54 protein-coding genes (1 of these 54 only partly in view) are annotated in these 56,122 nt (G+C 72.8%); 25 read left to right on the top strand and 29 right to left on the bottom strand.

The features are described from left to right. Positions 1–749 carry the start of an ATP-dependent DNA helicase gene (locus AMK18_RS13025; RefSeq protein WP_073862906.1) on the bottom strand. 2,530 nt of this gene lie to the left of the window's left edge, so only the first 749 of its 3,279 coding nucleotides appear in the window; its start codon is at positions 747–749; the stop codon falls past the left edge of the window. Positions 750–891: 142 nt separating this feature from the next. On the opposite strand from AMK18_RS13025, the gene AMK18_RS13020 reads away from it, so the two are divergent. Next, a complete protein-coding gene (locus AMK18_RS13020) occupies positions 892–1,797 on the top strand; it encodes an SAM-dependent methyltransferase (protein WP_073862905.1) in 906 nt (301 codons plus the stop codon). On the opposite strand, the gene AMK18_RS13015 is transcribed toward AMK18_RS13020, so the two are convergent. Together AMK18_RS13015 and AMK18_RS13010 are read right to left on the bottom strand one after the other, a co-directional pair. Continuing rightward, complete coding sequence (locus AMK18_RS13015) at positions 1,798–5,115, bottom strand: ATP-dependent helicase (RefSeq protein WP_073862904.1); 3,318 nt, start codon at positions 5,113–5,115, stop codon at positions 1,798–1,800. Positions 5,116–5,352: 237 nt separating this feature from the next. Then, positions 5,353–5,739: an MGMT family protein gene (locus AMK18_RS13010; RefSeq protein ID WP_073862903.1), complete on the bottom strand. Its 387-nt coding sequence runs from the start codon at positions 5,737–5,739 to the stop codon at positions 5,353–5,355. Positions 5,740–5,960: 221 nt separating this feature from the next. Here AMK18_RS13010 and AMK18_RS13005 point away from each other — a divergent pair, with 221 nt between their 5' ends. The 3 genes from AMK18_RS13005 to AMK18_RS12995 all read left to right on the top strand — a co-directional run bounded on the left by AMK18_RS13005 (position 5,961) and on the right by AMK18_RS12995 (position 11,949). Beyond that, a complete protein-coding gene (locus tag AMK18_RS13005) occupies positions 5,961–8,666 on the top strand; it encodes a lysylphosphatidylglycerol synthase domain-containing protein (protein WP_073862902.1) in 2,706 nt (901 codons plus the stop codon). Positions 8,667–8,756: 90 nt separating this feature from the next. Next, positions 8,757–10,358 (top strand): alpha/beta hydrolase, encoded by a 1,602-nt coding sequence (locus AMK18_RS13000; RefSeq protein WP_073862901.1) that lies wholly within the window; start codon positions 8,757–8,759, stop codon positions 10,356–10,358. Between the two features lie 73 nt (positions 10,359–10,431). After that, on the top strand, positions 10,432–11,949 hold the full coding sequence (locus AMK18_RS12995) for an alpha/beta hydrolase (RefSeq protein ID WP_073862900.1): 1,518 nt from the start codon (positions 10,432–10,434) through the stop codon (positions 11,947–11,949). A 62-nt stretch (positions 11,950–12,011) separates the two neighbouring features. Here AMK18_RS12995 and moeZ read toward each other — a convergent pair whose 3' ends face one another. From moeZ to AMK18_RS12960, 7 genes are all read right to left on the bottom strand, one after another. After that, positions 12,012–13,190 carry an adenylyltransferase/sulfurtransferase MoeZ gene (gene moeZ, locus AMK18_RS12990; protein ID WP_018105519.1) on the bottom strand — a complete coding sequence of 393 codons (1,179 nt, stop codon included), beginning with the start codon at positions 13,188–13,190 and terminating at the stop codon, positions 12,012–12,014. An 85-nt stretch (positions 13,191–13,275) separates the two neighbouring features. Next, the gene (locus AMK18_RS12985) at positions 13,276–14,112 is read right to left on the bottom strand and encodes a spherulation-specific family 4 protein (RefSeq protein ID WP_073862899.1); all 837 of its coding nucleotides are present in this window, start codon (positions 14,110–14,112) and stop codon (positions 13,276–13,278) included. Then, on the bottom strand, positions 14,100–15,065 hold the full coding sequence (locus AMK18_RS12980; protein WP_018105517.1) for an NAD-dependent epimerase/dehydratase family protein: 966 nt from the start codon (positions 15,063–15,065) through the stop codon (positions 14,100–14,102). Before AMK18_RS12980 ends, AMK18_RS12985 begins: the two co-directional genes overlap by 13 nt. 160 nt (positions 15,066–15,225) lie before the next feature. After that, the gene (locus AMK18_RS12975) at positions 15,226–16,428 is read right to left on the bottom strand and encodes a hypothetical protein (RefSeq protein ID WP_073862898.1); all 1,203 of its coding nucleotides are present in this window, start codon (positions 16,426–16,428) and stop codon (positions 15,226–15,228) included. A gap of 52 nt (positions 16,429–16,480) precedes the next feature. Next, a complete protein-coding gene (locus tag AMK18_RS12970) occupies positions 16,481–18,220 on the bottom strand; it encodes a glycosyltransferase (RefSeq protein ID WP_073862897.1) in 1,740 nt (579 codons plus the stop codon). Positions 18,221–18,400: 180 nt separating this feature from the next. Next, positions 18,401–19,726, bottom strand: coding sequence for a DUF3152 domain-containing protein (locus AMK18_RS12965; RefSeq protein ID WP_073862896.1), 1,326 nt, complete (start codon positions 19,724–19,726; stop codon positions 18,401–18,403). Beyond that, positions 19,711–20,676, bottom strand: a complete 966-nt coding sequence (locus tag AMK18_RS12960; RefSeq protein ID WP_073862895.1) for an alpha/beta fold hydrolase — start codon at positions 20,674–20,676, stop codon at positions 19,711–19,713. The genes AMK18_RS12965 and AMK18_RS12960 overlap by 16 nt, the downstream gene beginning before the upstream one ends. Before the next feature lie 110 nt (positions 20,677–20,786). Here AMK18_RS12960 and AMK18_RS12955 point away from each other — a divergent pair, with 110 nt between their 5' ends. The 4 genes from AMK18_RS12955 (at position 20,787) to AMK18_RS12940 (ending at position 22,630) form a co-directional block, all read left to right on the top strand. Then, positions 20,787–21,002 carry a hypothetical protein gene (locus AMK18_RS12955; RefSeq protein WP_018105512.1) on the top strand — a complete coding sequence of 72 codons (216 nt, stop codon included), beginning with the start codon at positions 20,787–20,789 and terminating at the stop codon, positions 21,000–21,002. A 168-nt stretch (positions 21,003–21,170) separates the two neighbouring features. Continuing rightward, entirely contained in the window at positions 21,171–21,812 is a 642-nt protein-coding gene (locus AMK18_RS12950; protein WP_018105511.1) for a TetR/AcrR family transcriptional regulator, read from the top strand. A gap of 131 nt (positions 21,813–21,943) precedes the next feature. Next, the gene (locus AMK18_RS12945) at positions 21,944–22,171 is read left to right on the top strand and encodes a DUF3107 domain-containing protein (protein ID WP_018105510.1); all 228 of its coding nucleotides are present in this window, start codon (positions 21,944–21,946) and stop codon (positions 22,169–22,171) included. 189 nt (positions 22,172–22,360) lie between these two features. Continuing rightward, positions 22,361–22,630 (top strand): hypothetical protein, encoded by a 270-nt coding sequence (locus tag AMK18_RS12940; protein ID WP_018105509.1) that lies wholly within the window; start codon positions 22,361–22,363, stop codon positions 22,628–22,630. Between the two features lie 9 nt (positions 22,631–22,639). Here AMK18_RS12940 and AMK18_RS12935 read toward each other — a convergent pair whose 3' ends face one another. Then, entirely contained in the window at positions 22,640–23,374 is a 735-nt protein-coding gene (locus AMK18_RS12935) for a ferritin-like fold-containing protein (protein ID WP_018105508.1), read from the bottom strand. 471 nt (positions 23,375–23,845) lie between these two features. On the opposite strand from AMK18_RS12935, the gene AMK18_RS12930 reads away from it, so the two are divergent. Continuing rightward, positions 23,846–25,747: a DEAD/DEAH box helicase gene (locus tag AMK18_RS12930; RefSeq protein WP_073862894.1), complete on the top strand. Its 1,902-nt coding sequence runs from the start codon at positions 23,846–23,848 to the stop codon at positions 25,745–25,747. A gap of 116 nt (positions 25,748–25,863) precedes the next feature. Continuing rightward, positions 25,864–26,709 (top strand): alpha/beta fold hydrolase, encoded by an 846-nt coding sequence (locus AMK18_RS12925; RefSeq protein WP_073862893.1) that lies wholly within the window; start codon positions 25,864–25,866, stop codon positions 26,707–26,709. A gap of 22 nt (positions 26,710–26,731) precedes the next feature. Here the strand turns inward: AMK18_RS12925 and AMK18_RS12920 are convergent, their stop codons facing one another. Further along, positions 26,732–27,619: an NYN domain-containing protein gene (locus AMK18_RS12920; protein ID WP_073862892.1), complete on the bottom strand. Its 888-nt coding sequence runs from the start codon at positions 27,617–27,619 to the stop codon at positions 26,732–26,734. Between the two features lie 209 nt (positions 27,620–27,828). Here AMK18_RS12920 and AMK18_RS34880 point away from each other — a divergent pair, with 209 nt between their 5' ends. Further along, positions 27,829–27,981 (top strand): hypothetical protein, encoded by a 153-nt coding sequence (locus AMK18_RS34880; protein WP_018105503.1) that lies wholly within the window; start codon positions 27,829–27,831, stop codon positions 27,979–27,981. Positions 27,982–28,072: 91 nt separating this feature from the next. Here AMK18_RS34880 and AMK18_RS12915 read toward each other — a convergent pair whose 3' ends face one another. The 3 genes from AMK18_RS12915 to AMK18_RS12905 form a co-directional block, all read right to left on the bottom strand. Further along, positions 28,073–28,678, bottom strand: coding sequence for a MarC family protein (locus AMK18_RS12915; protein WP_026171843.1), 606 nt, complete (start codon positions 28,676–28,678; stop codon positions 28,073–28,075). A gap of 133 nt (positions 28,679–28,811) precedes the next feature. Continuing rightward, on the bottom strand, positions 28,812–29,678 hold the full coding sequence (locus AMK18_RS12910; RefSeq protein ID WP_073862891.1) for a PHP domain-containing protein: 867 nt from the start codon (positions 29,676–29,678) through the stop codon (positions 28,812–28,814). A gap of 100 nt (positions 29,679–29,778) precedes the next feature. Further along, the gene (locus AMK18_RS12905) at positions 29,779–30,423 is read right to left on the bottom strand and encodes a DUF6758 family protein (RefSeq protein ID WP_026171842.1); all 645 of its coding nucleotides are present in this window, start codon (positions 30,421–30,423) and stop codon (positions 29,779–29,781) included. 205 nt (positions 30,424–30,628) lie between these two features. On the opposite strand from AMK18_RS12905, the gene AMK18_RS12900 reads away from it, so the two are divergent. Next, the gene (locus AMK18_RS12900; protein WP_073862890.1) at positions 30,629–31,876 is read left to right on the top strand and encodes an MFS transporter; all 1,248 of its coding nucleotides are present in this window, start codon (positions 30,629–30,631) and stop codon (positions 31,874–31,876) included. Positions 31,877–31,881: 5 nt separating this feature from the next. On the opposite strand, the gene AMK18_RS12895 is transcribed toward AMK18_RS12900, so the two are convergent. Continuing rightward, on the bottom strand, positions 31,882–32,466 hold the full coding sequence (locus AMK18_RS12895; RefSeq protein WP_026171841.1) for a suppressor of fused domain protein: 585 nt from the start codon (positions 32,464–32,466) through the stop codon (positions 31,882–31,884). Between the two features lie 404 nt (positions 32,467–32,870). Here AMK18_RS12895 and AMK18_RS12890 point away from each other — a divergent pair, with 404 nt between their 5' ends. Together AMK18_RS12890 and AMK18_RS12885 are read left to right on the top strand one after the other, a co-directional pair. Then, a complete protein-coding gene (locus AMK18_RS12890; RefSeq protein WP_073862889.1) occupies positions 32,871–33,992 on the top strand; it encodes a magnesium and cobalt transport protein CorA in 1,122 nt (373 codons plus the stop codon). Between the two features lie 23 nt (positions 33,993–34,015). Then, on the top strand, positions 34,016–34,531 hold the full coding sequence (locus tag AMK18_RS12885; RefSeq protein WP_073862888.1) for a hypothetical protein: 516 nt from the start codon (positions 34,016–34,018) through the stop codon (positions 34,529–34,531). A gap of 5 nt (positions 34,532–34,536) precedes the next feature. On the opposite strand, the gene AMK18_RS12880 is transcribed toward AMK18_RS12885, so the two are convergent. After that, positions 34,537–35,307: a hypothetical protein gene (locus AMK18_RS12880; protein WP_073862887.1), complete on the bottom strand. Its 771-nt coding sequence runs from the start codon at positions 35,305–35,307 to the stop codon at positions 34,537–34,539. Positions 35,308–35,512: 205 nt separating this feature from the next. Between AMK18_RS12880 and AMK18_RS12875 the strand changes: the two genes are divergently transcribed. Genes AMK18_RS12875 through AMK18_RS12865 form a run of 3 tightly spaced genes read left to right on the top strand, consistent with a single transcriptional unit; the run spans position 35,513 to position 38,509 of the window. Continuing rightward, positions 35,513–36,787 carry a magnesium transporter MgtE N-terminal domain-containing protein gene (locus AMK18_RS12875; RefSeq protein WP_018105494.1) on the top strand — a complete coding sequence of 425 codons (1,275 nt, stop codon included), beginning with the start codon at positions 35,513–35,515 and terminating at the stop codon, positions 36,785–36,787. Beyond that, positions 36,777–37,331: a DUF1003 domain-containing protein gene (locus tag AMK18_RS12870; RefSeq protein WP_018105493.1), complete on the top strand. Its 555-nt coding sequence runs from the start codon at positions 36,777–36,779 to the stop codon at positions 37,329–37,331. Before AMK18_RS12875 ends, AMK18_RS12870 begins: the two co-directional genes overlap by 11 nt. 44 nt (positions 37,332–37,375) lie before the next feature. Beyond that, positions 37,376–38,509, top strand: a complete 1,134-nt coding sequence (locus AMK18_RS12865; RefSeq protein ID WP_177153942.1) for an Mrp/NBP35 family ATP-binding protein — start codon at positions 37,376–37,378, stop codon at positions 38,507–38,509. A gap of 63 nt (positions 38,510–38,572) precedes the next feature. Here AMK18_RS12865 and AMK18_RS12860 read toward each other — a convergent pair whose 3' ends face one another. The 5 genes from AMK18_RS12860 to sigE all read right to left on the bottom strand — a co-directional run bounded on the left by AMK18_RS12860 (position 38,573) and on the right by sigE (position 43,429). Next, positions 38,573–39,229, bottom strand: coding sequence for a hypothetical protein (locus AMK18_RS12860; RefSeq protein WP_026171839.1), 657 nt, complete (start codon positions 39,227–39,229; stop codon positions 38,573–38,575). A 116-nt stretch (positions 39,230–39,345) separates the two neighbouring features. Next, complete coding sequence (locus AMK18_RS12855) at positions 39,346–39,822, bottom strand: sec-independent translocase (protein WP_018105490.1); 477 nt, start codon at positions 39,820–39,822, stop codon at positions 39,346–39,348. A 98-nt stretch (positions 39,823–39,920) separates the two neighbouring features. Next, complete coding sequence (locus AMK18_RS12850; protein WP_073862886.1) at positions 39,921–41,561, bottom strand: S1C family serine protease; 1,641 nt, start codon at positions 41,559–41,561, stop codon at positions 39,921–39,923. Positions 41,562–41,684: 123 nt separating this feature from the next. Continuing rightward, positions 41,685–42,665, bottom strand: coding sequence for a zf-HC2 domain-containing protein (locus AMK18_RS12845; protein WP_073862885.1), 981 nt, complete (start codon positions 42,663–42,665; stop codon positions 41,685–41,687). After that, positions 42,662–43,429 carry an RNA polymerase sigma factor SigE gene (sigE, locus tag AMK18_RS12840; protein WP_198956988.1) on the bottom strand — a complete coding sequence of 256 codons (768 nt, stop codon included), beginning with the start codon at positions 43,427–43,429 and terminating at the stop codon, positions 42,662–42,664. Before sigE ends, AMK18_RS12845 begins: the two co-directional genes overlap by 4 nt. A gap of 177 nt (positions 43,430–43,606) precedes the next feature. Here sigE and AMK18_RS12835 point away from each other — a divergent pair, with 177 nt between their 5' ends. Next, complete coding sequence (locus AMK18_RS12835; protein ID WP_018105486.1) at positions 43,607–44,272, top strand: O-methyltransferase; 666 nt, start codon at positions 43,607–43,609, stop codon at positions 44,270–44,272. Positions 44,273–44,378: 106 nt separating this feature from the next. Here AMK18_RS12835 and AMK18_RS12830 read toward each other — a convergent pair whose 3' ends face one another. Beyond that, complete coding sequence (locus AMK18_RS12830; protein ID WP_018105485.1) at positions 44,379–44,546, bottom strand: DUF3117 domain-containing protein; 168 nt, start codon at positions 44,544–44,546, stop codon at positions 44,379–44,381. Positions 44,547–44,861: 315 nt separating this feature from the next. Here AMK18_RS12830 and AMK18_RS12825 point away from each other — a divergent pair, with 315 nt between their 5' ends. Further along, positions 44,862–45,674: an enoyl-CoA hydratase/isomerase family protein gene (locus AMK18_RS12825; protein WP_073862884.1), complete on the top strand. Its 813-nt coding sequence runs from the start codon at positions 44,862–44,864 to the stop codon at positions 45,672–45,674. A 7-nt stretch (positions 45,675–45,681) separates the two neighbouring features. Here AMK18_RS12825 and AMK18_RS12820 read toward each other — a convergent pair whose 3' ends face one another. Both AMK18_RS12820 and AMK18_RS12815 read right to left on the bottom strand, forming a co-directional pair. Next, positions 45,682–46,269, bottom strand: coding sequence for a DNA-3-methyladenine glycosylase I (locus AMK18_RS12820; RefSeq protein ID WP_073862883.1), 588 nt, complete (start codon positions 46,267–46,269; stop codon positions 45,682–45,684). After that, the gene (locus AMK18_RS12815; protein ID WP_073862882.1) at positions 46,266–46,655 is read right to left on the bottom strand and encodes a DivIVA domain-containing protein; all 390 of its coding nucleotides are present in this window, start codon (positions 46,653–46,655) and stop codon (positions 46,266–46,268) included. Before AMK18_RS12815 ends, AMK18_RS12820 begins: the two co-directional genes overlap by 4 nt. 132 nt (positions 46,656–46,787) lie before the next feature. Between AMK18_RS12815 and folP the strand changes: the two genes are divergently transcribed. Continuing rightward, complete coding sequence (gene folP / locus AMK18_RS12810) at positions 46,788–47,648, top strand: dihydropteroate synthase (protein WP_198957013.1); 861 nt, start codon at positions 46,788–46,790, stop codon at positions 47,646–47,648. A 135-nt stretch (positions 47,649–47,783) separates the two neighbouring features. On the opposite strand, the gene AMK18_RS12805 is transcribed toward folP, so the two are convergent. Both AMK18_RS12805 and dapE read right to left on the bottom strand, forming a co-directional pair. Beyond that, a complete protein-coding gene (locus tag AMK18_RS12805) occupies positions 47,784–48,569 on the bottom strand; it encodes a TIGR00730 family Rossman fold protein (protein WP_018105480.1) in 786 nt (261 codons plus the stop codon). 108 nt (positions 48,570–48,677) lie between these two features. Continuing rightward, positions 48,678–49,757, bottom strand: a complete 1,080-nt coding sequence (dapE, locus tag AMK18_RS12800; RefSeq protein WP_073862880.1) for a succinyl-diaminopimelate desuccinylase — start codon at positions 49,755–49,757, stop codon at positions 48,678–48,680. Positions 49,758–49,793: 36 nt separating this feature from the next. Between dapE and AMK18_RS12795 the strand changes: the two genes are divergently transcribed. After that, positions 49,794–50,717 (top strand): hypothetical protein, encoded by a 924-nt coding sequence (locus AMK18_RS12795; protein ID WP_443333221.1) that lies wholly within the window; start codon positions 49,794–49,796, stop codon positions 50,715–50,717. Positions 50,718–51,031: 314 nt separating this feature from the next. Beyond that, on the top strand, positions 51,032–51,481 hold the full coding sequence (locus AMK18_RS12790) for an ATP-binding protein (protein WP_073862878.1): 450 nt from the start codon (positions 51,032–51,034) through the stop codon (positions 51,479–51,481). 66 nt (positions 51,482–51,547) lie between these two features. Here AMK18_RS12790 and AMK18_RS12785 read toward each other — a convergent pair whose 3' ends face one another. Both AMK18_RS12785 and fdxA read right to left on the bottom strand, forming a co-directional pair. Next, a complete protein-coding gene (locus AMK18_RS12785; protein WP_018105476.1) occupies positions 51,548–52,642 on the bottom strand; it encodes a bifunctional succinyldiaminopimelate transaminase/glutamate-prephenate aminotransferase in 1,095 nt (364 codons plus the stop codon). Positions 52,643–52,759: 117 nt separating this feature from the next. Next, positions 52,760–53,080 carry a ferredoxin gene (gene fdxA, locus AMK18_RS12780; RefSeq protein ID WP_018105475.1) on the bottom strand — a complete coding sequence of 107 codons (321 nt, stop codon included), beginning with the start codon at positions 53,078–53,080 and terminating at the stop codon, positions 52,760–52,762. Positions 53,081–53,197: 117 nt separating this feature from the next. On the opposite strand from fdxA, the gene AMK18_RS12775 reads away from it, so the two are divergent. The 3 genes from AMK18_RS12775 to AMK18_RS12765 all read left to right on the top strand — a co-directional run bounded on the left by AMK18_RS12775 (position 53,198) and on the right by AMK18_RS12765 (position 56,002). Beyond that, the gene (locus tag AMK18_RS12775) at positions 53,198–54,196 is read left to right on the top strand and encodes a GNAT family N-acetyltransferase (protein WP_073862877.1); all 999 of its coding nucleotides are present in this window, start codon (positions 53,198–53,200) and stop codon (positions 54,194–54,196) included. 3 nt (positions 54,197–54,199) lie between these two features. Next, positions 54,200–55,039, top strand: a complete 840-nt coding sequence (locus AMK18_RS12770) for a transglutaminase-like domain-containing protein (protein WP_073862876.1) — start codon at positions 54,200–54,202, stop codon at positions 55,037–55,039. Positions 55,040–55,270: 231 nt separating this feature from the next. Continuing rightward, a complete protein-coding gene (locus AMK18_RS12765) occupies positions 55,271–56,002 on the top strand; it encodes a hypothetical protein (RefSeq protein ID WP_073862875.1) in 732 nt (243 codons plus the stop codon). Positions 56,003–56,122 lie beyond the last annotated feature (120 nt).

The following is a 56,122-nucleotide window of genomic DNA, read 5'->3' as shown; positions in this document are numbered from 1 at the left end:
AGCTCGGCGGAGAGGGCGATCTGGTCGCCGAAGTCGAGGAGGTCGCGGCTCCGCTTCGCCTCGCGGTAGCGCCGGGTCAGCGCGAGCAGTTCGCGGCGGGCCTCGGCGGTCGCGGGGATCTTGCGCAGCTCCTCGTTGCTGAGCTTCGCGGTGGCCAGCGCGTCCAGCAGTTCGGTGTCGTACGCGTCGAGCTGTTCGGGGCGTACGAGGTGTTCGGCCAGTTCGGCGTCGAGGGCCAGGAGGTCGCTGACGAGGGTGGGGAAGGACCGGGTCAGGGCCGGGTAGGGGCCGGGGGCCTCGCGCAGCACGCGGGCGGCGAGCTGGTAGCGGGTGGCGTCGGCGAGGAGGCGGGTGCCCGGTTCGAGCCCGATGCGCAGTCCGTGCTCGGTCAGCAGCCGCCCGGCGAAGGCGTGGTACGTGGAGATGCCGGGCTCGCCCGGGGGGTTGTCCGGGTCGATCACGTCCGGGTCGGTGATCCCGGCGGCGACGAGTGCCTTGCGTACGCGCTCGGCGAGCTCACCGGCGGCCTTGTTGGTGAAGGTGAGCCCGAGGACCTGTTCGGGGGCGACCTGGCCGGTGCCGACCAGCCAGACCACGCGGGCGGCCATCACCGTGGTCTTCCCCGACCCGGCTCCGGCCACGATCACCTGCGGGGCGGGCGGCGCGGTGATGCAGGCCGTCTGCTCCGGGGTGAAGGGGATGCCCAGCAGCTCCTTGAGCTGCTCGGGATCGGTGAGGCGCGGGGACACTCCACAGAGGCTAACCGGCGCCACCGACAACCCACGAAGTCGCGGAGGGAGCTCACATCCCCGCCTCCCGGTGGCGTCCGTCACACCGAAGCGGGTCTAAATTGTCTGCTTGTCGCACCAACAGCCTTACGAGGACGGTCATATGAGCGCCGACGCACCCGCCCCTGACGCCACCGAGCTCAGGAAGCGCATCGACACGACGAAGGCGCACCCCGCGCGGGTCTACGACGTCTTCCTCGGCGGCAAGGACAACTACCCGGCCGACCGCGAGGCCGCGGCCATGGCGCTGGCCGCCAATCCGCGCGGCTACCTCACCGTGCGGCACAACCGGGACTTCATGCGGCGGGCGGTCACCCTCACCGCGAACGAGGGCATCCGGCAGTTCCTGGACGTCGGCACCGGGCTGCCCACGCAAGCGAACGTGCACCAGATCGCGCAGGGCATAGCGCCCGAGTCGCGCGTCGTCTACGTGGACAACGACCCGGTGGTCCTCGTGCACGCGCAGGCCCTGCTGACCAGCGGTCCCGAGGGCCGCACCGACTACATCGAGGCGGATCTGCGGGACCCGGACCGGATCCTGGAGGCCGCCCGCCGCACGCTGGACTTCGACCGCCCGGTCACCCTGGTCCTCGCGGCCGTGACCCACTTCATCGAGGACGAGACGGCCTACCCGGTCGTGAAGCGGCTCGTGGACGCGCTGGCCCCCGGCAGCGTCCTCGTCCTGAGCAACGTCAGCTCGGACCTCAACCAGGAGCAGGTCGGCAGCATCACCAAGGGCTTCAAGGAGCGCGGCTTCGCCATGGTGCGCCGGTCGTACGCCCAGATGGAACGCTTCGTCACCGACAACGGCCTGGAACTCCTGGAACCCGGCATCGTGCCCGTGCACCGCTGGCGCCCGGAGCGTGTGGTGGACCTGCCGGAGGCCGAGAACCCGGACCCCGAGTTCGTGGCGGGCCTGGACGAGCTGGACCGTACGCGCTACCAGGACATCAACGACGTCACCGACGCCGACGTCAGCGTGTACGGCCTGGTGGCCCGCAAGCGCTGATCACTCGATGACGTTCCGCCCCTCCGGCTGCGCGCTGCACGACGCCTTGAAGGAGCAGTGGCCGCAGTGCTGGCCGGTCGTCGGCGTGAACCGTTCGTCCAGGACCCGGCCCGCCGCGGTCGCCAGCAGGTCGGAGACCCACTCGCCGTCCGGCGGCGCCTGCGCCTGCACCTTGGGCGCGGAGTCGCCGCCCTCCTTCTTGGGGGCGGGCTGGCGCAGCTGTACGAGTTCGGCGCCGCCCGGCTCCGGCCGCGTACCGCCGAAGGCGTCGTCGACCGCGCCTTCCCGTACCGCCAGCTGGTAAACGGCGAGCTGGGGGTGACGGTGGACCTCGTCCTTCGTCGGGGACTGCTTGCCGGTCTTGAAGTCGACCACGTAGGCCCGGCCCTCGGCGTCGCGCTCGACGCGGTCCATGGAGCCCCGGATGCGCACCTCGTACTCCCCCGCCTCCAGCGTCACGTCGAAGTCGTGCTCGCTGGCGACGGGGGTGCGTCCGGCCCGGTCCATGACGTGCCAGCGCAGGAAGCGTTCGAGGGCGGCGCGGGCCTGCTCCTTCTCCTGGCGCGACTTCCAGGGGGCGTCGAAGACGAGCCCGTCCCAGACCGAGTCGAGCCGTTCCATGAGGACGGCCAGATCGGCGGGCGTACGGCCGGAGGCCACCTCGTCGGCCAGGACGTGGACGACGTTCCCGAAGCCCTGGGCGGCGGTCGCGGGCGCGTCGGCCTTCACCTCGCGGCCCAGGAACCACTGGAGCGCGCAGGTGTTGGCTAGCTGGTCGAGCGCGCTGCCGGAGAGGGTGACCGGCTGGTCCCGGTCGCGCAGCGGCACAACCGAGCGGGTCGGCTCGTACAGGCCCCACCAGCGGTACGGGTGCGCCGACGGTACGAGCGGCTGGCCGTCGTCGTCGGTGAGCGCCGCGAGCCGGGCGAGGCGGCGGGCGGCCTCCTCGCGCAGCGCGTCCGACGCGGCCGGGTCCACGGTGGTGGCGCGCAGCTCGGCGACGAGCGCGGCGACGGACAGCGGGCGACGCGGGCGGCCGGTGACGTCGCGGGGTTCGACGCCCAGCTCGGTGAGGAAGCGGGAAGGCTGGTCGCCGTCGTCGGCGGGGGCCTTGACCGCCGTGACCACCAGGCGCTCGCGGGCGCGGGTCGCCGCCACGTAGAACAGCCGCCGTTCCTCCGCGAGGAGGGCGCCTGGCGTCAGCGGCTCGGCGAGCCCGTCGCGGCCGATCCGGTCCGCTTCGAGGAGCGAGCCCCGGCGGCGCAGGTCCGGCCACAGCCCTTCCTGGACGCCCGCGACGACGACGAGGCGCCACTCCAGGCCCTTGGAGCGGTGGGCGGTCATCAGCCGGACGGCGTCGGGGCGGACCGCGCGGCGGGAGAGGGTGTCGGCCGCGATGTCCTGGGCGTCGACCTCTTCCAGGAAGTTGAGGGCGCCCCGGCCGCCGGTGCGCTCCTCGGCGCGGGCGGCGGTCTCGAACAGCGCGCACACCGCGTCGAGGTCCCGGTCGGCGTTGCGCCCCGCGGTGCCCCCGCGCAGGGCCGCCCGCTCCAGCCTGCCCGGCCACGGGGTGCCGGACCACAGCGCCCACAGGGCCTCCTCGGCGGTGCCGCCCGCCTCAAGGAGCTCGCGGGCGGTGCGCAGGAGCGCGCCGAGGCGCTGGGCGCCCCGGGCGTACGCCGGATCGTGCGCGACCAGGTGTTCCGGCTCGGCGAGCGCCCGGGCCAGCAGCTCGCCGGAGGGCGCGGGCACCTTGTTCCCGGCGGCGCGCTCGTCGTCCCGCAGGGCGCGGCCGAGGCGGCGCAGGTCGGCGGCGTCCATCGCGCCGAGGGGCGAGGCGAGCAGGGTGAGCGCGGTCTCGGTGTCGAGCCAGGGGGCCTCCCCGTCCGCCCCGCGCACCGCCGCCTCCGCCACCGCGCGCAGGGCCGTCAGGAGCGGGCCCACCGCCGGTTCGTGGCGCAGGGCCAGGTCGTCGCCGTCGACCTCCAGGGGGACGCCCGCCGAGGTCAGGGCCCGGCGCAGGGAGGGCAGCGTGCGGCCTCCGGCGCGGACGAGCACCGCCATCTCGGACCACGGCACCCCGTCCTCCAGGTGCGCCCGGCGCAGCAGGTCCGCGATGTTGTCCAGCTCCGTGGAGGCGGTCGGATAGGTGTACGCCTCGACGCTGCCGCCCTCGCGGACCGCGCCGAGTTCGCGGTGGGCGCGGACCTTCGCCGACGGCAGCCGGGTGAGCGGCATCCGCCGGGTGAGCAGCCGGGTGGCGGCGAGCAGCCGGTCGCCGGAGCGGCGGGAGGTGGTGAGGACGCCGACCGGGGCGGGGGCGCCGTCTGCACGCCGGAACATCTCCGGGAAGTCGAGGATGCCGTTGACGTCGGCGCCCCGGAACGCGTAGATCGACTGGTCCGGGTCACCGAAGGCGATCAGGTCGCGCCCGCCGCCGCCCCCCGGGGTGCTGCCCCGGTTTCCGGCCAGCGCGTGCAGCAGCCGCACCTGGGCGGGGTCCGTGTCCTGGTACTCGTCCACGAAGACCGCGTCGTACGCCCCCGCCAGCTGCGCCGACACCTCGGGGCGCTCCGCGAGGAGCACCGCGCGGTGCACCAGCTCCGCGTAGTCCAGCACGCCCTGGGCGTCCAGCACGTCGAGGTATTCGGCGAGGAAGCGGGCGGCGGCGCCCCAGTCGGGGCGGCCGGTGCGCCGGGCGAAGGCGGCGAGGGCGTCCGGGCCGAGGCCCAGCTCACGGCTGCGGGCGAGGACCGCGCGTACCTCGTCGGCGAAGCCGCGCGTGGTCAGGCAGGCGCGCAGCTCGTCGGGCCAGCTGATGTGCGGGCGCCCCTCCTTCTCCAGTTCGAGCTGTCCGGCCAGGAGGTCGCGGACGGTCACGTCCTGCTCCGGGCCGGAGAGCAGCCGCAGCGGGTCCGCGAAGAGGTTGGCGTCCTGGTGGGCGCGGACGAGGGCGTAACAGAAGGAGTGGAAGGTGGTGGCCTGCGGGCCCCTGGCGGCGCCGAGCCGGGCGGCCATCCGGTCGCGCAGTTCCACGGCGGCCTTGCGGCTGAAGGTGAGGACCAGCAGGCGGGCCGGGTCGGCGCCCCGGGCGATGCGCGCGGCGACGGCTTCCACCAGCGTCGTCGTCTTGCCCGTACCGGGCCCGGCGAGGACCAGGAGCGGGCCGCCCGGGTGGTCAACCACCGCGCGCTGCGCCGCGTCCAGGAGAGGGGGCTCCACCGAACCCGGCAGGGTGCGCACCAGCCGGTACGGGCCCGTGGTCCCCGGCCGTGCGTGACGGTGAGGACTGTGCCGGGTGGTGGAGGAGGTGCTCACGTGGGTTCGCCGGTCCTGGTGGGTGTACGGGTGGTGAGGGCGCGGCGTCCGCCGCGAACTGAAGACGCTACTCCGGCGCGCCCCCCGAATGCGGCGGGACGGCTGCGGGGATCGTCACGTTCTCCCGGCCGCACACCGCAGGACGGCCGGACGCCCCCGGCGGACCGGGTCGCGGACGCCCCGCCCGCACCGCACGGACGCGGATCCGCCCGTTCCGCCGCCCCATGGCCGAAGCTGTCAGGTGTGAGCTCCCCCACCGCCGCCGGCCGCCGCCGGGCCGCCCGTCACGCCGTCCCATCGCGCGCGCCGCATGTCCAGGCGCGGGAGGTGGCCCTCCGCGCTCGCCGGGGCCTCGCGCAGCGGGGTGTTCTCCGCGCGGTAGTGGTCCAGGGCGCGCAGCTCGTGGCCGGGCAGCAGCCTGCCGTCGGAGCGCACCACGCGCCACCACGGCACCGCGCTCCCGTACAGCGCCATGACCCGGCCGACCTGGCGCGGGCCGCCCTCGTCCAGCCACTCCGCCACATCGCCGTACGTCATGACGCGGCCGGGCGGGATCAGGTCGGCGACGTCGAGCACGCGCTCCGCGTACTCCGGCAGCGCGTCGCCCGTCGGGTGTTCGCTCATCCGCCCCATCCTGCCGCACGCCACCGACAACTCCGCTCGTGCCGTGTTCGCGCGCACACGCAGCGTGCGCACGGCGGGAAAGGAGCGTATGTTGCGCATCGCACGCCCCCGCATCGCACCCTGATGCCCCCTTGCGCCCAGCGGCCGTGCCACCATCATGCGGGCGGTGACCGGTGATACGAGAACACGAAGACCAATCAGAGGCGACGAAGGAGCAGGGCGTGCAGCCACCGAAGGCGGCCGACGCCTCCGATGCCGAGCCGCGTCCGGACAGCGACCGGCGGGAGCCGGACTCGGACGCGGAGACCCCGGCCGGATCGACCCTCGCCGGCTCCGAAGCGTCGCAGGCCGAGCGCGTCTCCGGTGACGAACCGCTGCTCCCCGCCCGGGTGCACCGCCCCTCCGACCTGCTGCGCCTGCTCATCGGGGTGCTGGCGGTCGTCGTGCTGTTCTCCGTCGCCGCCTTCGCCCACGGCACGACCACCGGCCTCGAACAGGACATCAACAAGGGCACCGGCCAGGCCCCCGACCTGCTCATCAAGCTCGCCGGGCTGGTCTCCAGCATCGCCGTGCTGCTCGTGCCGGTCGCCTTCGCCATCGAGCGGCTGATCAAACGCGACGGACTGCGGATCGCCGACGGGGTGCTGGCCGCGGTGCTGGCGCACGGGGTGACGCTCGCCACGGACCTGTGGGTGGCCAAGTCCGCCTCCGGCACCATCCAGGACGCGCTGACCCAGCCGCAGCCCGGCGACGCGGTCACCGATCCCGTCCACGGCTACCTCGCGCCCGTGATCGCGTACATGACCGCGGTCGGCATGGCGAGACGGCCGCGCTGGCGCGTCGTGCTGTGGATGGTGCTGCTGCTGGACGCCTTCGCGATGCTGGTCGGCGGCTACACGACCCCCTTCTCCATCGTGCTCACGGTGCTCATCGGCTGGACGGTGGCGTACGGCACGCTGTACGCGGTTGGCTCGCCGAACGTCCGCCCGACCGGCCAGCACCTGATGGCCGGTCTGCGGCACGTCGGCTTCCGGCCGGTCACCGCGATGCGGGCGGACGACGCGCCCGACTCCGGCGACCAGAGCGACCGGGGGCGCCGTTATCTGGTCTCCCTGGAGGACGGGCCACCGCTCGACGTGACCGTCGTGGACCGCGAGCAACAGGCCCAGGGGTTCTTCTACCGGGTGTGGCGCAGGCTCACCCTGCGCGGCATCACCCAGCGCCGGTCCATCCAGTCGCTGCGCCAGGCGCTGGAGCAGGAGGCGCTGCTCGCGTACGCGGCCATCGCCGCCGGGGCCAACGCGCCCAAGCTCATCGCCACCTCCGAGCTCGGCCCGGACGCCGTGATGCTGGTCTACGAGCACATCGGCGGCCGGTCCCTGGACGCCCTGGAGGACACCGAGATCACCGACGATCTGGTGCGCGGGGCGTGGGAGCAGGTGAAGGCCCTCCAGTCGCGCCGGATCGCGCACCGCAGGCTCACCGGCGACGCCATACTGGTGGATCGTTTCGGCACGGTGTTCGTCACCGACCTGCGCGGCGGCGAGATCGCGGCCGGTGACCTGGTCCTGCGGATGGACGTCGCGCAGCTGCTCACCACCACCGGTCTGCGGGTGGGCCCCGAGCGGGCCGTGGCCGCCGCGCTCGCCGTGCTCGGCCCCGACGCGGTCGCCGACTGCCTGCCCCTCCTCCAGCCGATCGCGCTCAGCCGCTCCACCCGGGCGCAGCTGCGCAGGCTCGCCCGGGAACGCTCGCAGCGCGAACGCGAGGCGGTCCTCGAAGCGTCGGACGCGGCCAAGCGCGCCCGGGCCGAGGACGCGGAGCTGTCCAGGAACGGTGACCGCAAGTCCGCCCGCAAGTCGGTGCGCGCCGAGAAGCGGGCCATGGACGACGCCCTCGAAGAGGCGCGCGAGGAGGACCTGCTCTCCCAGATCCGCCGGGAGGTCCTGCTGATCCGGCCGCAGGCGCCGGTCGAGCCGGTCCGCCTGGAACGCATCAAGCCGCGCACCCTGTTCAGCTTCATCGCCGGTGCCATCGCCGCGTACTTCCTGATCTCACAGGTCACCGAGGCCGACTTCGGGGCGGTCGTGGAGCAGGCGGAGTGGGGCTGGGTGGCCGCCGCGCTCGGCTTCTCGGCACTGAGTTACGTGGCCGCCGCGATGAGCCTGCTGGGCTTCGTGCCCGAGCGGGTGTCGTTCGGCCGGACCGTCCTGGCGCAGGTCGCCGGGTCGTTCGTGAAGATCGTGGCCCCGGCGGCGGTCGGCGGGGTCGCGCTGAACACCCGGTTCCTCCAGCGCTCCGGGGTCCGCCCCGGTCTCGCGGTGGCCAGCGTGGGCGCGTCCCAGCTGTTCGGTCTGGGCTGCCACATCCTGCTGCTGGGCGCCTTCGGCTATCTGACCGGCACCGAGAAGACGCCGTCCTCGCTCACCCCGTCCAGGACCGTCATCGCCGGGCTGCTGACGGTCGCCGTGCTGGTGCTGGTGGTCACCGCGATCCCGTTCCTGCGGAAGTTCGTGGTGACCCGGGTGCGGTCGCTGTTCGCCGGGGTGGTGCCCCGCATGCTCGACGTGGTGCAGCGCCCGCAGAAGCTGCTCACCGGGATCGGCGGGATGCTGCTGCTGACCGGCGTCTTCGTGATGTGCCTGGACGCCTCGGTGCGGGCGTTCAGCGGTCCGGACACCCCGCACCTCAGCTACGCGAGCATCGCGGTGGTCTTCCTCGCCGGCAACGCGCTCGGCTCGGCCGCGCCGACGCCGGGCGGCATGGGCGCCGTCGAGGGCGCGCTGACGCTGGGTCTGATCGCGGTCGGGCTGCCGAAGGAGGTCGCCGCCCCGGCGGTGCTGCTGTTCCGGCTCATGACCCTGTGGCTGCCGGTCCTTCCCGGCTGGCTGTGCTTCAACCACCTCACGCGCAAGGGGCAGCTGTAGGTCCGGGCGCCCGGACGACCTGCGTGCACGGGCCACCCACTTGGACCGGCACCCCGTGCGCGCGCCCCGGCGCCACCGCAGCATGGAGCGATGAGGACCTCCCCTGCCCTGCGCGCCGCGGCCCTCGCCGCCACCGTGACCGTGCTGCTCCCCCTCTCCGGCTGTGCGGACGGCGGTGACAAGGAAGCCGCCGAACCGACGAGCCAGGCCCGCGCGGCGAACGCCACCACCGGCAGCCCGTCGTCCGGCCTCGCCTCCCAGAAGCTGACGTGGAAGAAGTGCCCCGCGCCTTCCCAGGCCCAGGGGGGCGGCAAACCACCGTCCCCGCTGCCCGGCGGGGCGAACTGGGAGTGCGCCTCCATGAAGGCCCCCCTCGACTACGCGAAGCCGGACGGCGCCACCATCGAGCTGGCACTCATCCGCGCGAAGGCGATCAGCCCGAAGAAGCGGATCGGCTCGCTCATCTTCAACTTCGGCGGCCCCGGCGGCTCGGGCGTCGCCACCCTGCCCGCATTCGGTACGGCGTACGACAAACTGCGCGCCCGGTACGACCTGGTGAGCTTCGACCCGCGCGGAGTGGGGAACAGCGACGGCGTCGAGTGCGAGACCGACAAGCAGCTGGACGCCCGCTACCAGGAGGACGGCACCCCGGACGACGCAGCGGAGGAGAAGGCGTTCGTCCAGGACACCAAGCGGTTCGCCGCCGCCTGCGAGAAGCGGTCCGGCGAGCAGCTTCCGCACGTCGGCACCACCAACGCCGCCCGCGACATGGACCTGATGCGCCAGGTGCTCGGCGACGACAAGCTGTACTACTTCGGCATCTCGTACGGCACCGAGCTGGGCGGCGTCTACGCGCACCTCTTCCCGAAGAAGGTCGGCCGGGCGGTCCTGGACGCGGTGGTCGACCCCACCGAGGACGCCGAGCAGTCCTCGCTGAGCCAGGCCAAGGGCTTCCAGCTCGCCCTGGAGAACTTCACCAAGGACTGCGCGGACCGGGGCGACGCCTGCAAGCTGCCCGGCTCCGACGCGAAGGAGATCGAGAAGGGCATCGCCTCCCTGCTGGACCAGCTGGAGAAGAAGCCCATGAAGGGCATCGGCGCCCGCAAGCTGACCGAGACCCAGGCCACCACCGGCATCGCGGCGGCCCTCTACTCCAAGGAGACCTGGCCGCTGCTGGAACAGGGCGTGGACGAGGCCGACGGCGGGAACGGCTCCCTGCTCCTGGCGCTCGCCGACTCCCTCAACGGCCGCTCCGACGACGGGCGCTACGACAACTCCGCCGCCGCCTACTCCGCGATCAGCTGCGCCGACTCGCGCGAGCGGTTCACCCTGGAGCAGACGAAGGCGAAGCTCCCCGAATTCCGCGACGCCTCGGCGGTCTTCGGGAACTACCTGGGCTGGGGCCTGATGGGCTGCACCGACTGGCCGGTCAAGGGCACCTGGAAGACCCCCGACGTCAGCGCCCCCGGCTCCGCCCCCATCCTCGTCATCGGCAACACCGGCGACCCGGCGACTCCGTACGCGGGCGCCAAGGCGATGGCCGACGAGCTGGGCGAGGACGTCGGCGTGCAGATGACGTACAAGGGCCAGGGCCACGGCGCGTACAACAGCGGCGACGCCTGCGTGCAGAAGGCGGTCGGCGGCTACCTGCTCGACGGCAGGACCCCGGAGGCCGGCACCGTCTGCGGCTGAGCCCCCGCGAGGCACCCCCCTACGATGGGCGAACTGCCGTACGGGCAGCGCACGACGGGGAGGGAACGCACACGTGGTCGCACACGCACGGGCCGGGGCACTGGCCACCGCCGCACTGCTGCTGACGGGGGTGCTCGCGGGCTGCGAGGACGGTACGGACGACGAGCCGGGCAAGCGGGCGGACGGCGGCGCCGCCTCGTCGCCCGCCTCGCAGCGCCTGGACTGGACCCGGTGCGAGGCCCCCGAGGGCGGTGAGGAGCCGGGCTCCGAGTGGCGCTGCGCGACGGTGAAGGTGCCGCTGGACTACGCGAAGCCCAAGGGCGAAACGATCGGCATCGCCCTGATCCGCAAGGAGGCCACGGACCAGTCCAAGCGCCTGGGCTCGATGCTCTTCAACTTCGGCGGGCCCGGCGGCTCCGGCGTCTCGATCCTGCCGCGCGCCGCCGCCGGGTACGCCACCCTCAACACCCGGTACGACCTGGTGGGCTTCGACCCGCGCGGGGTGGCGCAGAGCGCCGGGGTGCGGTGCCGCGACGACAAGGCGCAGGAGAAGGCGTACCAGAATGTGGACATGACGCCGGACACCGCGGCCGAGGAGGCGGCGTTCATGAAGGACGGCGCCGACTTCGGGGCCGGCTGCGCACGCCTGTCCGGCAAGGTCCTCCCGTACGTCGGCACGACGAACGCCGCCCGCGACATGGACGTGATCCGCCGGGCGCTCGGGGACGGGAAGCTGACGTACTTCGGGATGTCGTACGGCACCGAGCTGGGCGGCACGTACGCCCACCTCTTCCCGGAGAACGTGGGGCGTACGGTCCTCGACGCGGTCGTCGACCCGACCGCGGACAGCACCGGGCACGCGCGCAACCAGGCGACCGGCTTCCAGCGGGCCCTGGAGAACTACCTCGAGGACCGCGGCCAGGACCCGGAGGCGGGCACCCGGCGGATCGCGGCGCTGCTGAAGCGGATCGACGCCGAGCCGCTGCCGACCGGCACGGACCGCGCGCTCAACGAGTCGCTGGCGATCACCGGCATCGTGACCCCCCTCTACTCCCAGGACAGCTGGCCCACCCTCACCCGCGCCCTGGACGCGGCGGAGGACGGCGACGGCGCCCTGCTGCTCCAGCTCGCCGACTCGTACAACGGCCGGGACGAGAACGGCCACTACGACACCCAGAACCACTCGCAGCGGGCCATCTCCTGCGCGGACGGCAAGGCGCGGCCCATGGCGGCCGAGGCGAAGGCGCTGCTGCCCGAGTTCGAGAAGCTGTCCCCGGTCTTCGGGCCGTTCCTGGCCTGGGACACGGCGGGCTGGTGCTCCGGCTGGCCGGTGGAGGGCGAGCACGACCACCCGGAGGCGAGCGCTCCGGGCGCCGGTCCGATCCTGGTCGTGGGCACGACGGGCGATCCGGCCACGCCGTACGAGGGTGCCCGCCGGATGGCGGACGAGCTGGGCGAGGGCGTCGGTGTGCTGCTCTCCAACAAGGGCGAGGGGCACGGCGCGTACGGCGGCAGCAGCTGTGTGACGTCGACCGTGGACTCGTACTTCCTGGACGGGAAGGTCCCGGCGGACGGCACGACCTGCTCGTAGCGGCGCCTGCGAACGCCGAAGGGGCCGGTCCGCGCGCTGCGGACCGGCCCCTTCGGGGTCGTCTAGTAGACCGGCTTCTCGGGCTCGATCTGGTTGACCCAGCCGATCACGCCGCCGCCCACGTGGACCGCGTCGGCGAAGCCCGCCGACTTGAGGACCGCGAGGACTTCCGCACTGCGGACACCCGTCTTGCAGTTCAGGACGATGCGCCTGTCCTGCGGGAGGTCCTGGAGGGCGTTGCCCATCAGGAACTCGTTCTTCGGGATCAGCCGGGAGCCCGGGATCGCGACGATCTCGTACTCGTTCGGCTCGCGGACGTCGATGATCTCGATCTTCTCGTCGGCGTCGATCCACTCCTTGAGCTGCTTCGGAGTGATGGTCGAACCGGCCGCCGCCTCCTGGGCCTCCTCCGACACGACGCCGCAGAACGCCTCGTAGTCGATGAGCTCGGTGACGGTGGGGTTCTCGCCGCAGACCGCGCAGTCGGGGTCCTTGCGCACCTTGACCTGGCGGTACTGCATCTCCAGGGCGTCGTAGATCATCAGCCGACCGACCAGCGGGTCGCCGATGCCGGCGAGCAGCTTGATGGCCTCGTTGACCTGGATCGAGCCGATGGAGGCGCAGAGCACACCGAGGACGCCGCCCTCGGCGCAGGACGGAACCATGCCCGGCGGGGGCGGCTCCGGGTAGAGGCAGCGGTAGCAGGGGCCGTGCTCGGACCAGAACACGGACGCCTGGCCGTCGAAGCGGTAGATCGAGCCCCAGACGTAGGGCTTGTTCAGCAGGACCGCGGCGTCGTTGACGAGATAGCGGGTGGCGAAGTTGTCCGTGCCGTCCACGATCAGGTCGTACTGGGAGAAGATGTCCATCACGTTCTCGGCTTCGAGCCGCTCTTCGTGAAGGACCACGTTGACCAGGGGGTTGATGCCCTGGACGGTCTCCTTGGCCGACTGGGCCTTGGACTTGCCGATGTCGCCCTGGCTGTGGATGACCTGGCGCTGCAGGTTCGACTCGTCGACCTCGTCGAACTCCACGATGCCGAGCGTGCCGACACCGGCGGCGGCCATGTACATCAGGGCCGGCGAACCGAGGCCGCCGGCGCCGACACAGAGCACCTTCGCGTTCTTCAGCCGCTTCTGCCCGTCCATCCCGACATCCGGGATGATCAGGTGGCGGGAGTACCTGCGGACCTCGTCGACGGTGAGCTCAGCAGCTGGCTCGACCAGGGGTGGCAGCGACACAGGAACCTCAACAATGCAGGTGGTCGGTTTCTACGTACTTCGACTACGTACGGTTGTTCTTCCGGTAACACTGCCACGCCCCCTCTCATTCCGAGATACCGGGTCCGATCCGCGAGACGATTTCGTCCCAGTACCTGGGCAGTGCCGCGAATGGATCGCTTTGTCCGTGACCATTCCGGCCGTTGCCCGGACCGGACCGTCCGCCGCGGTCGGTGAAGAAGATCGTCCCGGCGCCCTGCCAGCGGGCGATGCGCATCGCCTCCTCCAGATGCGTGCGCGGAACGCCGTGCACGAAGTGTGCGAAGCGGCCGGGCGGGTAGGCCGCGGTCCACTCCGCCACCTGCGACCAGCGGTAGTCGCTCCAGGCCCCCCGGAAGGTGACGAGCTGGTCCCCCGTCTCCGCGTATCCGGGGTACGGGTGGGTGTCGTGGCCCAGCACGAGGTGCCCGTCGTCCTTCCCCAGGAAGGCCCGCAGGGTGCCGGTGAGCCGTCGGACGGCCGGCAGCTCGGCGCGTCCGGCCGGGCAGCGGTCCAGGTAGAAACCGTCCACCCGGTACCAGTCCAGGTACGACCGGGCGTCGGCGAGCAGTTCCCCGAACGGCCGGGTGCCGTGGGCGAGATCGAGCTGCCCGAGCAGCCTGCCGCCGGACGCGCGCACGGCGTCGAGCGGGTCCCCGTCGCGCAGCGCGCGGGTGCGAGCGTTGCGGATCCGGCCGGCCGCCTCCAGGCAGTGCGGGTCAGGCCGGCTGCCAGGACCGTTGTCGATGTTGAGGACGGCCCAGTGCAGCGGGGTGCCGGGGCGGCTCAGCTCGGCCCACTCGGCGGGGGCGAGCAGCGGGTGGGCGTAGCCGGGGACGCCGAAGCCGAGCCGGTCGGCGCCGCTGGTGCGCCGGGCGGTGCCGGTGCTGGTCAGATACGGCACGCCGCCTCCATCCAGATGTCGGCGAGCGACTCCTCCAGATTGATCCGGGGGCGCCAGCCGAGCCGGTCCCGCGCGGTGCGCACATCGGCCTGCTGCCAGGCGCCGCAGCCGTCCGGGTACGGGGACGGGGTGGCCGAGAGGTGTTCGATGACCGACTCGGTGGAGGTGCGGGGCGCGCCGATGGGGAGGCGGGCGGGGGGCGAGTCCAGCTCGTGGAGCGCGCCCGCGTATCCGGCGACCTTGGCGAGGACGGCCGCCGCGTCGCGCAGCCGGACGGCCCGGCCGGTGCCGATGTTGACGACGCCCTGGGCGGCGGAGAGCGAGGCGGCGTGGACGGCCCGCGCCACATCGCGTACGTCCACGAAGTCCCGCTGCACGCCGAGGCCGCTGAGCTTCAGCTCGCCGTCGCCTGCCTGCATGGTGCGGCGCATCGCCTCGGCGAGCCGGCCGAGCGGGGAACCGGCCGGGGTGCCGGGGCCGACCGGCGAGAAGACCCGCAGCACGACCGCGTCGAGCCCGGAGCCGAGGACCAGCTCGGTGGCGGCGAGCTTGCTGACGCCGTACGGACCGCCGGGGCGCGGGATGGCGTCCTCGGCGGTGGAGGACCCGGGCTGCGAGGGCCCGTACTCCGAGGCGCAGCCGACCTGGACCAGGCGGGCGGTGCAGCGGCTGCGCCGCATCGCCTCGCAGACGGTGGCGACGGCGACGGTGTTGTGCCGGGTGAGGTCGCGCGCGCCGCCCCGGGTCGCGCCCGCGCAGTTGACGACGACCCCGGGGTGGACGGCGTCCAGGAAGCGGGTGAGCGCTCCGGGGCTGCCGGTCGCGAGGTCGAACCGGACGTCGGCGTCGTCGCCGCGGCCGAGGGCCGTGAGGTGGACGGCGGGGTCGGCGAGCAGCCGGTCGGCCACGAACCGGCCGATGAATCCGTTGGCTCCGAGCAGCAGCACCCTCATCGCGCACCGCCCCGGCCTGAGGGCCGACGGCGGGCTGCCGGTGCGGGGGATTGGCGGGTCATGTGGGTGTCTCCTTGAGGGCTGTCCCGTACGCGTCGGTGCGTGCGGTTCGGGTGGTGACGGCCCGCGGCGTCGGCTCCGCGGGGGATCGGGGGCCGCCTCAGGGGGCGGCGTGGGCGGAGGCCCGGGAGAGGGCGAGGACGGCGGTGATCAGCAGGCCGAACGCGGCGGTGCCGCAGGCCAGCACGGGCACGACCCCGGGGCCCGCCGCCTCGATGAGGGCGTGGACGGGTCGGGCGACCGCGTGGAGCCCGGGCAGCCGTCCGGCCAGGATCAGGGCGGGGGCCGCGGCCTCCATGGCGCAGGCGGCGGCGAGTCCGGTGGCGGCGGGTTCGGGGAAGCCGTGGACGGTCAGCAGGCGGGCCAGCAGAAGCAGCATCCCGAGGGCGGCGGCCCCGGCCGGTGAGCCGCCGGGGCCGAAGCCGAGCCGGGCCAGGTACAGCAGGGCGGCGAGGGCGCAGGCGAAGAGCGCGACGACGCCGAAGAGCAGGGGGCGCACGCCCGCCCCGAACTCCTCCAGCGCATGGCTGCCGTGCAGGCGGCGGTGCGCGGCCAGGGCGAAGAGGTGCGCGCACCAGGCGGCCGGGGCCACCGCGACGGCGAGCCCCAGCAGGGGTGCCGGGGTCAGCGTCCAGGGGCCCTCGGGGCCGCCGCTGAGGACCTGGTGGAGCAGGTCGTCGCCGTACAGGACATAGCCGAGCAGCCAGCAGACGCCGAGCGCGGCGGCGCCGGACGAGCCCGCCCCTTCCCGGACGCCGAGCGGGCCGGTGCGCAGGGTGAGGGCGAGGCCGGTGAGCGCGAGGAGCGCCCCGGCGGAGCCGAGGGCGAGGCGGGCGTCGCCGCCGAGCACCCCGTCGGTGAGCCCGAGCGCGACGAGGGTCACGAGGCAGGCGGCGCCGGGCAGCAGGGCGCGCAGGGACCAGGCGGCGCGCGTGGTGACGTCGCGCGCCGGGGCGGGGCCGGTCGCCGTGGGCTCCCCCGCGACCGCGGGGACCCGGGCGAAGAGCTCCTCGGCGAGCGAGAACACGTCCCGGTGCCGGTAGCGGGCGGCGGTGCGGTCGGTGACCCCGTGGGCCTCCAGGCCTGCGGCGATCTCCAGCGGGTCGACGGCCCGTTCGCACAGCTCCCGGTGACGGTGCATGAGCGCCCGCACCGGGTCGGCGGTCCCCCGCCGACCGACGGCCGTCTTGCGCAGGGCGGACGCGGGGTGGGCGTGCGCCACTTCGGGGGCGCGCGCGGGCGCGTCCCCGGGCGCGAGCTCCCCCGCCGAGGCGGCGTCCCCCTGCTGGCCCTCGCGGCTCATCGTCGTTCCTCCGTGGTGCTGTTCGCCCGGTGCCGGGGCTGCCGTCTCGTGGCTACGCATCGCCGCTCCCGGCGCCCGCCCAGCTGGGGGTGCGGTCGGCGCGCTCCGGTCCGGCCGGCTCCGGCCAGTGGCCCAGGACGTGGGCCTCCGGCGGGGTGGCGAAGGGGCGCGGGCCGTCGTGCGTGACCGGATGCGGCCGCTCGCGTACCGGGGCCCGGGCGATGAGCTCCAGGTAGATGCCGTGGAAGGCGGCGAGATTCTGTTCGACGGTGAAGAGTTCGAGCGCCCGGGCGCGCGCCGCCGCGCCCAGGCGCGCACGGCGCTCGGGGTCGCGCAGGAGCGCGAGGCAGGCGTCCGCGAGCGCCCGGGGGTTGCGCGGCGGGACCACGAGCCCCGTGCCGCCGATGACCTCGACCACCGCGCCGACGTCCGTGGACACCGTGGCCCGGCCGCAGAACATCGCCTCGACCAGGCTGATCGGGAAGCCCTCGACCACGCTGGAGAGCACCACGACGCCGCCCGCCGCGTACGCCTGGGCCAGCTCCGGGACCTCGGGCCCGCCGATCTCCTCGAAGCCGACCGCGTCCTCCTCGGGGAAGAGCTGGGCGGCCAGCGCGCGGCAGCGGGCCAGGTAGGCGGCGCCCGCCGGGCCCGGGGCCGGGGCGCCGATGATCCGCAGCCGGGCGTCCGGCTCGGCGAGGCGCACCTCGGCGAAGGCGTGCAGGAGGCCGATCAGGTCCTTGGCCGGCTCGATGCGGCCGACCCAGACGAGCGTGTCGGGCCCGCCGTCGTCCTCGCTCTCGCCGAGCGCGGCGAACCGGGCCGCCTCCATGCCCGGGTACACGGTCCGCAGCTTCGCGGCGTCGGCCCCGCAGCGCTCCTGCCAGCGGCGGGCGTGGGTGTTGCCGGGGGTGATGAGGTCGGCCTGCCGGTACACCTCGGTGGCGAGCCGTCCGTGCAGGTGGGCGAGGAGGGCGCGCACCGGCGCGCTGACCGGCGCACCGCCCGACGCGAGGTAGTGCGCCCGGACCCGGACGGCGTGCTCGGTGACCAGCAGCGGCACCCCGAAGAAGCGTTTGGCCAGCAGCCCCGGCAGAGCGGCGGCACCGCCCGCCGTCGCGTGGCAGAGGTCCACGGCACCGAGGCCGTCCTCCTCGTACCAGTCGAGGGAGAGGGGGCGCAGCACCCGGTCCAGCTCGGCGGTGAAGGCGAGCAGGTCGGTGACGGTGGCGGTCTGCACGATGCGTCCGGTGCCGGGGGCGCGGCAGGCGGCCTCCAGGATGCGCACGGCCGTCTCGGAGCGCAGGGCGGCGGGCAGTCCGCCGTGTTCCCAGGCGAGTTCGGCGAGGCCGTAGAGCCCGCGGGTGAACCGCTCGTCCGCGAGCCGGGACGCGGCGCCGCCTTCCGGGTGGCCCGCGTCCGTACGGCCGCGCTCCGGGCCCGCGGCGGCGCAGACGGAGGCCGCGAGGTCCGCGAAGTGGGCGGCGAAGCGCCGCCGTTCGCGCCGGGCGTACGTCCGCGCGCCCCCGCCGGTCAGCAGCCGGGCGAGCGGTCCCCGGGGGGCGTGCAGGCCGAGGGTGTCCTCGTCGGCGGTCCACAGGGGCGCGGTGCGCACGCCGGCGACCTGGGGAGGGAGCCGGACCCAGCCGGCCGCCTCCTGTTCGGCGGAACGGCTGAGCGCGAAGAGGTCGAACTCGTGCTGTGCGAGCCCGCGTACGAGCCGGTCGCACCAGAGCCTGGACTCACCGGTCGCGTACGGATAACCACCGTCGGTGAGCAGTCCGATCCGCACGAGCGCACCCCCGATCTCCCTTGTGAGCGGCCGCCGTTCCTTCGGCGACTCGCGGCGGGACGACCGTAAGCGGATACGCCGGTGGCGCGACGGACGGTTGTCCATCGCGCCACCGAAAGGGGTGAACCGGCGTAACTTTCCCAGCGGAATAGCGTTCTGTCGCGCTATAGAAACTGAGGGTTACTCAGCGGTGGGATAGACCCACGGGTTGGGGCGGCATTTGATGCCGTCGAGGTCCAGCGTCTTGGTCTGCTGCTGCATGACCGGCGCGAGCGCGCCCTCCGTCCGGCAGCTCACATGGTTGTGACCGAGCCGGTGGCCGACCTCGTGGTTGATGAGCATCTGCCGGTACGAGTACAGCTTGTCCGGTCCGAAGGTGGCCGAACCCTGCGCCCAGCGATAGGCGTTGATCATCACGCGCTCGGTGGCGGCCGAGTCGCAGGAGACGTTGTCCTCCATGGTGTCCAGGCCGGACTTGGCGCACCACTTGCCGGTGGTGCCGGGGCTGGCCAGCGTGATGACGAAGTCCGGCTTGCCCTCGGAGACCCGTTCGAAGGTCATGTCGCCGTCGTGCGCCCAGCTCCGGTCGTCGTTGAGGGTCTTCTGGACGGCCTGGGCGAACAGCTGGGGGTCGAGCCCGAGCCCCTTCTCCACGTCGATCCGGTACCGGTGGACCGTCCCCTTGCCGGGCGCCTTGGCGGAGCCGGGCACGGTCTCGAACTTCCCCGAGCCCGTCAGCGCCGGCGAGAGCGGATAGGGCTTGGCCATTTTCTGTTCATACGTCAGGGGCTTGACGGCCGCCTCGGGCGAGGGGGTCGTCCGGCTGTCGGAGCGGGAGGCGTTGTCCGCGCCGTCCCGGTCCACCCCCGCGGCCTGCGCGGCGCCGTTGCCCGAGGTGCTGTCGTGGGCGACCTGACCGGCCACGACGACCGCGAGGACGGTGGTCACCGCGGCGGCCGCGATGCCGGTGAACGTACGGCCCTTGCCGCCCTTGGCCTCCTTGGCCGGGGCCGCTTCCTCGTCGTCCCGGGTCTCCGGCTCGCGGGTGTCCCAGTCGGTGACGGAGCGGTACGGGTCCTCGGCCACCGGGCCGCGTCGGCGCGGGGCGGGCGGCGCGGGCGGGCTGTCGAAGGCTTCCACGAACTCGCGCCGCGGACCCGGTATCAGCGGCCGGGTGCCGGTGGCCTGCTGGTGGTGCGGGGGGCGCGGAGCGCCGGGGCGCGCGCCGGGTGCGGGCGCCTGGAGGCCGGGGCGGGAAGGGGCGCGCATGGGGCCCGCGCCCCAGCCGCCGCCCGCCTCACGCTGTTCGGGGTGGCCGCCGCGCACCTCGGGCGCCCCCGCGAAGGGCGCGGATCCCGTCTGCCGTCTGCGCCGTCCGGTGCCGGCGACGGGCCGGGCGGCCTCGCGCCCCGCTTCGTCCGGCTCCGCCTGCCCGGTTGCGGGCGCGCTGGGCGCAGGGCCCTTCCGGCTGTGTCGTCCCACGCCCTGGATCAGCTCCCGCCGCATTCGTCGAGCAATTCCCGGAACGCCTGGGCGACCGCCTCCGGGTACTCCATCATCGCCACGTGCCCGGCGTCGGGCAGTGTCAGCAGGCGCGCGTCGCGGAAGGCCGCGGACGCCCTGCGGGCCATCCGGAACGAGACGAGCCGGTCCCGTCCGCCGTACACCAGCTGGGTCGGCGCGAGCACCCGCTCGGCCTGGCGCCACAGCCCGTGCTGTCCGCCCAGGGTGTACGCGTCGACGATCCCACGGGCGGAACGCGCCATGGCGTCCCAGAAGTACGGCAGTTCCAGCCGGCGCTCCATTTCGGCCACCGCGTCGCGGAAGCCCGCCTCGGAGACCCGTGCCGGATCGCCGTAACAGAGTGCCATGACTCCGCGGGTGCGTTCCTCAGCGGTCCAGTCCCGGGACAGCCGGGCGAACAGGGAGGCGACGCCCGGCAGTGCGAGCAGGGCGGTCGGGGCGGCCGTGCGCTGGACCCGGATCTCCGGGAGCGCGGGCGAGATCAGCGTGAGCGTACGCACGAGGTCGGGGCGGACCGCGGCGACCCGGGTGGCGACCGCGCCGCCCATCGAGTTGCCGAACAGGTGGACGGGGCCGCGTTCCTGGGCGTCCAGGAGGCGGATGACCGCGCGGGCGTGTCCGGTGACCGAGTAGTTGCCGTCGTCCGGGGGCGGCGAGTCGCCGAAGCCGGGCAGGTCGACCGCCTCGCAGTCGGTCAGCTCCTCCACGAGCGGCATCAGGGCCGACCAGTTCTGCGAGGAGCCGCCGAGGCCGTGCACGAAGAGGGCGGACGGCAGCCCGGGCGCCCGGGACGGCCGCGAACGGACGGTGAGTGTCAGCCCGGGCAGCTCGACGGAGCGCAGCCGCTCCCCCTCCGCGACCCGGACGGCGCTCACCGTGGGTGACACCGCCGCGGCGGCGGCGCGGACTCCCGGCAGCTCGGTCGAAGACATGCGGCAATGTTACGAGATGATCACACCGGGGTTCATGTGTTCGCCGTCACACGATCGCATAGCGCCTTTACCGGGTACCTCATAGGCTCGAACCGAGGAAGGGAGTCACCATGACGGTCGACCCGAGGGAGCCGGAGACCTTCGAGGACGTCCAGCCGGACGAGCCCGACCAGGAGACGCCCGAGGCGGACGCCGCCGAGCAGCACACCGACCTCCGTCCGGAGAGCGACGAACCGCTCGCGGACCTCGACCGCAGCGGCGCCAGCGAGGCGGACGCGGCGGACCAGGCCCGCGTGGTTCCCCAGGACGAGGACGATTACCGCTGATACGTCCCGCTCTGCGCACGGGAAGGGGCGCTCTGCGGCTACCGCAGCCGTCCGGTCCGTGAAATTCTGCGTCCGCGCCGCGCATACCGGGGTTACCCAAAAGTACGATGTCGGTATGGCGCGGCACGTACGGAACGGCTGTGTCGGACCACGAATTTGGGAGGCGGCGTGACAGCCATCGAGCAGACCGAGGCGGCGCGCCCGCGGGGCACTCGCCTGCCCCGCCGCGCCCGACGCAACCAGCTGCTGGGAGCCGCGCAGGAGGTCTTCGTCGCGCAGGGCTACCACTCCGCGGCGATGGACGACATCGCGGAGCGCGCGGGAGTCAGCAAGCCGGTGCTCTACCAGCACTTCCCGGGCAAGCTGGAGCTCTACCTGGCCCTTCTCGACCAGCACTGCGAGTCACTGCTCCAGGCGGTGCGTACGGCGCTGGCGTCGACCACGGACAACAAGCTGCGCGTCGCCGCGACGATGGACGCGTACTTCGCGTACGTGGAGGACGAGGGCGGCGCCTTCCGGCTGGTCTTCGAGTCCGACCTGACCAACGAGCCCGCCGTGCGCGAGCGCGTGGACCGGGTCTCGCTCCAGTGCGCCGAAGCGATCTCCGACGTGATCGCGGGCGACACGGGCCTGTCCAAGGACGAGTCCATGCTCCTCGCGGTGGGCCTCGGCGGGGTGTCCCAGGTGGTGGCCCGCTACTGGCTGTCGAGCCGGTCGGCCATTCCGCGCGACACCGCGGTCCAGCTGCTCACCTCGCTGGCCTGGCGCGGCATCGCGGGCTTCCCCCTGCACGGCATCGATCAGCACTGACCGCCCGGCGGCCGCCCGTGTTCGCTGCGGGCGTGGCCGGGGGCGCCCTGACGAGTCCCTTCAGCGGGCTAATGTGTGCTGCGTACGGCGCGGCTCACCGCGCAGGGACTGACCGTCGGAGGGACATAGCCGTGGAGGTCAAGATCGGGGTGCAGCACTCGCCCCGGGAGATCGTTCTGGAGAGCGGGCTTTCCGCCGAAGAGGTCGAGAGCGCGGTGTCCGAGGCTCTCACCGGCAAGGCGCAGCTGCTCAGCCTCACGGACGAGAAGGGCCGCAAGGTCCTGGTGCCGGCCGACCGGATCGCCTACGTGGAGATCGGCGAGCCCAGCACCCGACGGGTGGGGTTCGGCGCGCTGTAGGGCGTACGAACGCGAGGAGCGGCCCGGCGGATTTCCCGCCGGGCCGCTCCTCATTCGGTGCCCGTCTTCAAGGGCAAGCTGTGCGGCGGCTGGGCGAAGCCTGTGCGCGGGAGGGTTGTGAGCGGGCGCTCACGGGTAGTACCAGCAGGACCGAAGCGCCCGTTCCGCATACCTGCGAGGTGATCGTCCGTGATCCTGGAAACCGTGAGCGCCGTCGTGCTCGGAGTGGCCCTTTCCTGGGCGGCGTTGCGCTCGCTCCCCGGCCGGCTCCCGGCCCGCCGGACCGTGTTCGGCACGGGAGCGCTCGGCGGCCTGTTCGGCGCGTCCCTGATGCACTCGGTGCTCGGTCCGCACCACGCGGCGGCCGTCGTGGTCGGCGCCGTACTGATCGCCGCCGTGACGGTGTCCCTGCTGATCCGCCCCCGCAGCCGTCGGCTGCGCCGGTCGGCCGCCGCCTGACCCGGCTCGTTACGCGGCCAGCCCCAGGGCGGCCATGCGCTTGGTGTGCGCCTCGGTGATCCGGGAGAACATCCGGCCCACCTCCGCCAGGTCGAAGCCGTCGGCGACCCCGCCGACCAGCATGGTCGACAGCGCGTCGCGGTCCGCGACCACGCGCTGCGCCTGCGACAGCGCCTCGCCCATCAGCCGCCGGGCCCACAGCGCCAGCCGGCCGCCGACCCTCGGGTCCGCCTCGATCGCGGCGCGCACCTTCTCGACGGCGAAGTTGCCGTGCCCCGTGTCGTCCAGCACGGCCAGGACGAGCGAGCGGGTGTCGGAGTCCAGGCGGGCCGCGACCTCCCGGTAGAAGTCGCTGGCGATCGAGTCGCCGACGTACGCCTTGACCAGGCCCTCCAGCCAGTCCGACGGGGCGGTCTGGCGGTGGAAGTCGTCCAGCGCCCGGGCGAAGGGCTCCATGGCGGCGGTCGGCTCGACCTCGATGGCGGTCAGCCGCTCCGTCAGCTGCTCGAAGTGGTGGAACTCGGCGGACGCCATCTTCGCCAGCTCCGCCTTGTCGGCCAGCGTCGGCGCCAGCTTGGCGTCCTCGGCCAGCCGCTCGAAGGCCGCGAGCTCCCCGTAGGCGAGGGCACCCAGCAGATCCACGACGGCGGCCCGGTACTGCGGCTGCGCGGCCGCGGTGGCCCAGTCCTGGTCGGCGATCCGGGTCGTCGCGGGGGCTTCATTGGCGTTGTCAGGCGTCTCCATGCAGCGCAGAATAGCCCGCCCGGGCAGCGGCGGAAGGGCCCGCCCGACGACCGACGTCACACCGTTCCGACGAATTCGCCCAACACAGATGCGCGGATCCGGGGTACAGTGGTATTGCGCTTACTGAGCACTTTGCATCCGCTCGTGGCGCGAAATTGAATGAGGATGCCCGGTCGGTGGCCCGATCGGCTCCGACCCGACAGCCCTCCACGCGGTGCGTGCACACGTACGACCGCAGATGAGGGGCCCCCTCAGCGGCACGAGCGCTCGAGCGACGGCAGTGGTCCCGCGCCACCCGGCACAGCAGCCGGATGACCAACCCCGGCACGGTACGACCCCCTTCGTTCGCCTCGGACCGCGTCTCACAGAAGAGGCAGCACCCTGACTACGTTCCGAGACCTCGGGATTCTTTCCGAGACGGCCGAGGCCCTTGAGGCCGTCGGCATCACGTCCCCCTTTCCCATCCAGGAGCTGACGCTCCCGGTCGCCCTCTCCGGCTCCGACGTCATCGGCCAGGCCAAGACCGGCACCGGCAAGACGCTCGGCTTCGGCCTTCCGCTCCTCGAGCGCGTGACCGTCCTCGCCGACGTCGAGGCGGGCCGCGCCAAGCCGGAGGAGCTGACCGACTCCCCGCAGGCCCTCATCGTCGTGCCGACCCGCGAGCTGTGCCAGCAGGTCACCAACGACCTGCTCACCGCCGGCAAGGTGCGCAACGTGCGGGTTCTCGCGATCTACGGCGGCCGGGCCTACGAGCCCCAGGTCGAGGCCCTGAAGAAGGGCGTCGACGTGATCGTCGGCACCCCCGGCCGGCTGCTCGACCTCGCGGGCCAGCGCAAGCTGGACCTGTCCAAGGTCCGCGCGCTCGTCCTCGACGAGGCCGACGAGATGCTGGACCTGGGCTTCCTGCCCGACGTCGAGCGCATCATCACGATGCTGCCGGCGAAGCGCCAGACGATGCTGTTCTCGGCCACGATGCCGGGCGCGGTCATCTCGCTCGCCCGCCGCTACATGTCGCAGCCGACGCACATCAACGCCACCTCGCCCGACGACGAGGGCTCGACCGTCAAGAACACGGCGCAGTTCGTCTACCGCGCCCACTCGATGGACAAGCCCGAGATGGTCGCGCGCATCCTGCAGGCCGAGGGCCGCGGGCTCGCGATGATCTTCTGCCGCACCAAGCGCACCGCGGCGGACATCGCCGAGCAGCTTGAGCGGCGCGGCTTCGCCTCCGGCGCGGTCCACGGCGACCTCGGCCAGGGCGCCCGCGAGCAGGCCCTGCGCGCCTTCCGCAACGGCAAGGTCGACGTGCTGGTCTGCACCGACGTCGCCGCCCGCGGTATCGACGTCGAGGGCGTGACGCACGTCATCAACTACCAGTCCCCCGAGGACGAGAAGACCTATCTGCACCGCATCGGCCGCACCGGCCGCGCGGGCGCCAAGGGCATCGCGATCACGCTGGTCGACTGGGACGACATCCCGCGCTGGCAGCTGATCAACAAGGCCCTGGACCTGAAGTTCCCGGACCCGGTCGAGACGTACTCCACCTCCCCGCACCTGTACGAGGAGCTGGACATCCCGGCCGGCACCAAGGGTGTCCTGCCGCGTGCCGAGCGCACCCGCGCCGGTCTCGGGGCCGAGGAGATCGAGGACCTGGGCGAGACGGGCGGCCGCGGCCGCAAGTCCGCCGCGCCGGCCGCCCGCGAGGAGCGCGCCCCGCGCACCCCGCGTCAGCGCCGCCGCACCCGTGGGGGCAGCTCGCCCGACGAGGGCGCCGCGACCGTGCCCGCCCCGGCCGCCGAGGCCGGTGCGGAAGCGGCGGCCGACGCCCCGCGCACCCCGCGCCGCCGCCGTCGCACCCGTGCCGGTGGAGCGGAGGCCATCGCGGCGGAGGCCGTCGCCGCCCAGGCCGCGGTCGCCGTGGCCGAGGCCCCCGCGGCCGCGGTGGCCGAGCCGGAGGCCGAGGCCGCGCCGAAGAAGCGCACCCGGACCCGGACCGCCAAGCCGAAGACGGAGGCCGTCGCCGCCGAGGTCGTCGCGGAGACCGCGACCGCCGAGGACGAGGCCAAGCCGCGTCGCCGCCGGGCCCGTGCGGCCAAGCCGGTGACCGAGGAGGCCGTGGCCCAGGCCGCGCCGGTGGCCGAGCCGGAGGCGCCCGCCGTCACCCGGCCGCGTCGTCGCCGGGTGATCAAGCCCGTCGAGGACGAGGTCGACTTCCAGATCGCGCCGATCTCCGAGCCCGAGCCGGTCCGTCGTCGTACGCGTACGGCGTCCAAGCCGAAGACGGAGGCCGTGGCGGAGACCGCGACCGCCGAGGGCGAGGCCAAGCCGCGCCGTCGCCGGGCACCGCGCGCCACCGCGAAGGCCGAGGGCTGAGCGGACCACGCAGCAGCTGACGGGCGGCCCCGGGGATCTCTCCCCGGGGCCGCCCGTCGTTCGTGGACGGGGCCGCCCGTCGTTCGCGGACGCGTGCGACGAATTAACCTCGTTCCATGAGCAGGCCACCCACCTTCATCCCGCCCTCCTGCGCCCGCGCCCGTGCGCTGCCCACCGCGCGCAGGGACTTCGCCGTGCTGGACGCGGCCCCCGCCGGGACCCCGCGCGGCACCGCCCTGCTGGTGCCCGGGTACACCGGCAGCAAGGAGGACTTCATCGCGCTGCTCGAACCGCTCGCGGAGGCCGGCTACCGGGCCGTCGCCGTCGACGGGCGCGGGCAGTTCGAGAGCCCGGGGACGGACGACCTCCAGGAGTACGCGCAGGAGGAGCTGGCCCGTGACGTGCTCGCGCAGACGGCCGCGCTCGGCCCCGTCGAGGGCGGGGTGCACCTGCTGGGTCACTCGCTCGGCGGACAGCTCTGCCGGGCCGCGGTCCTGATGGACGCGGCGCCCTTCCGCTCGCTGACCCTGATGTCCTCGGGGCCCGCCGAGGTGGTCGAGGCGCAGCAGGTCAAGCTGAAGATCCTCGGCGACGCGCTGGCCACCATGACCATGGACGACGTCTGGGCCGCGATGCGCGCCTTCGACCCGCCGGCCGAGGCGGAGACGGGCGGCGAGGACCTGCGGCGGCGCTGGCTGCTCCACCGTCCGGCCCAGCTGATCGCGACGGGCCGCCAGCTGGCCACCGAGCCGGACCGGGTGGCCGAGCTCGCCGCGACCGGGCTGCCGCTCCACGTCGTCTCCGGCGAGGCGGACGACGTCTGGCCGGTGCCGGTGCTGGACGAGATGGCGGTACGCCTCGGAGCGCGCCGGACCCGGATCGAGGGCGCCGAGCACTCCCCCAACACGGGCCGGCCGGAGGCGACCGCCGCCGCGCTCGCCTCCTTCTGGGACGGCGTGTAGCTCTTCCCCGTACCGGCGGGTCTCAGTACTGGGACTGGAGGTGCTGCCAGAAGCCGTCGCGCAGCGCCCGCCGCAGCGGGGGGTGGCCGCGCAGGGAGCGCTGGAGGATGCGTTCGGCCTCGTGCAGCAGGTCCTGGTCGACCGAGCCCGGCAGGAAGGGATGGCCGGGCAGCAGGTCGGCCAGGGATTCCCGGCCGCGCGCGGCGAGCCAGGCCGCCGCGATCTGGGCGCCGACGAAGTGGACGTCGTCGCGGGAGGGCGCGGGGGCGTCCTCCTCGTAGGTGGTGACGGGGCGTCTGGTCACGTAGGGGCGGCAGAAGTCCAGGTCGAAGGTGCGCTGGCTGTCCACCTCCCAGAGCAGCGGCTCCGCCTGGTTGCGCCCCTCGCCCGCCTCGATGCCCCAGAGGTGGACGCGGGCGCCGTAGCCCTGCGCGGCCTCGACGGCCGAGACGAGGTCCTCGTCGCCGCCGACGAGCGCGGCGTCGCTGATGGCCCGGTGACGGGCGAGCGATTCCAGGTCGGTGCGGATGAGGGAGTCGACGCCCTTCTGCTGGTTGTTGGCGTTGAGGTTGCCGAGTCTGACCTTGACGTCGGGGAGTTCGGCGATGGTCTGCTGCTCGGTGGTGTGGATGCGGCGCCTGGCCCCGTCGTACCAGTACACGCGCAGCAGCCTGCTGTCCGCGAAGATGGTGCGGGCCTTGTCGATGAACGCCTCGATCAGCCCTTCGGCGTCGAGGTCGAAGGAGCGCCGGTCCTCGGTGCCGGTGACGAGCAGCCCGGCGGCGGCGTACACATAGCCCGCGTCCACGAAGATCGCGTGGGTCGAGGGGGTCTTCGAGACCTCGGCGAGCACGCGTTCGAGCAGGGCGTTGGTGCGGTCCAGCCGCTCGCCGATCTCCACGTCGTTCATGCGCGTCCCGTCGCGCCCGCACACGTGATTACCGGCCGGTACTTAGACATCCGAAAAATTTCCTTAGCGTAGGGAATGATTGCAGGAGGCAAGCCGTTGTACCCACCGTGGGGCGCACGACAGGCATGCCTGGCGCTCCTCATCCTTGCGGACGGGACACCGTCCTCCCAGTAGTTCTCCAGCAGGAGGATCAGACGAAGGGAAGCCTTATGCGCTTCGAGATCATGCGACTCGACGATGTCGACGGTACCGCCGTGGACAGCACCGTCGTGGACGCCGCCTCCGTCAAGCGGATCGTGCAGCAGGCCGCGGCTACGGGCCAGCGCATCTATATCCGTCCGGCCGAAAGTCCGGCTTCGTAACACCTTGCCGATGTGAGTTGCCGTCGTAACGAAGACGAAGCGCCCCCGCACGGAACGATCGTGCGGGGGCGCTGTTGCGTCCGGGTCCGGGTCAGCCGCCCCGGATGACCTGGGTGACGCCGTTGATGATCTGCTGCACGGCGATGGCGGACAGCATCATGCCGGCCAGCCTGGTGACGAGCACGACGCCGCCGTCCTTGATGACGCGGATGATCAGCAGCGAGTAGCGCATGGTCAGCCAGAGCACGACGTGCATGGCGAGGATCGCCGTCCAGACGGAGACCTGGCTCGCCACGCTGTCGGCGTGCTGCACGGCGAGGATCACCGAGACGATCGCGCCGGGCCCGGCGAGCAGCGGCATGCCGAGCGGTACGAGGGCGACGTTGACGTCCTTGGTCTGCGTCGGCTCGTCGGTCTTGCCGGTCAGCAGGTCGAGCGCGATGAGCAGCAGGAGCAGCCCGCCGGCGATCATCAGCGCCGGGACGGAGACGTGCAGGTAGTCCAGGATCTGCTGGCCGAGCAGGCCGAAGACGGCGATGACGCCGAAGGCGACGGCGACGGCCTGGAGGGCCATCCGGCGCTGCACCTTGGCGGGGCGGCCCGCAGTGAGGGCGAGAAAGATCGGGGTGATTCCGGGCGGATCCATAATCACAAAAAGGGTGAGAAAAAGGGATCCGAAGACAGCGACGTCGAACACGGGTGAGCCTTGTGGGGAGTGAGCAGGTGTGCGGCGGGTGACCGCGGGGAAGGAACGCGCACCGCACCGCCGCCCGGACATGCCGGACGGCGGCGGGTGTAGGGAAGAACGACCGGGCGGGGCCCGGGTGCCGTTACGCGGAGGCGGGTCCGCCGGCGCCCGGCACCGGGAAGGCTCCCGTGGCGCGCCGGGTGATCTCGCCGTAGATCTCGGGGTCGGTGGTGTACGTGCCGAGCTCCACGGTCTTGCGGCTGCCGTGGTAGTCGCTGGAGCCGGTCGTCAGCAGCCCGAGCTCGCGGGCGAGTGCGCGCAGCCGGGTCCTGGTGGGCTCGTCGTGGTCCATGTGGTCGACCTCGATGCCGTCGAGCCCGGCGGCGGCCAGCTCGGCGATCCGCGCCTCGGGCACCGTACGCCCCCGCTTGACGGCGGCCGGGTGGGCGAAGACGGCGACGCCGCCCGCGGCCTTGACCAGCCGGATCGCGTCGAAGGGGTCCAGCTCGTGCTTGCCCGCGTAGGCGCGCCCGCCGTCGCCGAGCCAGTCGGGCGTGAAGGCGTCGGACACTGTCGGGACGACGCCGAGCTCCACGAGGGCGGTGGCGACGTGCGGCCGGCCGACCGAGCCGTCTCCGGCGATCCGGGCGACCTGCTCCCAGGTGACGGGGACGCCCAGCTCCTGGAGCTTGCGGACCATGGCCTGGGCGCGCGGCACCCGGTCGTCGCGGACCAGCTCGCGCTCGCGGACGAACTCGGGCTCGTCCGGGTCGAAGAGGTACGCCAGCATGTGCAGGCCAACGCCGTCGATGCGGCAGGACAGCTCGGCGCCCGTGACGAGGGTGAGCCCTTCGGGGAGCGCGGCGGCGGCCTCCGCGTGGCCGCGCACGGTGTCGTGGTCGGTGAGGGCGACGACGTCCAGGCCCGCGGCGGCGGCATTGCGCACCAGTTCGGCGGGGGTGTCCGTGCCGTCCGACGCGGTGGAGTGGGTGTGCAGATCGATGCGCACGACTCGTACTCCAGTGCTCGCGGCCGGACGGGGGGACACCCCAGGATAACCGGCGCGCGAGCTTGGTCCGGACGGTGCGGAGGGCGGTGCGAAGGCCCGCTCAGGGGCCCGTCAGCAGGCGGGGGGTGAGGGCGCCGCAGGGCACCAGGTCCACCTCTCCCCCGGCGTCGCGCAGGTCGGTGAGCACCAGCTCGTCGTACATGAGCAGCCCGGACTGCTCGGGCCACACGATGGCCCACAGCCACAGGCCGCACGCCTCGCCCGCGAAGACGGCGCGGTCGGCGGGGGCGTGCCTGACGTGCCAGAGGGGGGTGGGGCGTCCGGCGGCGAGCACCTTGGATTCCGGGGGGCCGTCCACGCCCAGCAGGGGCCCGGGGTCCGGTCCGTCGATGCCCGCGTACCGCGCGCCGAGTCCGACGCCCAGCTCCTCGGCGACGAGCAGCAGCTCGCCCATGCCGCCTAGCGGCCCGGGTCCGGAGCAGGCGACGGCGGTGGCACGTCCGCCGGTGCGGTCGTCGCCGGCACTGGCGACCCCGGTGAACAGCCAGCCGACGGGGAGCGGCCAGGGCATCCACACGGGGACCTGCGCACGGTGCACCACCACGCCGAGCGCCTCGACGCTCGGCGGGACGACCGGCTGGAGCGGGTGCACGCTGCCGTGGTCGTCGCACTGCCAGGTGTCGGCGAAGAGCCCGGGCGCCCTGACCCGGCCTCCGCACTTCGGGCAACTTGGTTCGCCCCTCATACCGTCCCACGGTCCTCTCCGGCCGTCGCCGCGTCAAGGACGATCACCCTTGCGCGCCGTGCACCCAGACCCCTCTACCCCGCGCGATGTCCGGCCACCGGGCCGCCCTCGCGGAATTTAGATGTAACTTGCATTCATTAGCTTCTCTAACTTATTCTGTGCATAACGCATCGATCCAGTGGAGCCAGTGGAGAGGAAGAGGCCCATGCCGTCAGAGGCAGTAACCGGAGAGGATCCGTTCAACCAGGAGCCGGTCAGCATCCTGCGCCAGCCGAAGGCCGTCTGGGCCACGGCGGGCGCGTCCGTCGTCGCGTTCATGGGCATCGGCCTGGTGGACCCGATCCTGCCGTCCATCGCCAAGGGCCTGGAGGCGACGCCGAGCCAGGTGTCGCTGCTCTTCACCTCGTACTTCCTGATCACCGCCGTCGCGATGCTCGTGACCGGCTTCGTCTCCAGCCGCATCGGCGGCCGCAAGACGCTGCTGGCCGGGCTGGCGCTCGTGGTGGTCTTCGCGGCGCTCTCCGGCACCTCGTCGTCCGTCGGCGAGCTGGTCGGCTTCCGGGCCGGCTGGGGCCTGGGCAACGCGCTGTTCGTCTCGACCGCGCTCGCGGTGATCGTCGGCGCGGCGGCCGGCGGCAGCTCGGCGGCGATCCTGCTGTACGAGTCGGCGCTCGGCCTCGGCATGGCGTGCGGGCCGCTGCTCGGCGCCCTGCTCGGGGACGCCAGCTGGCGCTACCCGTTCTTCGGGACGGCCGCGCTGATGGCGATCGGCTTCGTCTGCATCACGGCGTTCCTGAAGGAGCAGCCCAGGCCCGCCCGCAAGACCTCACTGCTCGACCCGGTCAAGGCCCTCGGCCACGGCGGGCTCGCCTCCGTCGCCGCGTCCGCGTTCTTCTACAACTACGCGTTCTTCACGATCCTGGCGTTCACCCCGTTCGTGCTGAACATGACGCCGTACAAGTCCGGTGCCGTCTTCTTCGCCTGGGGCCTGCTGCTCGCGGTGTTCTCGGTGCTCGTCGCGCCCCGGCTCCAGCAGCGGTTCGGCTCGCTGAAGGTGCTCGGCGCCTCGCTGGTGCTGCTCGCCGCCGACCTGGTGGTCCTCGGTTACGGGAGCCACACCACGGCCATCGTCTGCACCATCGTGTCCGGCGCGCTGATCGGCATGAACAACACCGTGTACACGGAGCTGGCGCTCGGTGTCTCGGACGCGCCGCGCCCGGTGGCCAGCGCGGGCTACAACTTCGTCCGCTGGTTCGCCGCCGCGGCGGCGCCCTACCTGGCCCCGAAGATCGAGGAGTGGAGCAACATCCACATCCCGTTCGTGGTCGCCGCCGCCGCCTCGGTGATCGGCGCGATCGTCGTCTGGGTACGGCGCTCCGCGCTGAGCCACGAGGCGGAGGAGCTGGAGCCGAAGCACGCCACGGAGGACGGTGTCACGGTCTTCGCCAACTGACGCCGTCAGTCCAGGGTCACGGAACGTCGCAGGGGATCGCGCAGGTCGGTCCCCTGCGACAGCCATTTCTCCTGGAGCTCCTGCGCACCCCGGACCCGCTTCCAGGCGGCCTCGTTCTGCGTCATCGGCAGCAGCGGCAGGAAGCGCACCGGCTCCAGAGGCTCGTCCAGCTCCAGATCCTCGACCAGCCCCCCGCTCTCCGCGACCAGCACCGAGGTGAACGGCGCGCCCGGCCACAGCGGTTCGCCGACGTCCAGCGAGGCTCCGGGCGCCACGACCAGGCCCTCCACCTGGGGCGAGGCCGCGAGCACCGCGAGCTTGCGCAGCACCTGGTCGGTCTCGGCCAGGCCGCCCCGTACCGACAGGACCAGTTCGGCGCGCGGGCCCTTCAGCGGGTCGGCCACGACCGCCGTCGGGTCGGACATCGGCTGGGCGGACATGCCGAGCGTGGCGTACCGCACGACATCGCCGTCGATGAACCGGAGCACCTCGATCCGGTCAGTCCCGAGAAACGTCACTGCCGCACGTGCGTCCGGTTCACCCAGGGCCGTCCGCAGACGCGCCTCGACCAGAGCAAGAATTTCTGCCATGCCGCGAGCATAGGTCGCGTATGGAACGGGCAAAGTAAGGGATTGGCCCTCTACCGGCTGCTAGCCTGGGGTGTCGGCCCGGGACAGCACGCTGAAGCGTCGCTCTCAAGTCCCGGCGCTACGTCATCCCCCACGGGGGACCGGCAGGAGGAGGTGGGGCTGCGGTGGATCCGAGTCGATCGTGCAGTACCAACCGCTCTTCCACCGGACGCCCCTCCGTGTGATCTGACACCCGGTCGGGCCCTGGCATGTCGCATGACGGAAGAGCACGTCTTTTTGCCTGTCTGTAGCGAACGCCGTCATCGTGCCGCCGCGGTGCCGCCCGCTTTGCGGATGTGAGTCCACGTCCCCATTCCGGGCTGTTCCAGGCCCTCCGACGACGGCCCTCCGTGAAGGAGCCAGCCATGTCGATGATCCGTGACCTGCGCGCCGTCGTGCGCCCCTCCCTGCGCAAGAGCGCACCCCTGCACAACAGCTACGACGCCACCCGCGACCCGTCCGCGTCCAGCGCGGTGGTCGACTGCGCGGTCTACCGCGACGGCCGCCGGCTCGCCGAGACCGACGGCACCTGCCGCACCGCCCGCGAGGCGATGCTCCGGGTCCGGGAGAAGGGCGGCTTCGCCTGGATCGGGCTGCACGAGCCGACCGAGGAGGAATTCGCGGGCATCGCCCGGGAGTTCGGGCTGCACCCGCTGGCCGTGGAGGACGCGGTCCACGCCCACCAGCGACCGAAGCTGGAGCGCTACGACGACACGCTGTTCACCGTCTTCAAGACCATCCACTACGTCGAACACGCCGAACTGACCGCGACCAGCGAGGTCGTGGAGACCGGCGAGGTCATGTGCTTCACCGGCCGGGACTTCGTCATCACCGTCCGGCACGGCGGTCACGGCTCGCTGCGCGCGCTGCGCCACCGCCTGGAGGACGACCCCGAGCTGCTGGCCAAGGGCCCCTCCGCCGTGCTGCACTCCATCGCCGACCATGTGGTCGACGGCTACATCGCGGTGGCGGGCGCCGTGCAGGACGACATCGACGAGGTGGAGATCGAGGTCTTCTCCACCCCGGACAAGGGAAGCGCGCGCGGCTCGGACGCCGGACGGATCTACCAGCTCAAGCGCGAGGTGCTGGAGTTCAAGCGGGCCGTCTCCCCGCTGCTGCGCCCGATGCAGCTGCTGAGCGAACGGCCCATGCGGCTGATCGACCCGGACATCCAGAAGTACTTCCGGGACGTCGCCGACCACCTGGTGCGGGTCCAGGAAGAGGTCATCGGCTTCGACGAGCTGCTGAACTCCATCCTCCAGGCCAACCTGGCGCAGGCGACCGTCGCGCAGAACGAGGACATGCGCAAGATCACGTCCTGGGCGGCCATCATCGCCGTGCCGACGATGATCTGCGGGGTCTACGGCATGAACTTCGACCACATGCCGGAGCTGCGCTGGACGTACGGCTATCCGATGGTGCTGGGCTTCATCGGGGTGGTCTGCTTCTCCATCCACCGCATGCTCAAGCGCAACGGATGGCTCTGAGCGCCCCCGTTAAGCTCTGCTCCATGACTGCTCCTGACACGCTGCTCGGGCCCGCCCTCGTCGAGGAGGCCACGAAGAAGTCCGGCCTCGTCTGGGTGCGCTCCACCGGCGCGGCGCGGGCCCTGTGGCACGTATGGCACGAGGGCGCCGCCCACCTCGTCGGCGACGGCCCCGGCGAGCAGCCGCTCCCGGCCGGGCTCACCGAGAGCGCCACCGCCGAGGTGACCGTCCGCAGCAAGGACAAGGGCGGCCGCCTCGTCGCCTGGTCCGCCTCGGTCACCGTGCTCGCCCCGCACTCCGAGGAGTGGGAGGCCGCCGTCGCCGAGCTGAAGGGCAAGCGGCTGAACGCACCGGACGCGGAGCGGATGACGGACCGCTGGGCGCGCGAGTGCCGCGTCGTCCGGCTGACGCCCCTCGACGCGCGCACCGACCTGCCCGAGACCTCCGGGGCCGCGGCGCCGCTGCCGACGACGGCGACGACCCGGCTGCCGGTCCCGGCGGGCCTGCCGCGCCTGCTGAAGCGCTCCCTGCGCGCGTAGCGGCGCTACGACGACGTCTTCGGAAGCTGCTTGCCGTAGTCGACGGTCTCGTCCTTCGGCGGGGCCTTCAGCGAGAAGTCCTTGCCCCAGTCGGCGAGCGTGATCACACCCCCGCCGCCGCCCCGGGCGAAGCGCAGCGGATACGGCTTGCCCTCCAACGACACGTCGAGCGCGCCGCCCGCGCCCTCGCCGCCCATGATCCGCACGGTGCGCACCCCGCCGACCTTGTCGCGATCGCCCTTGGTGAGCTCGCCGTGCAGCGTGAGCATCCCGTCGAGCAGCACCTTCTTGTCGGTGAAACCGCTCAGCTGCTTGTACGTGGGGTCGCCCTCGGGGACCTTGACGTACTTGCCCTCCAGCTTGCCGGCCGCCGCCGCGCCGTCCTTGCCGGTGTCCGCCTTGCCCTCCTCGTCGTGGCTCCAGAATCCGGCGTCGGCCTTGAGGTACAGCTCGTCACCGATCCGCAGCAGCGTGAAGGTGCTGCTCTTCGAGGTGACGGAGCCCGCGCCGCCCTGGTCCTTGAGCCGCATGTCGATCTTGTACGTGCCGCCCTTGCTGACCAGCGTCCCGGCGAGCCGCACCGCGTCGGCGGAGTCCGTCGCGGTCTGCGCCTTCTTCTCGATCTCCGGCGCGGAGAGCTTGCCGACGCCGTTGGTCCCCTCGTCCGGGTCCTCGCTCCCGCAGGCGGTCAGCGCCGCGGTCAGCCCCGCGCACAGCGCGACGGCGAGGGATGCGTTCCGGCGGCGGGCCCGTACGGCCGGGGCGGAAGAGGTCACAGGCGCACTGCCTCTCGTATCCATGGTGGGGGGTGGCAGACGGCAGCGTACCCGGGTGGCCTACGCCATCGGGCCCGGAACCGTCCGGACGGCCAGCCGGGGCGGTCCGCGTGCGCACGGGCTAGCCTGATCACGTCATCACAGTGCGACAACTGTCGGAAGCGGGCGGCCGGGGGCCGTCCGGAGGCGAGCGAGGAGGTGCGGGATGACACCGGTGACGCCCCGGGTGTTCGTCTCGCACCTGTCCGGTGTGCCGGTCTTCGACCCGAACGGCGACCAGGTGGGGCGCGTCCGCGACCTGGTCGCGATGCTGCGCGTCGGCGGCCGTCCGCCCCGGCTGCTCGGCATGGTGGTCGAGGTGGTGAGCCGGCGGCGGATCTTCCTGCCGATGACCCGGGTGACGGGCGTGGAGTCGGGGCAGGTGATCACCACCGGCGTGGTCAACATGCGGCGCTTCGAACAGCGGCCCACCGAACGCCTGGTGCTCGGCGAGTTCCTCGACCGCCGGGTGCGCCTGGTGGAGACGGACGAGGAGGTCACCATCCTGGACGTGGCCATCCAGCAGCTGCCCGCCCGCCGCGACTGGGAGATCGACAAGTACTTCGTCCGCAAGGGCCGGGGCGGGGCGCTGCGCCGCAAGGGCGAGACGCTGACCGTCGAGTGGTCGGCGGTGAAGGGTTTCTCGCTGGAGGAGCACGGGCAGGGCGCCGAGTCCCTGGTCGCCACCTTCGAGAAGCTGCGCCCCGCCGACGTCGCCAACGCGCTGCACCACCTGACCCCGAAGCGCCGGGCGGAGGTCGCGGCGGCCCTGGACGACGACCGGCTCGCCGACGTCCTGGAGGAGCTGCCCGAGGACGACCAGGTGGAGATCATCGGCAAGCTCCAGGAGGAGCGCGCGGCGGACGTCCTGGAGGCGATGGACCCGGACGACGCGGCCGACCTGCTCTCCGAGCTGCCCGAGGAGGACAAGGAGCGGCTGCTGACGCTGATGCGCCCGGGCGACGCGGCGGACGTGCGGCGGCTGATGTCGTACGAGGAGCGCACCGCGGGCGGCCTCATGACGACGGAGCCGGTCATCCTGCGCCCGGACGCCACGGTGGCCGACGCGCTCGCCCGGGTGCGCCAGTCGGACCTGTCCCCGGCGCTGGCCGCACAGGTGTACGTGTGCCGGTCGCCGGACGAGACGCCGACGGGCAAGTACCTGGGCACGGTGCACTTCCAGCGGCTGCTGCGCGACCCGCCGTTCACCCTGGTCAGCTCGCTCCTGGACAGCGACCTGGTGCCGCTGCAGCCGGACACCCCGCTGTCGGTGGTGACCAGCTATCTGGCGGCGTACAACCTGGTGTCGGTGCCGGTGGTGGACGAGAGCGGTTCGCTGCTGGGCGCGGTGACCGTGGACGACGTGCTGGACCACCTGCTGCCGGAGGACTGGCGGGAGACGGACTTCCACGGCCGCGAGGGGGTGCTCCGTGACCGGTGACGACCGCGCCCGCGCGTCGAACGGCTCGACGGCGCTGACCCGTACGCCCAGGAACCGGCTCGACCAGCCGAAGGCGCCGCGCCGACGACTGCTTCCGGAGTACGACCCCGAGGCGTTCGGCCGGTTCTCGGAGCGCATCGCGCGCTTCCTGGGCACCGGCCGGTTCATCGTCTGGATGACGCTGATCATCATCGTGTGGGTGGCGTGGAACATCTTCGCGCCCGAGCACCTGAGGTTCGACCAGTACCCGTTCATCTTCCTGACCCTGATGCTGTCGCTCCAGGCGTCGTACGCGGCTCCGCTGATCCTGCTCGCGCAGAACAGGCAGGACGACCGGGACCGGGTCACACACGAGCAGGACCGCAAGCAGAACGAGCGCTCCATCGCCGACACCGAGTACCTGACCAGGGAGATCGCGGCGCTGCGGATGGGCCTCGGCGAGGTCGCCACCCGGGACTGGATCCGGTCCGAGCTGGAGGACCTGGTGAAGGACCTGGACGACCGCCGGGCCCTGCTGTCGGCCGAGAGTGACGAAGACCGCTGACAGGGCTACCCGCGCGTACGGCAAGGCGCCGTACCATCGTCCGTATGGCTACGGAAGACGCGGTGCTTGAGGCACTGGCGACAGTGAACGACCCCGAGATCCACCGCCCGATCACCGAGCTGGGCATGGTGAAATCGGTCGACATCGATCCTGACGGTGTGGTCGCTGTCACGGTGTACCTCACCGTCTCCGGCTGTCCCATGCGCGAGACGATCACCCGGAACGTGACCGACGCGGTGGCCCGTGTCGAGGGCGTCTCTCGGGTCGACGTCACCCTCGACGTGATGAGCGACGAGCAGCGCAAGGACCTCGCGGCCTCGCTGCGCGGCGGCACGGCGGAGCGCGAGGTGCCGTTCGCGAAGCCCGGCTCGCTGACCCGGGTGTACGCGGTCGCCTCCGGCAAGGGCGGCGTCGGCAAGTCCTCGGTGACGGTGAACCTGGCCGCGGCGATGGCGGCGGACGGGCTCAAGGTCGGTGTCGTGGACGCGGACATCTACGGGCACAGCGTGCCCCGGATGCTCGGTGTGGACGGCCGTCCGACCCAGGTCGAGAACATGATCATGCCGCCGTCCTCGCACGGCGTGAAGGTCATCTCCATCGGCATGTTCACCCCGGGCAACGCCCCGGTGGTCTGGCGCGGCCCGATGCTGCACCGCGCGCTCCAGCAGTTCCTGGCCGACGTCTTCTGGGGCGACCTGGACGTGCTGCTGCTCGACCTGCCGCCGGGCACCGGTGACATCGCGATCTCGGTCGCGCAGCTCGTGCCGAACGCGGAGATCCTGGTCGTCACGACCCCGCAGCAGGCTGCCGCCGAGGTGGCCGAGCGGGCCGGTTCGATCGCCGTGCAGACCCACCAGAAGATCGTCGGCGTCGTCGAGAACATGTCCGGCATGCCGTGCCCGCACTGCGACGAGATGGTCGACGTCTTCGGCTCGGGCGGCGGCGCCAAGGTCGCCGAGGGGCTGACGAAGACGGTCGGCGCCGAGGTGCCGGTGCTGGGCGCGATCCCGATCGACGTACGGCTGCGCGAGGGCGGCGACGAGGGCAAGCCCGTCGTGCTCTCGGACCCCGACTCCCCCGCCGGCAAGGCGCTGCGCACCATCGCGGGCAAGCTGAGCGGCCGTCAGCGCGGCCTCTCCGGCATGTCGCTGGGCATCACCCCGCGCAACAAGTTCTGACCCGTTCGCGGATACGGGGAAGGCCGGGACCTCGGGTCCCGGCCTTCCCCGTTGTCGCATGCGCTACGCGTACGACTCGATGTCCTTGACCACCGAGAAGCCCAGCCCGTACGCGCTCATCCCGCGCCCGTAGGCGCCGATGTGCACCCCGCCGGGCGCGGAGCCGGCGAGCACCCAGCCGAACTCGGACTCGCGGTAGTGGAAGGGGACCGGGACGCCGTCGACCGGCAGGGACAGCGCCGACCAGGCGGGGCCCTCCAGATCGTCGGCGAGCTCGAACGCGGTCTCCGTCTGCTGGTCCAGCCAGTCGTCGCGCAGGGTGTGGTCGAGCTGCGGGGGCCAGGTGCAGGACAACAGCCCGGAACCGGCCAGCCAGGCCGCGGAGGACACCGTCGTCGCCTCCAGCACCCCGGTGCCGTCACCGCTGCGCCGTACGGGGCTGCTGGCGACGGTCACCACGACCGCGAACCGCTGCTTGTCGGCGCCCGAGTCGGCCCGGACCAGCGGCTCGTCGCCGTGCCCGATGGAGCCGTGCTGCACCTCGCCGTCGGCGGCGGTGCCCAGCGGCATCAGCCGCCGCGGACCGGTGAACGCCTCGTCCAGCGCGTACCAGGGGAACGGGGCCTTCAGATAGCCGTCGACCACCATGAGCCGGGCCGCCGGGACCGCCTCCACCGTGTCCGGCGCGTCCTGTGCGCCCACCCGACTCGTCGTCTCCATCAGCCCGGCCGCCTCCTCGATCCGTAGGTCCGGAGCGGCCCGCCCCCCGCGGGCGTCTCACAACCGGACAGATGGAGAATAGCCATACCGTCCGGACGAGCCGGGATTGGCAGCCCTCAGGTGGCGTCCGCGTCGAACGGCGGCGGGGCGTCCTTCGGCGGCTGCTCGCCCTTCTTGAGCAGGTCCGGAGCGCCCTTCGAGCCGTTCGCGGCCGTCACCGAGGCGCCGCCCGACACGCCGGTCTTCGCCTCGACGGACGCGGTGGAGCGCCCGTTCACCGCGTCGGTGACGTCGGTGATCTCCTTGCGCAGGTCGAAGCTCTCGCGGATCTCCTTCAGCCCCAGGTCGTCGTTGCCGTCCATGAGCTGCTTGCGGACGAACGTCTTGGGGTTGAGGTCCTCGAACTCGAAGTCCTTGAACTCCGGGCCCAGCTCCGTGCGGATGTCCTCCTTGGCGCTCTCCGAGAACTCACGGATCTTGCGGATCATGCGGGAGGCGTCCTGGATGACCTTGGGCAGCTTCTCCGGCCCGAAGACGAGCACGCCGAGAATCGCGAGCGTCAGCAGCTCGAGTCCACCTATGTCGTTGAACACCTTGCGGCTCCTCGTTTCTCCGCGACCAGCTCGGATGAGGTCCGGACATCGAACACGGTACCCGGCCTATCTGTCCGGACGGTAGCTTCCCGTGGCGGTCACGTGCCGGTTGCCGAGCCCAGCGTCAAAGTTATGGACAGGTCTTTACCACCGCGGGTCACGGTCAGTTCGAGATCGTCCCCGGGCCGGTGCGAGCGGATCTTGACGATGAGCTCCTCACCGCTGTGCACCCGCTTCCCGTCGACCTCGGTGATGACGTCGTCCGCCTCGATACCGGCCTTGTCGGCCGGACCGCCCGCCGTGACCGGCGAGGACCCCCGCGTGCTCCCGCCGACCTTGGCGCCGTCGCCGGTGTACTTCATGTCGAGGGTGACGCCGATCACCGGGTGGGTCGCCTTGCCGGTGTTGATCAGCTGCTCGGCGACGAGCTTGCCCTGGTTGATCGGGATGGCGAAGCCGAGGCCGATGGACCCGGCCTGCCCGCCCTCACCGGCCGAGCCGCTGTCGGCGGCGCGGATGGCGCTGTTGATGCCGATGACATGGGCGTCGGTGTCCACCAGCGGGCCGCCGGAGTTGCCCGGGTTGATCGGGGCGTCGGTCTGGAGCGCGTTGACATAGCTGACGTCGCTGCCGTCGCCCTTCTCGCCGCCCGCGGTGATCGGGCGGTCCTTGGCGCTGATGATCCCGGAGGTGACGGTGTTGGACAGGTCGAACGGCGCGCCGATGGCCACGACCGGGTCGCCCACCTGGACGTTGTCGGAGTTGCCCAGCGGGAGCGGCTTCAGCCCGGAGACGCCGCTGACCTTCACGACGGCCAGGTCGTAGCCGCTGTCCTTGCCGACGACCTCGGCGGTCGCGGTCTCGCCGCCGCTGAAGGTGACGGTGATCTCACCGGACGAACCGGCGGGGGCGACCACGTGGTTGTTGGTGAGGATGTGGCCCCGGTCGTCGAGGACGAAGCCGGTGCCGGTGCCGGACTCGGTGGCCCCGGTGACATGCAGGGTGACCACGCTGGGCAGGGCGCTGGCCGCGATACCGGCCACGCTGTCGGGGGCCCGGCCGCCGCCGTCCCGTTCGTCCTGGGGCAGTTCGACGCTGGTGAGACCGCCGTTGCGTTCTATGTACGCGCCTATGCCGCCGCCGATGCCGCCCGCGACCAGGGCGAGGATCAGCGCGCCGACCAGCATCGCGCCGCGCCGGTTCTTCCGCCGGCCGTCCGGGAGCGGGGGGCCCGGCTGGGTGACGAGCGGCTGCCGGGGCGCGCCCCAGGGGTCGTAGCTCTGCCACTGCGGGGCGGGCGGGTGCGGGTCCTGCGGAGCGGGCGGGGGTGCGACGGAGATCCCCGCGCCGTTCGTCCCCGCGTACGGCGGGGGTACGGGGGTGCCGTGCGCGGGCGTCGGCCGCTGTACGGGAGGGGCGGGCGCCCACGGGCCCGGGCCGCCGTAGGGCGGGGTGCCGTACGGGTCCGGCTCGTGCAGCGGCTGGGGCGCGGGGGCCTCGCCGGGTGCGTCATGGGGCGCGTCGAGCACCGCGGGCGCCTCGGGGGCGTCGTGGGCCTCGGGTGCCCCGGGCGTCGCCGGGGGCACGCTCACCGTGGGTGCCTCAGCGGACACGGGCGCGTCAGCCGACCCGGCCGACTGGGCAGGCGCGGGTTCCGGGGCCTCGTCGGTCGTGGCCGGCCCCGCCGTGGGCCGGCTCCACCACTTCGCCCTGGGCTCGGTCGGCTTCCCGTCGTCCATGTTCTCCCCGCAACTGCCGCAACCGGCCCTCCGCACGCCCCCGAAGGGGCGTCCCTCCCGAAAATCCTGCCGGAATTCAACCAGGTTTGGGCCGGGGCCGCGCATCCCGTACGGGGTGCGGGATCAGCGACGGGGCGAGAGGGGCAGTCCGTGGTCGGCGGACGCCGGTTTCGCGGCGGCGGAGGTGGGCGGCAGGGAGGGCTGCGGGGCGGGGGCGGGCTGGACCGGGTCGAGCCTCCCCAGGGTGCGGCCCAGCAGCGAGCCGGCCCCACCGGGGCGTATCGCGGACATGCCGGAGCGCAGGCTCAGCCCGTACGGACTGCCGGAGAGGCGGCCGGTGCCCAGCAGCGTCGGGGCGGCGAACCCGGCCGACACGGTGTTCACCGCGAGGGGGACCGAGCGGTCCGCCTGGCCGGACATGGCGCGCATGCCCTGCCCCGACCCGTTCCGCCGGGCGGCGAGGATGGAGGCGCCGGTCCGGGCGTCGCCGCCCGCCGGGGTCACGCTGTTGCCCGAACCGGAGGCGCGGGTCGGCGTCTCGCCGGTGGTCGTCGGGAGGGCGCCGCCGAGCGCGATGGCGGCCAGCGAGACGGCGCTGGCGGCGGCGAAGGCGAACCTCCGGCCCCGCCACGGCGAGCGGTCGCCCTCGCGCCCCACCTCGTGGATGCGGAAGCCCGTCCCGGCCGGGGGCAGCGCGGTGGCCCCGCCGTGGGCGGCGGGGAGGTAGCCGAAGCCGTCCAGGGGGCCGGGGGCGGTGGTGAGGTCCGCCCGGCCGCCCGGCGGGCGCGTGCCCGGGAAGAGTCCGTCACCGAACCGCCCGGAGGCGCCCTCGGGTCTTCCCTGCCGGTCGTCGTCACCCCCGGGCGGTCCGCCCGGAAGCCCTTGGAGGCGGGCCAGGAAGCCTTCGGAGGGCGAGGGCGGGGCGGCCTGCGCGAACACGTTCTTCAGGCGGCGCTGGGCGGCCGCCTCGGCCGCGCACCTGGCGCAGGTCGCGAGATGGGCGAGCACCCGGTCGCGGGCATCGTGTTTCAGCTCGCCGTCGACGAGCGCGGCGAGGCGGTCCCCCAGGTGTTGTTCCGCAGGGGTCGGATCCGTTTGGCTCACGCCGTGCCGCCCTCCCCGGTCAGAAGGGCACCGGCGCCCGCGAGGGAGCGCTGCTCCGCGCGCGCCTCGGGCGAGCGGTGGCGCAGCGCCTTGCGCAGGTGGGAGCGCCCGCGGTGGATACGGCTGCGCACGGTGCCCAGCTTCACGCCGAGCGTCGCCGCGATCTCCTCGTACGAAAGGCCCTCGATGTCGCACAGGACGACGGCGGCCCGGAATTCGGGCGCGAGGGTGTCCAGCGCCTGCTGGACGTCCGCGTCGAAGTGGGTGTCGTTGAAGACCTGCTGGGGCGAGGGCTCACGGCTGGGCAGCCGCTCGGCGGCGTCGTCCCCGAGGGAGTCGAAGCGGATGCGCTGCTTGCGGCGGACCATGTCCAGGAAGAGGTTGGTCGTAATGCGGTGCAGCCAGCCCTCGAAGGTGCCGGGCGTGTAGGTCGACAGCGAACGGAAGACGCGGACGAAGACCTCCTGCGTGAGGTCTTCCGCGTCGTGCTGGTTTCCCGTCAGCCGGTAGGCGAGGCGGTAGACACGGCCGCTGTGCGTGCTGACGATCTCTTCCCATGTGGGCGGGGTCCACGCCTGGGATTCCGCATCGGAGGCGAAGGTCGCGGTCGGTGCGGAGTCTTTGGAAGAACGGTCAGCAATGTCGGTCACGGATTTCGGCTCACCCGCCGACCTGAGAAAGCGCCGCAGCACTCCTCCCCGATCCACAGGCGCAGCCGCACCTCCCCTATCGGCTCTGGTGGTGTCCAGTGGAGCCCCTACCATAACCACCTCGCCCGTTAGCTCCGGATAAGCCTTTTTCCAGCTGGGGCCGGGGAAATCCCCGGAAGCCGACCCGTGCCACGGACCCGACCGGCGGGCCTCGTCACCGGGCTTCTCCCCACCTTTGGACAACGCCCGGTCCCATCTGCGGGTTCCCGGGTCCAGCGGATACAGTCACCGTTGCGCCAACTAAGGGGACAGGAGAGGGTCATTACCGCCAACCGGCAGACGAGCTGGGCGTTCGCCGACGCCTTTGTCGCCGAGGACGAAGCACTGCGCTGGGCCCGGGACCGGGCCCGCGAGGCAGGGCTCCGCTCGGTCTCGCCAGGCACCGGGGCCGCCCTGCGCCTGCTCGCTGCCACCACGGACGCCAAGGCCGTGGCGGAAATCGGTACCGGCACCGGCGTGTCCGGCATCTACCTGCTGCACGGGATGCGGCCGGACGGGGTGCTGACCACGGTCGATCCGGAGCCCGAGCGCCAGCAGTTCGCCCGGGAGGCGTTCCGGGCGGCGGGCTTCGCGGCCAACCGGTCCCGCTTCATCCCCGGTCGCGCCCTCGATGTGCTCCCCCGGCTCGCGGACGGCGGCTACGACCTCGTGTTCTGCGACGGCGACCGGATGGAGAGCCTCGACTGCCTCGCTGAATCGTTGCGCCTGCTGCGACCTGGGGGTCTTGTCTGCTTCGAGGGCGTCTTCGCGGACGGCCGTACGGTCGACTCGGCCGCCCAGCCGGCGGAGGTGCTGCGCGTACGGGAGCTGCTGCGGGCGGTCCGCGAGAGCCAGGAGCTGATGGCGACGCTGCTGCCGGTGGGCGACGGGCTGCTCTGCGCGGTCCGGCGCGGCTGAGGCGTACGCGCGACCGCCCCGCCGTACGAGGTGTCCCGGCTCCGGACGCACCACTGCCCCGGCACGGAATCCGTGCCGGGGCAGTGGTGAAGTTATGAGCGTCTGCTCAGCCGACGACCTGCTTGAGGGCGTCGCCGAGGGCATCGGCCTCGTCCGGCGTCAGCTCCACGACAAGCCGACCGCCGCCTTCGAGCGGAACTCGCATGACGATGCCCCGCCCCTCCTTTGTCACCTCGAGCGGGCCGTCGCCCGTCCGCGGCTTCATGGCCGCCATGCTCGTTCCCCTTCCTGAAACCAGCTCATCGCAACCGGCGGCCCCATGACAGGCGCTGCCTCACCGGCATCGAACACAATGCTTCCACGCCATTATCCCGCATCACTGACCCCGATGACCAACATCGCTCTGCATCTCTTGGGCAACGCGCTCACTCAAAACCACCCAATTCGGGGACCTCACTGGGATACTCCGGCCCCTTGAGCCCCTCCACAGCGCGGAAATGTTTGACGCAGGTCACATGTCCGCCTTCGGCGAAGTCGGCCATGCTTGCCTGGACACGCAGGTCAACGACACGCAAAGGGGACTCCTCTCATGGCCGATCACGACGACGTGGTGCGCTACGACATCAGCGACGGGCTCGCGACGATCACGATCAACCGCCCGGACGCGATGAACGCCATGAACACCGCCGCCAAGGTCGCTCTCCGTGACACGCTGCGGTCCGCCGCCGCCGACACCGGCGTCCGGGCGGTGCTGCTCACGGCGGCCGGGGAGCGCGCCTTCTGCGTCGGGCAGGACCTCAAGGAGCACCTGGCCAAGCTGGCCGAGACCGAGGCGGCGGGCGAGGGCAACGCTCTGAGCACCGTGCGGGAGCACTACAACCCCATCGTGCGGGCGCTGACCGAGATGCCGAAGCCGGTCGTGGCCGGGATCAACGGCGCGGCCGCGGGGGCGGGCTTCGGTTTCGCGCTGGCCTGCGACTACCGGGTGGCCGCCGACACGGCCTCCTTCAACACCTCGTTCGCCGGGGTCGCCCTCACCGCCGACTCGGGCATGTCCTGGACGCTGCCCCGGCTCATCGGCCAGAGCCGCGCCGCCGACCTGCTGCTCTTCCCGCGCTCGATCTCCGCGCGGGACGCCGCTGAGCTGGGCATCGTCAACAGGCTGGTGCCCGCCGCCGAGCTGGCCGCCGAGGCGGCCGCGGTGGCCCGCGCGCTGGCCGACGGGCCGACCGTCGCCTACGCGGCGCTCAAGGAGTCGCTCGCCTTCGGCGCGGGTCACAGCCTGGCCGAGGCCCTGGAGAAGGAGGACGAGCTCCAGACCAGGGCGGGGGTGTCCGAGGACCACGGGATCGCGGTGCGGGCGTTCCTCGCGAAGGAGAAGCCGAAGTACCTCGGGCGGTAGGCGGGTCCTACGCGGGGGTGGGGCGGGAGACGCAGTCGGCGAGATGGTCGTCCACCAGGCCGCACGCCTGCATCAGGGCGTAGGCCGTGGTCGGTCCGATGAATCGCAGCCCCCGCTTCTTCAGCTCCTTGGCCAGGGCCGTGGACTCGGGGGTGACCGCCGGTACGTCCCCGAGGGTCTTCGGGGCCGGGCGGCTCAGCGGGTCGGGGGCGTACGACCAGATCAGCTCGTCCAGCTCGCCGGTGCCCCAGCCGGCCAGCACCCGGGCGTTGGCCATGGTCGCGTCGACCTTCGCGCGGTTGCGGATGATCCCCTCGTCGGCCAGCAGCCGTTCCCGGTCCACCTCGGTGAACTCGGCGACCGCCGGGATGCTGAATCCGGCGAACGCGCTGCGGAAGCCCTCGCGGCGGCGCAGGATCGTCAGCCAGGACAGGCCCGACTGGAACGCCTCCAGGCACAGCCGCTCGAACAGGGCGTCGTCGCCGTGGACCGGGCGGCCCCACTCCGTGTCGTGGTACCAGAGGTAGTCCTCGGTGGACAGGCCCCAGGGGCAGCGCAGTCCGCCGTCCGCCGCCGCCACGGCTCCGCCGGTCATCGGCCCGGCTCCTCGTCGTCGTGGGGCGGCTGGTCGTGCCCCTCCTTGAACAGGTCGGGCTTGAACAGGTCGGGGCCGCTCGTCCTGGTCGCCTGCGCACCGGCCAGGGCGGACTCCAGCTCCGCGATCCGCGCGTCCCGCTCGGCGAGTTCGGCGCCGAGCCGGCCCAGCGCGTCGTCCACCTCCGCCATCCGGTAGCCCCGGAGGCCGACGGGGAGCCGCAGTGCCTCGACGTCCGCCCGGCCGACCGGGCGCGAGGCGGGCAGCGGGTCCGTCAGCTGCTCGGGCGCCACGTCCTGCAGGACGGCGCTCCTGCCTCCACCGACCACCGCGAGGGTGACCGCGGCAACCACCACCACCATCGCCAGCAGCAAGAACAAGAACACGCGTATCTCCCCGGGAGCGGAATTCGTCCGGGTCCGATCGTGCCATGCGGCACTGACAGTTAGTGTCGGCTGTTGGCCTCGGCGAATGATGCGGGGCCGGATTCACAGGAAGGGACACGGATGGCAAGCGGTGTGCTCCGGCTGGGGCGGCGTGAATTCGGGGCGCACGAGCAGGTGATCATGGCGATCGTGAACCGCACCCCGGACTCCTTCTACGACCGGGGCGCCACCTTCCGGGACGAACCGGCGCTCGCCCGGGTCGAGCGGGCCGTGGCCGACGGCGCGGCGATCATCGACATCGGCGGCGTCAAGGCGGGGCCCGGTGACGAGGTCACCGCCGAGGAGGAGGCCCGTCGCACGGTCGGGTTCGTCGCCGAGGTGCGCCGCCGCCACCCGGACGTGGTCATCAGCGTCGACACCTGGCGCCACGAGGTCGGCGAGGCGGTCTGCGAGGCGGGGGCGGACCTGCTGAACGACGCGTGGGGCGGGGTGGACCCGAAGCTCGCGGAGGTCGCGGCGCGGTACGGGGCGGGGCTGGTGTGCACCCACGCGGGCGGGGCGGAGCCCCGGACCCGGCCGCACCGGGTGGGGTACGAGGACGTGATGGCCGACATCCTGCGGGTGACCGTGGGGCTGGCCGAGCGGGCCGTGTCCCTGGGGGTCCGGCCGGACGGGATCATGATCGACCCCGGGCACGACTTCGGGAAGAACACCCGGCACTCGCTGGAGGCGACGCGCCGGCTCGGCGAGATGGCGGAGACGGGGTGGCCGGTGCTGGTCTCGCTCTCCAACAAGGACTTCGTGGGCGAGACGCTGGACCGGCCGGTGAAGGAACGGCTCCTCGGGACCCTGGCGACGACGGCGGTGTCCGCGTGGCTGGGGGCGCGGGTGTACCGGGTCCACGAGGTGGCCGAGACACGGGATGTCCTGGACATGGTGGCTTCCCTCGCGGGGTGGCGGCCCCCGGCGGTCGCGCGGCGGGGGCTGGCGTAGGGGTTGGGGTTTCCGGGGCTCCGCCCCGGACCCCGCGCCTCAAACGCCGGCGGGGCTGAAAGTGGCCGCGCGGCCAAAATCAAGCCCCTCCGGCGATTGAGGAGCGGGGGTACGGGGGCAGCGCCCCCGTAACGCTCAGCGGCCGACTTCCTTCGTCACCAGCGCCACCGCCTCGTCCACGTCGTCCGTGACGTGGAACAGCAACAGATCCCGCTCGGACGCCTTCCCCTGGGCCACCACCGTGTCGCGGAGCCAGTCCACCAGGCCGCCCCAGTACGCCGTGCCGAAGAGGACGATCGGGAAGCGGGTGACCTTGCCCGTCTGGACCAGGGTCAGCGCCTCGAAGAGTTCGTCCAGGGTGCCCAGGCCGCCGGGCAGGACGACGAAGCCCTGGGCGTACTTGACGAACATCGTCTTGCGGACGAAGAAGTAGCGGAAGTTGACGCCGATGTCGACGTGCGGGTTCAGCCCGGACTCGAAGGGCAGCTCGATGCCGAGGCCGACCGAGATGCCGCTCGCCTCGCGCGCGCCCCGGTTCGCCGCCTCCATCGCGCCCGGCCCGCCCCCGGTGATGACCGCGAAGCCCGCGTCGACCAGCGCCCTGCCGATCCGTACACCCGCCTCGTACTCCGGCGCACCGGCGGGCGTACGGGCCGAGCCGAAGACGCTGATGGCGCTCGGCAGTTCGGCGAGCGCGCCGAAGCCCTCCACGAACTCCGACTGGATGCGCATCACCCGCCACGGGTCGGTGTGCACCCACTCGGAGTCGTCCTCGGAATCCAGCAGCCGCTGATCGGTCGTGCCGGGCTGCACCTGGTCCCTGCGGCGCAGTACGGGTCCGAGGCGCTGCTCCTCGGGCCGTACCGCGCCCTCGGGAATCTCCGCACCCTCGGGAATGCGCGCGTCCTCGCGGTCGCCCATGACCTGCTCCCTCCGCCGACGTCGGGGGCGCCCTGCGACGCCTCCGTCTCCCGCCAGCGTAGATCGCCACGGGTTACGGACAGGGGAAGGCGGAAGGTCGGACGTGGGTCAGGCGGTGAGCCAGGAGCGCAGGCGCTCCTCGCAGTGGGTGATGCGCTCGACCTTGACGTGCTCGTCGCGCTTGTGGGCGAGGACGGGGTCGCCGGGGCCGTAGTTGACCGCGGGGACGCCGAGGGGGCCGAAGCGGGCCACGTCCGTCCAGCCGAACTTGGGCCGGGCGACGCCGCCGACCGCGTCCATGAACGCCTTGGCCGCCGGGTGAGAGAGACCGGGCATCGCCGCGCCGGAGTGGTCGTCCACCGTGAACTCCGCGACGCCGCACTCCGCGAAGACCTCGCGGACGTGGGCCAGGGCCTCCTCCTGACCGAGGTCGGGGGCGTAGCGGTAGTTGACGACGACCGTGCAGGCGTCGGGGATGACGTTGTTGGCGACGCCGCCCTCGATGCGTACGGCGTTCAGGCCCTCGTGGTACTCCAGGCCGTCGATCACCGGCCGCCGGGGCTCGTACGCGGCGAGGCGGGCGAGGACCGGGGCGGCGGCGTGGATGGCGTTGGACCCCATCCAGCTGCGCGCGGAGTGCGCGCGCTCGCCCGTCAGGTGGAGGAAGACGCGCAGGGTGCCCTGGCAGCCGCCCTCGACCTCGCCGTTCGAGCCCTCCAGCAGGATGGCGAAGTCGCCCTTCAGCCAGTCCGGGTGGGCGTCGGCGATGCGGCCGAGGCCGTTGAGGTGGGCGGCGACCTCCTCCTGGTCGTAGAAGACGAAGGTGAGGTCCCGGTTGGGCTCCGGCACGGTGGCGGCGATGCGCAGCTGGACGGCGACGCCGGACTTCATGTCGGAGGTGCCGCAGCCCCAGAGGAGGCCGTCCGCGTCGAGCCGGGAGGGCACGTTGTCGGCGATCGGCACGGTGTCGATGTGCCCGGCCAGGATCACGCGTTCGGAACGGCCGAGATCCGTCCTGGCCACGACGTTGTTCCCGTACCGCTCGACGCTCAGGTGCGGCAGTGCGCGCAGCGCCGTCTCGATCGCGTCGGCAAGGTCCTTCTCGTCCCCGCTGACCGAGGGGAAGTCCACGAGCGCGGCGGTGAGGGCGGGCCCGTCAAGGGTGAGGTCAAGCATGCTTTCGGCCATGGCTACGAGCCTAGTGCCTCGCGTACCGTGGGCCCTGTGACCAGGACCGATTCCGCTGCTCCCCGGCGTCCCGGCCGCAGTCGCCGGCTGCGGATCGTGGCGGCCGTCGGTGTGCTCGCGGCGGTGGCCGGTTATCTGACGGTTCAGTACGTTTCGGGCGGGCGCGGGTCCGATCAGTGCACGGTGCGGTCGGCGGACGGTTCGTACCGGCTCACGCCCGAGCAGGCCGCCAATGCCGCGACGATCTCCGCCGTCGGCACCCGGCGCGGGATGCCGGAGCGCGCGGTCACCATCGCGCTGGCCACGGCGTTGCAGGAGTCCGCGCTGCACAACCTCGACCACGGCGACCGGGACTCGCTCGGGCTGTTCCAGCAGCGGCCCTCGCAGGGCTGGGGAACCGAGCAGCAGATCATGGACCCGGTGTACGCGGCCGGGAAGTTCTACGAGCACCTGGCCAAGGTGCCGGGCTATTCGCGGCTGCCGCTGACCGAGGCCGCGCAGCGCGTCCAGCGCAGCGGTTTCCCGCAGGCGTACGCCAAGCACGAGCCGGACGCGGCGCTGCTGGCCGCCGCGCTGACCGGCCGCACCCCGGCCGCGCTGGACTGCGAGCCGCCGCGGACCACCGCCGGGACGGGCGATGCGACGAAGGTGCGGGCGGCCCTGGTGAACGCGTTCGGCGAGGGCGTCCTTCCGGCCGGCACCGCCGCGGCGGGCCCCGCGGCCTCGGGCGCGCTCACCGTCCCGGTGCGGGCGGACCGCCGCGCCGACCGGGACGGCGTACCGCAGCGCGGCTGGGAGCTGGCGCACTGGGCGGTGGCCCAGTCGGAGGCGCTGGGCATCGATCAGGTCGCGTACGGGGGCCGGGTCTGGGCGGCAGGCTCGGGCTGGCGCACGGAGCGCGAGGCGTCGAAGCGCGAGGCGTCCGACACGGACGAGGTACGGCTCCGCCTGGTGAGCTGAGCACGCTCGAGGCCGCCCGCGCACGCGTGCGGGCCGTCGCCCGGACGGGGGTACCGTCGTGCGCCCCCGGCGCCCCCCTGAAGGTCCATCGGGGGTCGGTCGCGCGCCTCCCGTGAGCCTTGCGGCGCAAGGGGAGTGACGGTTCGCCGGGTGACGGCGGAGCGCACCGTTTGCCCGGGTTCCTCCGCTGAGGATTATCCGACGCATTGCTCAGTCTTTACGTCACCGCACCGCAACCTCACCCGCCCCCACGACGGTTGTCATGGCGTCCGGCTCACGGATAGCCCGAATTCCTCTCCCGTCGAAGGAGCATCATGTCCCTCCCCCTGACCCGTCGGATCGCCCGTACCGCGCTGCTGATCGCGGCGGGTGCGGCCCCCGTGGTCGGTGCGGCCGGTGCCGCGGGTGCCGCGGAGCTCCCGCAGGCCCCGGACCTCGGCGGTCTCACCAGCGTCGAGGGTTCCGGTCTCGGCAAGACGGTCGAAGGCGCCGCCAAGCCGGCCTCGGGTGCGGCGAACGAGACCGGCGGCAAGCTCGTCGGCACCGCGCTGCCGGTGGCGGGCAAGACGCTCACCGATGTCGGCGGCAAGGCCGCCCCCGCCGCGAAGAAGGTCTCCGGCACGGCCAAGAGCGCGACCAAGAGCTCGTCGAAGGGCTCGTCCAAGGGCTCGTCCAAGGGCACCGACGTCGCCGGCGCCCTCACCGGCGCGGCCAAGGGCGGTCTGCCCACCGACGCGCTCACCCAGGGCCTGCCGCTCGGCTGAGGCCCGCCCCACGCATGAGGGCCCCCGGGAGCGCGTGCTCCCGGGGGCCCTCTCGTACGCCGGTGGTCAGCCGAGGCGCTTGACCGCCGCCGCCACGCGCTCGTCCGTGGCCGTGAACGCCACGCGGACGAAGCGGTCGCCGGCCGGTCCGTAGAAGTCGCCGGGCGCGACCAGGATTCCCAGCTCGGCCAGGTACGCCACGGTGTCCCAGCAGGGTTCGTCGCGGGTGGCCCAGAGGTAGAGGCTCGCCTCGCTGTGCTCGATGCGGAAGCCGTGGGCCTCCAGGGCCGTGCGCAGGGCGGCGCGCCGGTCCGCGTACCGGGTGCGCTGCTCGGCGACGTGCGTGTCGTCGCCGAGCGCGGCGACGGTCGCGGCCTGGACGGGTGCGGCCGTCATCATCCCGCCGTGCTTGCGGATCTGCAGCAGCTCGCCCAGTACGGCCGCGTCGCCCGCGATGAACGCGGCGCGATAGCCCGCCAGGTTGGACCGCTTCGAGAGGGAGTGGACGGCGACGACGCCCTCGTACGTACCGCCGCACACGTCCGGGTGGAGCACCGAGACCGGCTCCGCTTCCCAGCCCAGCTCCAGGTAGCACTCGTCGCTGAAGACCAGGACGCCGTGCTCGCGCGCCCAGGCGACGATGCGGATCAGCTCGTCCTTGGCGAGGACGCGGCCGGTCGGGTTGGACGGGGAGTTGAGCCAGAGGAGCTTCAGGCCGGCCGGGTCGAGCTCGGTCGGGTCGTCGTAGACCACCGGCTCCGCGCCGCAGAGCCGGGCGCCGACCTCGTACGTCGGGTAGGCGAGGCGCGGGTAGGCGACCTTGTCGCCGGGGCCCAGGCCCAGCTGGGTCGGCAGCCAGGCCACCAGCTCCTTGGAGCCGACGACGGGCAGCACGTTCTCATGGGCGACCGAGACCGCGCCGAGCCGCCGCTCCACCCAGCCGGTGAGCGCGTCGCGCAGCGCGGCGGTCCCCCACACCGTCGGATAGCCGGGGCTGTCCGCAGCCGCGACGAGCGCCTGCCGGATCAGCTCGGGCACCGGGTCGACGGGGGTCCCGACGGACAGGTCCACGATCCCGTCCGGGTGGGCCTCGGCCGTCGACTTGTAGGGCGCCAGCTTGTCCCAGGGGAAGACCGGGAGGCGGGAGGAGACTGCGGACACGGCTCTCTGCTTTCTCGTACGGAGTTCACGCGGGCGGCCCGGCGGGCGCGGGAAACACCGCGGTCCCGCACGGCGGCGAGCCGTACGGGACCGGGCGGCGCACGTGCCGGGGCGCTGTTACTGGTTCTGCGGCGGCAGCGCGGCGATGAACGCGTGGTCGCGCTCGATCAGACCAAGCTTGGAGGCACCACCCGGCGAACCGAGGTCGTCGAAGAACTCGACGTTCGCCTTGTAGTAGTCCTTCCACTCGTCCGGGGTGTCGTCCTCGTAGAAGATCGCTTCCACCGGGCAGACCGGCTCGCAGGCTCCACAGTCGACGCACTCGTCCGGGTGGATGTACAAGGACCGCTGGCCCTCGTAGATGCAGTCGACGGGGCACTCTTCGATGCAGGCCTTGTCCTTGACGTCGACACAAGGCTGCGCGATGACGTAGGTCACGCTGTCGTTCCTCCTCGGTAGGGCGTTGGCTCTCGCGCGGGAGCGCGGCGTCGTCGATGCCCGCACCTAGTATCTCCGTTCGCGGGCACGATCCGAACAGGAGGGGCGGACAGAGCTGTGGAATTCACCATCGGCGGACGGCTTGAGGTCCGAATTGCACCGGCTGACGTGGGCAAACGGGTATCAGTCCGGCGTCTGGGCGAAGACGGCTCCGACGGGGCGAAATTCACCGACACGGTCGGCGTTCTCACATCATGGAACGACGGTGTGCTGTGCGTCACACCCAAGAACGGCGTGTCGGTGCGCATCGCGGAGTCCTCGCTCGTGGCGGGCAAGGTCGTGCCCTCCGCCCCGGCCCGGCGCCGCGGCCCCGCCGCCTCCTTCGCCGAACTCGCCCGGGTGACCGCGCGCGCCTGGCAGCCCGTGGAGAGCGAGCCGCTGGGCGACTGGCAGTTGCGCGCCGCCGCCGGATTCACCCGCCGCGCCAACTCGGTGCTGCCGCTCGGCGACCCGGGCATGCCGCTCGACGCGGCGCTCGGACGCGTCCGCGCGTGGTACGCGGACCGGGGGCTGCCCGCGTACGTACAGACCGCGACCGGCGCCGAGGGCGCGCAGGAGGAACTGTGCGCGGCGCTGGAGGAGCACGGCTGGCGGCGCGAGGTGACGGCGGAGGTGCGGATCGCGGCGCTCGCCCCGGTCGGTGACCTGCCGGCCGAGGTGTCCCGGGTCCGGCTGGAGCGTACGGCCGGTACAGCGTGGCTCTCCCGCTACCAGCGCGTGGGGGCGCCGGGTCCTGAGGTGACGGCGGTGCTGCACGGCGGCCCCTCGGTGTGGTTCGCGACCGTGCCCGGCGAGGAGGGCGGAGCGCCCGCCGCGATCGGGCGGTGCGTGGTGGACGGGCGGTGGGCCGGTTTCATGGCCGTCGAGGTGGCTCCCGAGCACCGCCGCCGGGGCCTGGCGACGGCCGTGATGACCGCGCTGGCCCGGCAGGCGATGGACGAGGGCGCGTCCGCGGCCTGGCTGCAGGTGGAGGCGGACAACGAGGGCGCCCGCGCGCTGTACGACGGGATGGGCTTCGCGACGCACCACCGCTACCACCACTTCCGGCCGGTGTGACCGATGGCGCCCGAGGGGAACGACCGCGAGGAGCTGCGCCGCCGGTTCGCGGAGGAGGCCCGGGCCGACCGGCCCGACCTGGCGCTGCTGTGCCTGCTGGTGGCGGCGGAGGCGGATCCGGAGCTGGACGCGCACGGCATCGACGAGGCCCAGATCGAGCTGGACCGGCTCGCCGGACTGCTCCCGTACGGGCTGCGCGGGGCCCATGCCTGGGCGTCGGCGCTCGCCGAACTGCTCGGTGAGCGGTGCGGGTTCGAGGGGGCGGCGGCGGACTACCAGCGGCTGGAGTCGTCCCTGCTGCACGAGGTGCTGCGGCGGCGGCGCGGGCTGCCCATCCTGCTGTCGGTGGTGTGGATCGAGGTCGCCCGGCGCGCGGGCGCCCCGGTGTACGGGGTGGCTCTGCCGGGTCATTTCGTGGTCGGCTTCGGCGACCCGGCCGAGCGGGTGCTCGCCGATCCGTTCGCCGGGGGGCGGCCGCTGACGGACCAGGACGCGGAGCTGATGGTGACGAGCGCGACCGGGGAGCGGTGGGAGCCCTCGTCGCTGGAGCCCGCGCGGCCGCTGGAGGTCGTGCTGCGGGTCCTGAACAACATCCGGGCCTGGGCCGCGGCCCGCCCGGAGCACACGGCCGTGGCGCTGTGGGCGGCCGAGCTGTCGCTGCTGCTGCCCTCGCATCCGGCCAGGCTGCGCTACGAGCACGCCCAGTTGCTGGTGCGCGCGGGCGAGTTCCTCCGCGGGGCGGCCGAGATGGAGGAGTACGCGCAGGTCGTGGAGGAGATCGAGCCGGCCGTGGCGGAGTCGGTGCGCAACAGCGCGCGAGCGGCGCGGGCGCTCCTGAACTGACGGAGCGGGAGGTGTGGCGCCGCGCCCAAACCTCATGGGGGCGCGGCATGCCGTCCAACGGGTGATTATCCGTTCATCGCCACTCGATGGGCCCACGCCGTAGCCCCAATGCGGCGCTCTCCGATGGCGCGCTCCCGGGTTCGGACTGACGGTGGATCACGTAGCCACTGCGTCACCAGGAGTCGACACGCCGTCACTCCTCGCAGGGGCGACGAAAGGAAATGTGTACAGATGCGCTCTGCCCGCACCCTGTTCGCAGCGGCCGCCGTCACGGCGGTCCTCACCATCACCTCCCCCTCGGCCTACGCGATGACCGTCGCCGCCGACCAGCAGCACGGCGGCTCGTCCGCCTCCGACCACGAGCACGACAACTCCGACGGCGAGTGGAAGAAGGACAAGCCGCACGGCGGCGTCCACACCGGCGGCGGCGCGCTGTCGAAGACCGTCACCAAGGAGTGGCAGCCGGGCGACGAGGGCGGCAAGTACAGCAAGGACGACGAGGACAAGCCCCACGGCGGCGTCCACACCGGCGGCGGCGCCCTCGCCAAGTCGGTCGCCGAGGAGTGGAAGCCCGGCGACGAGGGCGGCAAGTACAAGGACAAGGAGAAGCCGCACGGCGGCGTCCACACGGGCGGCGGCGCGCTGGCCAACACGCTCGCCAAGGAGTGGCAGCCGGGCGACGAAGGCGGCAAGTACAGCAAGGACGACGAGGACAAGCCCCACGGCGGCGTCCACACCGGCGGCGGCGCCCTGGCGCAGACCGTCACGGAGTGGCAGCCCGGTGACGAGGGCGGCAAGTACAAGGACGAGGAGAAGCCGCACGGCGGCATGCACACGGGTGGCGGCGCGATGGCGATGACCGGCAGCGGTCTGGCCGCCGGTTCGCTGCTGCTGCTCGGTGGCGCCGGGGTGGCCGCGTACCGGCTCCGCCGCCGTCAGGCGTCCGGCGGTGCGATGGCCTGACCGGCCCCGCGGTCCTCTGTCGTCGCGGTCGCCGTCCCTCCGGGGCCGGCGGCCGCGGCGCCCGCGTTTCCCCGGTCCCCCTCACTCGTACCGCCCCCGTCGGACGAAAGGCACGTTCCC

Origin of the sequence: Streptomyces sp. CB01249 (assembly GCF_001905735.1) — a bacterium.
In the GTDB taxonomy this organism is placed as follows: domain Bacteria; phylum Actinomycetota; class Actinomycetes; order Streptomycetales; family Streptomycetaceae; genus Streptomyces.
Note: the sequence above shows the minus strand (reverse complement) of the source record. Positions and strands in the feature narration are given on the sequence as shown.

Excerpts from the sequence above, each read along its gene's own strand:
- AMK18_RS12965 (WP_073862896.1), bottom strand. The coding sequence starts at position 19,726 with ATGCGGCGGGAGCTGATCCAGGGCGTGGGACGACACAGCCGGAAGGGC.
- AMK18_RS12935 (WP_018105508.1), bottom strand. The coding sequence starts at position 23,374 with ATGGAGACGCCTGACAACGCCAATGAAGCCCCCGCGACGACCCGGATC.
- AMK18_RS12900 (WP_073862890.1), top strand. The coding sequence starts at position 30,629 with ATGCCGTCAGAGGCAGTAACCGGAGAGGATCCGTTCAACCAGGAGCCG.
- AMK18_RS13010 (WP_073862903.1), bottom strand. The coding sequence starts at position 5,739 with ATGAGCGAACACCCGACGGGCGACGCGCTGCCGGAGTACGCGGAGCGC.
- AMK18_RS12980 (WP_018105517.1), bottom strand. The coding sequence starts at position 15,065 with ATGAGGGTGCTGCTGCTCGGAGCCAACGGATTCATCGGCCGGTTCGTG.
- AMK18_RS12890 (WP_073862889.1), top strand. The coding sequence starts at position 32,871 with ATGTCGATGATCCGTGACCTGCGCGCCGTCGTGCGCCCCTCCCTGCGC.
- AMK18_RS12875 (WP_018105494.1), top strand. The coding sequence starts at position 35,513 with ATGACACCGGTGACGCCCCGGGTGTTCGTCTCGCACCTGTCCGGTGTG.
- AMK18_RS34880 (WP_018105503.1), top strand. The coding sequence starts at position 27,829 with ATGCGCTTCGAGATCATGCGACTCGACGATGTCGACGGTACCGCCGTG.
- AMK18_RS12865 (WP_177153942.1), top strand. The coding sequence starts at position 37,376 with ATGGCTACGGAAGACGCGGTGCTTGAGGCACTGGCGACAGTGAACGAC.
- AMK18_RS12825 (WP_073862884.1), top strand. The coding sequence starts at position 44,862 with ATGGCCGATCACGACGACGTGGTGCGCTACGACATCAGCGACGGGCTC.
- AMK18_RS12975 (WP_073862898.1), bottom strand. The coding sequence starts at position 16,428 with ATGAGCCGCGAGGGCCAGCAGGGGGACGCCGCCTCGGCGGGGGAGCTC.
- AMK18_RS12830 (WP_018105485.1), bottom strand. The coding sequence starts at position 44,546 with ATGGCGGCCATGAAGCCGCGGACGGGCGACGGCCCGCTCGAGGTGACA.
- AMK18_RS13020 (WP_073862905.1), top strand. The coding sequence starts at position 892 with ATGAGCGCCGACGCACCCGCCCCTGACGCCACCGAGCTCAGGAAGCGC.
- AMK18_RS12960 (WP_073862895.1), bottom strand. The coding sequence starts at position 20,676 with ATGTCTTCGACCGAGCTGCCGGGAGTCCGCGCCGCCGCCGCGGCGGTG.
- AMK18_RS12920 (WP_073862892.1), bottom strand. The coding sequence starts at position 27,619 with ATGAACGACGTGGAGATCGGCGAGCGGCTGGACCGCACCAACGCCCTG.
- AMK18_RS12770 (WP_073862876.1), top strand. The coding sequence starts at position 54,200 with ATGGCGCCCGAGGGGAACGACCGCGAGGAGCTGCGCCGCCGGTTCGCG.
- AMK18_RS12790 (WP_073862878.1), top strand. The coding sequence starts at position 51,032 with ATGTCCCTCCCCCTGACCCGTCGGATCGCCCGTACCGCGCTGCTGATC.
- AMK18_RS12955 (WP_018105512.1), top strand. The coding sequence starts at position 20,787 with ATGACGGTCGACCCGAGGGAGCCGGAGACCTTCGAGGACGTCCAGCCG.
- AMK18_RS12905 (WP_026171842.1), bottom strand. The coding sequence starts at position 30,423 with ATGAGGGGCGAACCAAGTTGCCCGAAGTGCGGAGGCCGGGTCAGGGCG.
- AMK18_RS12765 (WP_073862875.1), top strand. The coding sequence starts at position 55,271 with ATGCGCTCTGCCCGCACCCTGTTCGCAGCGGCCGCCGTCACGGCGGTC.
- AMK18_RS12860 (WP_026171839.1), bottom strand. The coding sequence starts at position 39,229 with ATGGAGACGACGAGTCGGGTGGGCGCACAGGACGCGCCGGACACGGTG.
- dapE (WP_073862880.1), bottom strand. The coding sequence starts at position 49,757 with ATGGCCGAAAGCATGCTTGACCTCACCCTTGACGGGCCCGCCCTCACC.
- sigE (WP_198956988.1), bottom strand. The coding sequence starts at position 43,429 with ATGGTAGGGGCTCCACTGGACACCACCAGAGCCGATAGGGGAGGTGCG.
- AMK18_RS12895 (WP_026171841.1), bottom strand. The coding sequence starts at position 32,466 with ATGGCAGAAATTCTTGCTCTGGTCGAGGCGCGTCTGCGGACGGCCCTG.
- AMK18_RS12925 (WP_073862893.1), top strand. The coding sequence starts at position 25,864 with ATGAGCAGGCCACCCACCTTCATCCCGCCCTCCTGCGCCCGCGCCCGT.
- AMK18_RS12850 (WP_073862886.1), bottom strand. The coding sequence starts at position 41,561 with ATGGACGACGGGAAGCCGACCGAGCCCAGGGCGAAGTGGTGGAGCCGG.
- AMK18_RS12885 (WP_073862888.1), top strand. The coding sequence starts at position 34,016 with ATGACTGCTCCTGACACGCTGCTCGGGCCCGCCCTCGTCGAGGAGGCC.
- AMK18_RS12805 (WP_018105480.1), bottom strand. The coding sequence starts at position 48,569 with ATGGGCGACCGCGAGGACGCGCGCATTCCCGAGGGTGCGGAGATTCCC.
- AMK18_RS12820 (WP_073862883.1), bottom strand. The coding sequence starts at position 46,269 with ATGACCGGCGGAGCCGTGGCGGCGGCGGACGGCGGACTGCGCTGCCCC.
- AMK18_RS13000 (WP_073862901.1), top strand. The coding sequence starts at position 8,757 with ATGAGGACCTCCCCTGCCCTGCGCGCCGCGGCCCTCGCCGCCACCGTG.